The organism is Acutalibacter caecimuris (assembly GCF_034335085.1).
GTDB classification, from domain to species: domain Bacteria; phylum Bacillota; class Clostridia; order Oscillospirales; family Acutalibacteraceae; genus Acutalibacter; species Acutalibacter caecimuris.
In genome coordinates, this window is sequence record NZ_JAWXXJ010000021.1 from 1 (window position 1) to 55,767 (window position 55,767).

A 55,767-nucleotide genomic window follows, 5' to 3' on the forward strand; every position below is an offset into this window, starting at 1 on the left:
GAGGGAGGTTAAGGAGAAGGAAGGGGAGGTCTGCGGGGAGGGCGGGGACAGGGGAGTTTTGGGGGTTCTTAGGGGGCTTTTTGCAAAAAGCCCCCTGAGCCGCCGGAGGCAGGGGAGGCAGGTTAAGGAGAAGGAGGGGGGAGTCTGCGGGGAGGGCGGGGAGGGGAAGGTTTTGGGGGTTCTTAGGGGGCTTTTTGCAAAAAGCCCCCTGAGCCGCCGGAGGTAGGGGAGGGAGGCTCAGTGGCAGGGAGATGGGAGGAACTGGCGAAATACACAGAGAAAATCGGCCGGGCCTGTTATGGTCTACAAAGTTTGCAGTTTTTTTTATGAAATCTTTCAAGTAAATAACCAAAAAAGACTTGAAATTTTTTTAAAGTATGGTATGATAATAAGGACAGAACTGTAATGACCAGCATAGGGCGGCCGGCCAGGGTTTGACGGCGGGCAGGGCCCTATCAGAGAAAGGAAAGTGGTCGCAGCTATGATGACGAAACCCGCGGATAAATCCGCAGACAGCGCCAGGCAGGATCCGGCGCAAGTGCCGCTGTTTTTGTTCCACAGCGGGAAGAACCGCCGCCTGTACGAATATATGGGGGTGCACAAGGTTACCCATAAGGGCAAGGAATGTATGGTGGCCAGGGTGTGGGCACCCCATGCCAGGGCGGTGTCCCTGGTGGGGAACTTTTGCAACTGGGACAGCGCCAAGTATCCGCTGAAAAAAGTGGACGACAGCGTGTGGGAGGGCTATACGGACTTTGTGTTTGCCCCCTTTGAGATGTACAAGTTCTACATTAAGACCGCCGGGGGCGAGGACACCTACAAGGCCGACCCCTTTGCCCGGCATACCGAAACCCGGCCGGGGACTGCCTCGCGGTGGTACGAGATAGAGGGCTACCAGTGGGCCGACGCCCAGTGGCAGAAAAAAAAGGAGAGCCTTAAGCATTACAACCAGCCGGTGAATATATATGAGGTGCACGCCGGTTCCTGGCGCAAGTACGCGGACGGGAGCGTGTTCTCTTACGATAAGCTGGGGGATGAATTGATCCCGTATGTGAAAGAGATGGGCTTTACCCACATCGAGTTTATGCCGCTGACCGAGTACCCCTATGACGGCTCTTGGGGGTACCAGGTGATGGGGTACTTCGCGCCGACCTCCCGCTACGGACAGCCGGAGGATTTGATGCGCTTTGTGGACCGGTGCCATCAGGCGGGGATCGGGGTGATTATGGACTGGGTGCCCGCGCACTTCCCCAAGGACGCGGCCGGGCTGGCCCGGTTTGACGGCACCCCCTGCTATGAGTATGAGGACCCCCGCAAGGGCGAACATAAAGAATGGGGCACCCTGGTGTTTGACTACGGCAGGCCGGAGGTTATGAGCTTTTTGATCTCCAGCGCGGTGTTTTGGCTGAAGGAGTACCATGTGGACGGCCTGCGGGTGGACGCGGTGGCCAGTATGCTGTACCTGGACTATAACCGGCAGGACGGGGAATGGATACCCAACAAGGACGGGGGCAAGGAGAACCTGGAGGCGGTGGCCTTTTTGCAGGCATTGAACGAGGCCGCCTTTGCCGAGGTGCAGGACCCGATGATGATCGCCGAGGAGAGCACGGCTTGGCCTATGGTGACAAAGCCCACCTTTATGGGCGGGTTGGGGTTCAACTACAAGTGGAATATGGGCTGGATGAACGATATGCTGCGGTATATGTCCATGGACCCGCTGTTCCGCAGCGGGAACCACAACAGCTTGACCTTCTCCTTCTTCTACGCGTTTTCCGAGAACTTTATTTTGCCCATCTCCCACGACGAGGTGGTGTACGGGAAGGGGTCGCTCATCAACAAGATGCCCGGTGACGATAAGATGAAGGCCGACCAGATGCGGGCCTTTGTGGCCTATATGATGGGGCACCCGGGGAAAAAGTTGCAGTTTATGGGCACGGAGTTCGCCCAGAAAAACGAGTGGAACTTTGAAAAGGAACTGGAATGGGGGCTGCTACAGTACCAGGAGCACAAGGACGCCCAGGACTTCTTTAAGGCGGTGAACCACTTCTACCTGGAGCACCCGGCCCTGTGGGAGATCGACTTTGACTGGGGCGGCTTTGAGTGGATCAGCAACGACGACTACACCCAGAGTGTGATCGCTTTCCGGCGGAAGTCTTTGGAGGGCAAGGAACTGGTGTGCGTGTGCAATTTTGTGCCCGTGCAGCGGGAGAATTATAAGATCGGCATACCCTACTGGGGCACCTGGGCGGAGGTGTTTACCTCTGACGACAAGGCCTTTGGGGGCGGCGGCGTGACCAACGGCAAGGCGGTGAAAACCATTGACGAGCCTATGCACGGCTGCGAGCAGTGCGTGGAGCTGACCCTGCCGGGGAACACGGTGTTCTTTTTGGAGTGCGTGCACCGGGAGGAAAAACCCGCCAAAAAGGAGAAACCCGCCAAGGCCAAAAAGCTTGGGCCGCCCAAGGTGATAGACTCAAAAAAGGAGGGCGCCGGCAAGGCGGTAAGGGCGAGCTGAAAACCCGCCACCTTGCCTCCGGCGGCGGAGAGTTGGCGTAGCCAACTCTGGGGCGTTGATTCTCGGCTGCCGCCTCGGTCGGCGACGGGAAATCGCCACCGGCGATTGTCGCCCCCTAAGAACCCCACCACCTTTGAAAAGGTGGACGAAACTTTTATTGTTTGCCCGTTTGAAAAGAGCGAGGGGCACCGGCTACTTGGCGCAGCCAAGGTAGAGCGGCCGTCACGAGCCGGGCGAACCGGCAGGTGAGACGACGAAACTTTTACGATTTGTTGGCCGGTGGCTTGCTTTTGCACGATTTATTTTGGACACACCCGCCAGAAGGGCCCGGTTAAGAGGGGTGCGCGGCGGAGATAGGTACAAAGGCCCCGTGGGAGCGGCGGCTTTGTGATAGAGTTAAAAATCCAAATTCAGGAGGACGAAATATGTTACCCAAACAAGAAGTAGTAGCCATGCTGCTTGCGGGGGGCCAGGGCAGCCGCCTGGGCGTGCTGACCAAGAACTTAGCAAAGCCTGCCGTGCCCTTTGGCGGCAAGTACCGTATTATTGACTTTCCCCTTTCCAACTGTGTGAATTCCGGCATTGAGACAGTGGGCGTGCTGACCCAGTACCAGCCGCTGGAGCTGAACGAATACATCGGTTCCGGCCAGCCCTGGGACCTGGACAGCATGGACGCGGGCGTGCACGTGCTGCCCCCCTACCAGAAGAGCAAGAAATCGGACTGGTACAAGGGGACGGCCAATGCCATCACCCAGAACATACCTTTTATTGAGCGGTATAACCCGGAATATGTGGTGGTGCTTTCCGGCGACCATATCTACAAGATGGACTATGCGGAGATGATCGCCTTCCACAAGGAGAAGGACGCCGCCGTGACCATTGCCGTGCAGCAGGTGCCCATGGCCGAGGCCAGCCGGTTTGGCATACTGAACACCAACGAGGACGGCTCTATCTACGAGTTTGACGAGAAACCCAAGAAACCCAAGAGCGACCTGGCCAACATGGGCATCTATGTGTTCAGTTGGGAGAAACTGCGGAAGTTCCTGCTGGCGGACGAGGAGGACCCCAAGAGCTCCAACGACTTTGGCAAGAACGTGCTGCCCGCCATGCTGAACGCCGGGGAGCGGATGTTTGCTTACCGCTTTGAGGGCTACTGGAAGGACGTGGGGACCATTGACAGCCTGTGGGAGGCCAATATGGACCTGCTGGACCCCAATATCCCCCTGGACCTGAGCGACCCGGACTGGCGCATTTACAGCCGCAACCCGGTAATGCCGCCCCATTACATTGCCAAGGGCGCCCATGTGCAGAACTCTACCGTGGCGGAGGGCTGCAATGTGTACGGCGACCTGGAGTTCTCCATCCTGTTTGCGGGGGTGTATGTGGCCCCTGGGGCGGAGGTGCACTCTTCTATCATCATGCCCGGCGCGCGCATTGAGGAGGGCGCCAGGGTGCAGTATGCCATTGTGGCCGAGAACGCCGTGGTGGGCGCCGGGGCCACGGTGGGCCAACGCCCCGAAAACGTGGAGAACAAGGACGAGTGGGGCGTGGCCGTGGTGGGCCCCAACTGCAAGGTGCCCGCCGGCGGCACGGTGGCCCCGAAAGAGATGCTGGACGCCGAAGAGGCACAGAAGAACTGAGGGCAGACGGCAGGAACGGAAAAAATTAACCCAAATGAAAGGGAGCTGGTCTATATATGATGCGGGGCAACGACGTAATTGGCATTTTGTTTGCCTATGTGCATGAGGAGCGCGTGCGGGAACTGACGGAAAACCGGGTGATGGCTTCCATCCCCTATGGCGGGCGGTACCGGCTGGTGGACTTCGCCCTGTCGAACCTGGTGAACTCCGGGGTGAACAAGGTGGGGGTGATCACGGAGGAGAACTACCAGTCTTTGATGGACCACCTGGGCTCGGGCAAGTCCTGGAACCTGTCGCGCAAGCGGGAGGGGCTGTACCTGCTGCCGCCCTTTGGCGCGGCGACCGACCGCACCGACGGGCTGGTGGCCAGCCTGGCGTCCATCCACCGGTTTTTGAAGAACTCGAAAGAGGAATACGTGCTGTTCTCCAACTGCGACACGGTGTCCAATATCGACTACCGGGATGTGTTCCGGTTCCATACGGAGAAAAACGCGGATATTACCATTATCTACCGGCACGGGAACTCGCCGGACACGGATAAGAACGTGGTGTACACGGTGGACCCGGAGGGCTTTGTGCGGGATATGCTGGTGAAACGGGGCAGCGACGCCAACTGCAACTACGGCATTGGCAAATGCATTATACGCCGGCAGAAACTGATGGACCTGGTGGACGACTGCATGAGCCGGAACCTGTACGACTTTGACCGGGACGTGATGCAGCGCAACCTGAAGGAGCTGAAGGTATACGGCTATGCGTATACCGGCGCCGCCTACACCATTACCTCCTTTAAGGATTATTTTGACGCCAACATGGCGCTGATGGACCCCAAGGTGCGGGCCCAACTATTCCCGGCGGACCGGCCGATTTACACCAAGGTGCGGGACGATATGCCCGCCAAGTACGGGCTGGGCTCTTCGGTGACCAACTCGATTGTGGCGGACGGCTGCGTGATTGACGGGGAAGTGGAGAACTGCGTGCTGTTCAGGGGCGTGAAGGTGAAGAAGGGCGCCAAGCTGAAGAATTGCGTGATTATGCAGGACTGCGTGATTGGCGAGGGCACCAAGCTGGACTATGTGGTGGCGGATAAGAATGTGGAGTTTGACATGAACCGCACCATGTCCGGCTACCAGAGCTACCCTGTTTACGTGGGCAAGGGCAGCCGGGTGTAAGCCGGCCCCCCAGTCGGCGGGGTAAGCGGGGATCGCAAGTTCAGGCAGAATATAGTAGAAAGGAAATTCTACCATGAAGATTTTATACTGTGCCAGTGAAGCATTGCCCTTTTCGGCCACCGGTGGCCTTGCGGATGTAGCGGGCTCGCTGCCCCAGGCCCTGCGGGCCCGTATGGTGGGCTGCCGGGTGGTGGTGCCGCTGTACGACAATGTGTCCCAGGAGTTGCGGGACAAGATGAAGTTTATCACCAGCATCAGCGTGCCGGTGGCGTGGCGGCGGCAGTACTGCGGCATTTTTGAGGCGAAAATAGGCAGCGTGACCTATTACCTGATTGACAACCAGTATTACTTTAAGCGGGGCAGGCTGTACGGCCACTTTGACGACGCGGAGCGGTTTGCGTTCTTCTCACGGGCGATTTTGGAGATGCTGCCCTACATTGACTACAAGCCGGACGTGATTCACGCCAACGACTGGCAGACCGCGCTGGTGCCGGTGTACTACCGGCTGTTCTACGCCAACAACGAGTGGTATGCGGGCATTAAGACCCTGTTCACCATCCACAATATCCAGTACCAGGGCCAGTATGGGAAGGATATTTTGGAGGATGTGTTCGGCATACCGGCTTATGAGAGCCAACTGCTGGAGTTTAACCGGGACGTGAACCTGATGAAGGGCGCCATTGAGTGCGCCAACTGGGTGTCTACCGTAAGCCCCACCTACGCCCAGGAGATTTTGGACCCCTGGTTCTCCCACAAGCTGGACCCCATCCTGCGGGAGCGGTCGTGGAAGCTTTCTGGCATATTGAACGGCATTGACACGGTGAACTATGACCCGGAGAAGGACCCCAGCCTGTTTGCCAACTACAGCCGGGCCGACAAGGCCAACAAGGCGGTGAACAAGCAGAAATTGCAGGAGCGCCTGTGCATTGAGGTGGACCCGGACGTGCCGGTGGTGGGCATGGTGACCAGGCTGGTGTCCCACAAGGGGCTGGACCTGGTGAAAGAAGGCGTGGACAATGTGATGGAGTACTCCAACGCGCAGATTGTAATTTTGGGCAGCGGCGATTTGGAGTATGAGAACTACTTTAAGTGGATGCAGGAGAAGTATCCCGGCCGGTTTGTGCTGTGCCTGGGCTTTGTGCCGGAGCTGTCCCGGAAGATCTACGCGGGGGCGGATATCTTCCTGATGCCCAGCAAGTCGGAGCCCTGCGGGCTTTCCCAGATGATCGCCCTGCGGTACGGTACCATCCCGGTGATACGGGAAACCGGCGGGCTGAAGGATTCCATCACCGACAGCGGCGACGGGGTGGGCAATGGCTTTACCTTTATGACCTACAATACCGGGGATATGCTGCACAGCCTGCACCGGGCCATTTACGCCTATAACTCTGACAAAGAGGGATGGGGGATGCTGGTGGACCGGGCCATGGGCTGCGACAACAGTTGGGGGAAATCTGCCGGGGAGTATATTAAGCTGTATAAGCAGATTATGGAGAACTGACCGTTTGCCAAAAACCGCCGGCCTCCCTAGGGGGGCCGGCGGTTTTTGGCGCGGGGGATTGACCTTGACTTTTGGACGGGTGGGGAGTATAATGGGCGTAGCATTTTGCAAGAGAGGGACCGACCATATTCAGAAAAGAGGTTGAAAAAATGGAAGAGAATAAAAGCACCATGGCCAAGGAACTGGCCGAAAAGCTGCTGCTGGACCGGGCCAAGTCGGCCAGGGAAGCCTGCGCGGCCAATATTGGCAAGGCGATGGACTTTGCCGAGGGGTACAAGGATTTTATCGACGGGGCCAAGACCGAGCGGGAAGCGGTGGACTGGGCCGTGCAGGCGGCCAAGGCTGCCGGGTTCCAGGCGTTTGACCCCAACGTGAAGTACAGCGCCGGGGACAAGGTGTATTACAACAACCGGGGCAAGGCCATGTGCCTGGCGGTGATTGGGAAAAAGGGCGCGGCCCAGGGCGTGCGCATTGCCGCTGCCCACATTGACAGCCCGCGGATCGACCTGAAACCCATACCGCTGTACGAGAGCAACGAACTCTGCCTGCTGAAAACCCACTACTATGGCGGCATTAAGAAGTACCAGTGGGCGGCCATCCCGCTGGCACTGCACGGGAAGATCGTGCGCCGGGACGGCAGCGAGGTGGTGGTGAACATCGGCGAGAACCAGGGGGACCCCCAGTTCTGCATCACCGACATTTTGCCCCACTTGGGGAAAGACCAGAGCGTGAAAAAGCTGGGCGAGGCCTTTACCGGCGAGGATTTGAACGTGCTGGTGGGCAGCCTGCCCCTGGACAAAGAGGGCGAGCAACTGTATAAGCTGAACGTGATGAAGATACTCAACGAGCAGTATGGCATTGTGGAGGGGGATTTGATCTCCGCCGAGCTGGAGTTTGTGCCGGCCTTTAAGGCGGCGGACGTGGGCTTTGACCGGAGCATGGTGGGCGCTTACGGCCACGACGACCGGGTGTGCGCTTACCCCGCTTTGCAGGCCCTGTTTGACTGCGAGGCCCCGGAGAAAACCTCTTTGGTGGTGCTGGCGGACAAGGAGGAGATTGGCAGCGTGGGCAACACGGGGCTGGCCTCTGAGTATATGAACTACTTTGTGGCGGATTTGGCCGAGGCCGAGGGCCAGAACCCCCGCCGGGTGTGGAGCCAGTCCAGTTGCCTCTCCGCCGACGTGACGGCGGCGCTGGACCCCACCTATATCTCTGCCTATGAGCCGGGGAACTCCACCTACCTGAACCGGGGCGTGGGCATTGCCAAGTACACCGGCAGCCGGGGCAAGGGCGGCAGCAACGACGCCTCTGCCGAGTTTTTGGGCTGGGTGCGGCGCGTGCTGGACGACGCGGGCGTGCTGTGGCAGATTGGCGAACTGGGCAAGGTGGACCAGGGCGGCGGCGGCACCGTGGCCTATGACGTGGCCCGGCTGAACGCGGACGTGATCGACATTGGCGTGCCGGTGCTGTCCATGCACTCCCCCTTTGAGGTGATCTCCAAGATCGACCTGTTTAGCGCGTACCAGGCTTTTAAAGCCTATTTTGAGGCGGAATAAGCCCGGTTTGGCGGGCCCGCCGGCCGGTTGAAGGGCCCCGCGCTTGGGCGTGGGGCGGAAAACCGGCAGGAAAAAAGAAAAAGGCCGGCCGGACAAAACCTGTCCGGCCGGCCTTTTTGTTTGGGGGGAAGTTAGAGGCCCAGCACCAGGCGGGCGATGTTGAAGTAGATGGTGAGGGCGACGGCATCTACAATGGTGGTGACCAGGGGGCTGGCCATTACGGCGGGGTCGAACCCCAGGCGCTTGGCCAGCACGGGCAGGCTGCTGCCCACCAGGTTGGCCACCAGCACCACGGCCATAAGGGTGATGCAGACAACGGCCGCTACCGGGAGGCCCACCCGGTCAAAGAGCATGAGCTTGGCAAAATTGGCCACGGCCAGGGTGCCGCCGTTGAGCAGGGCCACGGCGCTCTCTTTGAGGAGCATACGGGGCACGTCGGCGTAGCGGATCTCCCCCAGGGAGAGGCCCCGGATGATGGTGACGGAACTTTGCCCGCCGGAGTTGCCGCCGGTATCCATGAGCATGGGGATGAACCCGGTGAGCACCATGCTGGCGGCCAGGGCCCCCTGGTAGGCGCCGATAATGGCGCTGGTGAAGGTGGCGGAGATCATCAAAAACAGCAGCCAGGGCACCCGGTTGCGCCAGGTTTCCCACACGCCGGTTTTCATGTAGGGGCGGTCGGAGGGGGCGATGGCGGCCATTTTCTCAATGTCCTCGGTGGCCTCCTCCTGGATGACGTCGATGGCGTCGTCTACGGTGACAATGCCGACCAGGCGCTCTTCGGCATCGACCACAGGTAGGGCCAGGAAGTCGTAGCGGCTCAGTTGGCGGGCGGCTTCCTCCTGGTCGGTGTGGGTGTTGACAAACTTGATGTTGGTTTCCATGATGTTGCGGATGACCTGGCCTTTATCCGCCAGGAGCAGGTCCTTGACCGTGACGATGCCCTCCAGCTTGCGGCGGCTGTCGGTAACATAGCAGGTGTAGATGGTTTCCTTCTCTACCCCGGTGCGGCGGATGCGCTCGAAAGCCTGTTCCACGGTCATGCTGCGTTTCAGGTCTACGTACTCCATGGTCATGATGCTGCCGGCGCTGTCCTTGGGGTAGTTGAGCACCTGGTTGATCATTTTGCGGGTGTCCGGGTCTACATGGCGCAGGATTTTTTTGACCACATTGGCGGGCATTTCTTCGATCATGTCTACGGTGTCATCCAGGAAAAGCTGGTCCATAACATCGTCCAGCTCCCGGTCACTGAAACCCTGTACCAGCAACTCCTGGGCCTCGGCGGACATATAGGCGAAGGCGCCGGCGGCCAACTCTTTGGGGAAGAGGCGGAATACAACGGGCATTTTTTGCCCGGAGAGCTCTTCCAGCAGGGCGGCGGCATCGGCAGGGTTGAGGCCCTTGAGCAGGGCCCCGGCCTGGGGGTATTTCCGTTCCTCCAGCAGGGCGTTGAGCCGGGGGAGGGTTTGGGCGGCGATTTGGTTTTCCATTTTGTGTACCTCCTTTGCTTTGGGGGCCGGGCATAGGCGCCCGGAGAAGTACACAGCGCAAACCGGTGGGGCTACCAGAACACGCGGCCCGGCTATGGCCAGGGCGCCATGGAGATATGACGGCAGGCGAGCCGGGTAAGCGGTTCTTGCGGTTCGGCGCTGTCGCTACTTCGTGGAACGCTCACACTTGCTCACCTCACAATTTGTGGATTTATTGGGGACGCTGCCCCCTCCCTATGGTATCGCGTTTTGGCCTAATTGTCAAGCCGAAACTGTTGCCAAGAATTGGGCTTTGCCTCCGGCGGCCGAAGAGTTGGCTGTGCCCTCTCTGGGGTGTTGCCTCCGGCGGCGCAGAGTTGGCTGTGCCAACTCTTGGGCGTTGCCCCTTGGGAATCCCCACCACTTTTGAAAAAGTGGACAAAACTTTTATGTTTCGCTTTTTTGTTGTTTGGGTGGTGACTTTGGAGTGTTGTGGCTTAGGGGAGGCTTTTGGGAAGGGGAGGAAAATTTTTTTATTTATGCGGGGGTTGGGGGATTAAAAAAGAAAAAAACGCAAAACTTCTGCCGGGCGGGCGCGGGGGAAAGGGGTGGGGAGAGAGGGAGGTTGGAGGGCGCGGGAGGAAAAGTTTTGGTCCAACTTTTACAAAAGTTGGCGGAGCGCGAGGCAGGGCCTCGCGGCCTTGGGCGGCCGGCCTAAAAAGGAAAAGCCATGCAGGGCCTCGCGGCCTTAAGCGGCCGGCCTAAAAAAGGAAAAGCCTTGCCGGGAGGGCAGGGCTTTGGGCGGGGCTTAGAAACGGACGACCTGGTTGGTTTCGGCGGAGCGGAAGATGGCCTCCATCAGGCGCATAAGCTGGCGCTGCTGGTCGTGGGTGACGATCTGCTGGGCCTCGCCGTTGACCACCTGGGCGATGTTGCGGTAATAGTCTTTGATGTCCGTATCGATGCGGGGGAGGGGGAGTTCTTTGATGGTGTCATCGGTACGGGGGGCCATGGTTTTGGTGAGGCCCGCGGCGGTGACGATGGGCACCGCGTCGTGCTTTTCGTCGCTGGTGGCCACCACGATTTTGCCGTTTACGTGGAAGTCCTCGATAACGGCGGTGCCGTTGAGGCCCTCGATATACCAGCGGGGCAGGTTGATAAAGTTGCTGGTACCCACCTCGACGGTAAACACGATGCCGCCGTTCTCGTCCGGGAAGGTGAAGGTGGCGGTAAAGCCGTCGTCTACCTCCTCATTGGTCACATTGGACAGGGTGGCGTAGACGGTTTCGGGCATACGGCCCATCATCATGTTCATCTGGTCCAGCAGGTGCACGCCCCAGTCCAGCACCATGCCGCCGCCGTGCTCTTTGGTGTTGCGCCAATCCCCCGGAATGCCCCGGCTGCCGTGGACCCGGCTTTGGACGGCGAACACCCGGCCCAGTTGGCCGGACTGGACGATCTGCTTGGCCACCAGGAAATCTTCGTCCCAGCGGCGGTTCTGGTGCACGGTGAACACCGAGCCGGTGCGCTGGCTGGCGGCGATCATCTCCTCCAGCACGGCGGTGGACATGGTGACGGGCTTTTCGCTGATGGCCAGCTTGCCGGCCTCCATGGCCTGGATGCACACGTCCCGGTGGGCGTCGTTGGGTATGGCGACCGTGACCACGTCTACGGCGGGGTCGGCCAGCAGCTCCTCATACGAGGCATAGGCGTGGATGCCGGCCTCTTCGGCGGCCTGGTTGCGCGCGGGGAGGATATCATAGACCCCTTGCAGGTGGACTTCCGGGATCTCTTGCAGGCGGCGGGTGTGCCAGCCGCCCATGCCGCCGTACCCGACGACAGCGACGTTTACGATTTTACCCATAAAAACCTCCAAAATAAATAAATATGTATAAAAAGACAGGGTCAAAACTGCTAGAATCATTATACCATGGGAAGGAAAAGGAAGCAAGGGCGGGGCGGGGATTTTTTGCCCAGGGGTGACGGCGGCGCTTAGCGGCGGCCCTCCCGCTTTTGCTGGCGGACGTCCTGCCCCATGAACTCCAGCAGGCTGTAGGAGCCGAAAACCCGTGAGGTGAACCGCTGGCCGTAGCGGCTTTCCAGCGCCCGGAGGTTCAGGTTGGTGCTGATAATGGTGGGGCGGCTGGCCAGCATCCGGCAGTTGACCACGTCGTAGAGTACGGCGTTTAGGTAGTTGGTGGCCCCCTCGGCGCCCAGGTCATCCAAAATCAGCAGGTCGCAGCCCTTGAGGGCGTCGGCGGTGTTGGAATCATCCCGGTCGAAACGCTCTTTCTCAAAGGCGGAGGTGAAACCCTGCACCGAGCCGTAGACCACCCCAAAGCCCTTATCCAGGGCGGTGTTGGCAATGGCCAGGGACAGGTGGGTTTTGCCCAGGCCCGTGCCCCCCCAGAACAGCAGGCTGGAGGAATGGGGCCGGAACCGGCTGGCATAGCTTTGGCAGGTTTGCAGCACGGCCTGCATCTGCTGGTAAGCCTGGGGGTTGCCCTGGTAGTAGGCTAGGGAAAAGCTTTGGAAGGTGCTGGCGGCCAGGGGGAGCCCGTCGCTAAGCTGGCGGTAGGCGGCCTGCTTGCGCAGCAGCCGGTAGCACTGGCACATTTTGCCGTCTACAAAGCCGGTGTCCTGGCAGAGTGGGCAGGTGTACTGGGGGGTGACATCCTGCCGGGAGAGCCCGTTTTGGCGGAGCAGTTCCTCGTACTGCCGGTTGAGGGACAGGCCCTGGGCCTTCAGCTTTTCCAGCGCGGCGCGGACGTCGCCGCCGGCCAGGACGGCCCGGGCGGCCGCCACGCCGTTTTGGGCCATCTGCTGCTTGAGGGCGGCGGCCTGGGGGCAGCGGAGGAAGAAATCTTGCAGGTTGGCGGCGGCCAGGCTTTCGGCGTCCTGCTTGCGGCGTGTCAGCTCGGCCCGGGCGGCGGTGGCAACTTTTTTATCATAGCCCATGTCCAGATCCTCCTTGGTTAGAGATCATCGACCACATTGAGGCTGCTCAGGCGGGAGAGCTCGTCGATGTCATAGCTTTTGCCGGCTGTGGCCCCGGCGTCCTGGGCCGCCTGGCGGCGCTCTTTCTCCTGCCGGGCCTCGGCGGGGGTGCGGATACCCTGGCTGTGCCAGCGGGCCAGTACCTTGTCCATGTAAGCGGCGCTGAATTTACCCGCGTGCTCGGCGCAGGCGTCGTAGGCGGCGGCCAGCATTTCGTCGCTGAACTTCCACTCCCACACCCAGCGCAGGGCCCGCTCCCCTTCGGATTTGCTGGGGGCCCGGCGGTCCAGCCCGGCGGCGGCAGTGACCTTTGCCCAGGCCTGGCGCTCGCGGGTAAGGGCCTGTAGCTTGGCCTCGGCGGCCTCAACGGAAAAAATGCCGCTTTCGGCCCAGTCACGGGCCACGGAATCGATATAGCTGGTGCCGGTGCGGCCCACGCCGGCAGCGTATTGCAGGAGCATCACCGTGACCTCCGGGGGGAGGCCGTAGTCGTCGGTGATGGCCAGCAGTTCGGCGGACATGGCCGGGGAGAGGGTTTTGCCCAAAGTGGTTTCGGCCTCTTGCAGGAGGAAACGCACGGCCGCGGACTCGGCCAACCGGGCGGCAAGATGCTGGCCGTCCGGCCGGATCAGGCGCTTTTTGGGGGGGAGGGCGGAGGGTTCTGGGGCAGGGGCCGCCGGGGGGGCCGTGGCGGGCTGGGGCTCTGCCGGGGGGACGGGCTGGGGAGGCTGGGGGGGCGCCGGGATGGCCGGCCGTGCCGGGGCAGCCTCCGGCTGGGGCACGGGGCTGAGCAGCTCCCCGGCGGCACAGAGCAGGCCCCGGTCGCACCAGTACTCCAGAGCCTCGGCGGCCTGCCCGGCGGACATACCCAGGGCGGCGGCCAGGGCCTCTACGGAAAAGGGCTGGCCCGGATTGCGCAGCACCCAGAGGATGGCTTGCAGTTGTTCTTTGCCGGCCAGTTTCAGGTGGCGGTCCACCAGCGCGCAGGGCACGGCGAAAACCTGGTTCCACAGGCCCACATCAAGTCGGTAAGTCATGCTTGGCAGCTCCTTTTTTGTCGCTATTAGGGTCATTATAGCACTTGGGGGCGGGGGCGGTCAAGGGGCTTTCGCGCCTGGAGGGTGGCTTAAGACCTTGGGGCGCTGCCCCAAACCCCGCCACTTTTGAAAAAGTGGACAAAACTTTTGCGGAAGGGCGCTTTTTTGTTTTTTTCTTCTTCGCCTTCTCCTTCTCATTCTCTTCTTCTTTTTCTGTTTTTGTGGGGGATTTGGCATAGGGAATAAAATGAGGTTTTCTCTTGCTTTTTTTTCGCATATAAGGTACAATAGGAATATATCCCGCGAAGGCGTGAAAGGGAGGCTGGGAGTATGGAGATTATGGACTTTATCTGGCTGGGGGTGGCCATTACGGCTGCCATTGTGGAGGCCGCCGTGCCCGCGCTGGTGTCGATCTGGTTTGTGCCGGGGAGCGTGCTGGCCCTGCTGGCAAGCCTGGCGGGTGGGGCCCTGTGGTTGCAGTTGCTGCTGTTTTTAGGGGGCTCGGTGCTGGCATTGGCGCTGACCAGGCCCCTGGCACGGCGCTTGCAGAAGGGGTCTACCTCTACCAACGCGGACCGGGTTTTGGGCGCGGAGGCGGTGGTGACCCAGGAGGTGAACAACCTGCTGGGCCAGGGCCGGGTAGAGGTGATGGGCAACAGTTGGGCTGCCCGCTCGGCCAGCCCGGACCGGGTGATTGCACCGGAAGAAACGGTGACCGTGGTACGCATTGAGGGCGTGAAACTGATCGTATCGCCCGCTGAAAAGCTGAAAGGAGAACTGTCATGATGAATGCTTTAAGTATGCTGTTGTTTTCTGAGGGAGCGGGCCTGGCTGCGTTTGGGGGCGCGGTTGTGGTGGTTGTGCTGGTCATCTTTGTGCTGGCGGTGATTATTTCTAACATTAAGGTGGTGCCGCAGGCCCATGCCTATGTGTTAGAGCGGCTGGGGGCTTTCCACGCGGCTTGGGGTACCGGGCTGCACCTGAAGATCCCGTTTATTGACCGCATTGCCAAAAAGGTGAGTTTGAAGGAGCAGGTGATCGACTTTCCGCCCCAGCCGGTGATTACCAAGGACAATGTGACCATGCAGATCGACACGGTGGTGTATTTCCAGATTACCGACCCCAAGCTGTATGCCTATGGGGTGGAGAACCCGATTTCGGCTATTGAGAACCTCTCTGCCACCACCCTGCGGAACATTATTGGCGATATGGAACTGGACCACACCCTGACCTCCCGCGACGTGATCAACTCTAAAATACGGGTGATTTTGGACGAGGCCACGGACGCATGGGGCATCAAGGTGAACCGGGTGGAACTGAAGAATATCATCCCGCCCAGGGAGATACAGGACTCGATGGAGAAACAGATGAAGGCCGAGCGGGAGCGCCGGGCCAAGATACTGGACGCCGAGGGCGAAAAACGCAGCGCGATTTTGATTGCTGAGGGCGAGAAGGAATCTGCCGTGCTGCGGGCCGAGGCTGTGAAGGAAACCAAGATTCGGGAGGCCCAGGGTGAGGCGGAGGCGATCCTCTCGGTGCAGCGGGCAATGGCGGACGCCATTAAGCTGATGAACGAGGCCCACCCCAGCGAACAGGTGATCGCGCTGAAGAGCCTGGAGGCTTTCCAGGCCGCGGCGGACGGCCGGGCAACCAAGATTATTGTGCCCTCGAACATCCAGGGGCTGGCCGGTATGGCGGCCTCGGTAAAGGAACTGTTTGCGGAATCGCCCAAGCAGTAAAGGGGACAGGACAAAAACGGAATAACGCGGGCGGGCCCTCCGGCAGGGGGCCCGCTTTTTGTGGGCAAAAGCACCCTCGGAACATTATAAACGTAAACAAAGCAAGCGGAAAATGGGGAACTCTGTGGGCTTGCCCCAAACATAGGGGAAGGAAGTTTGGGCATAGGCGGCCAAGTGTGGGGAGAAAAGCTGCCGGGTAGGAGGTTGCACGCGGAAAATGGCCGCTAAAGGGCAAAAGGGCGGCGGTTTCGGTTTTACAAAAAAGCGCCCCAAAAGTAGGAAAAATGCTGCCCCCAAATGCAGGGGAAAAGCTGCCGGATGAGAAGGATTTTCCGCAGGAAACGGATGTTGAAGGATAAATGGGCAGCGAGTTCGGTTTTGTAGGCAATCCCCCGAACAAATGGCAGAGAAAAATAAAAAGAAAAAAGATAAAAAGATAAAAAGATAAAAAGAAAAAAAGAAATACTGCATCCGGCCAAAGGGCAGGATGCAGTAAAGGCAAAGGGCGTGCCCAGCCGGGCGGTCGAGCACAGGCGAAAAAGCCAGAGCGCGGCAGGAGACGGGATCAAGTTTTTTGAAGAGTCCAGAGAAACTTTTTTACAAAAAAGTTTCTTTGGCCGCCGGAGGCGACCGTAAGGAGGCTTGCAGGCCGCCGGAGGCGACCGTAAGGGGGCTTGCAGGCCCAAAAGGGGCGTTACCGAGCCCGGAAACCGGCCAGGTCGACCAGGCGGCCGCCGGCCAAGCGGGATTCCTCGGCGGCCAGGGCGATGTAGTGGCTCTCCATGGAGTTTTGCAGGGTGGTGGTGCGCTGGGTGGGGGCGGCGCCGTCGAGGAGCATATCCAGGAAGTCGGAGATGATGCCGCTGTCGCCACCGCCGTGGCCCTTGAGGTCGCCGGAGAGGGTTTTCAGGTCGATGGTTTCTTCCCCTTGGCCGAACAACCGCACCCGGATGGTGTTGGACTTCATGTCCGCCTCGATTTCCCCTTTGGTGCCCATGGCCTTGAAGTAGCGGTAGCAGTCCTCGGTAAAGGCGCACATGGTAAAGCTGACAGTGCTGCCGTCCTCCATGAGCAGGTTGGTCTGCTGGTGGTCGACCACGTTGTTGTCGCAGCGGAACACGCAGCGGCCGTACTGGCCTTGCTCCAGGGCCTTGCGGGTGGATTCAGGGGTGTTCTCGACGCTGAGCACGGAGCTGATCCAACTGCTGCCGTTGAGCAGGCCGGTCTTTTCGCTGGTGAGGTAGATTTTCTCCGCGTCAAAAATGCAGCCTTCTTTGGCCTGGCAGCCCCCTAGGCAGTAGGGGGTGGAGCCCGCGGGGGCCATCTCCTCCTTAAACAGATGGATGCCGCCCACCGAGGACACGGCCTTGCACTTTTTGCCCATCAGCCAAGTGAGGATGTCCATATCGTGGCAGGATTTTTGCAGGATCATGGGGCTGGTCTGATCCGCGTTGCGCCAGTTGCCCCGGACAAAGCTGTGGGCCTGGTGCCAGTAGCCCACGTTCTCGTTGGCGCAGATGCTGACAACATCGCCGATTTTGCCGCTGTCCAGCAGATCTTTGAGGGTATTGTAGAACAGGGTGTACCGCAGCACGTGGCAGAGGATGACATACTGGTTTGGGTGGGCCGCCGAGGCTGCCAGGATCTCCCGGCACTTGCCCAGGTCCGGGGAGATGGGCTTTTCCATGAGCACATGGTAGCCCTGCTCTAAAGCGGGCAGGGCATGGCCTACGTGCTGGCGGTCCATGGTGGAAACGATCATCACATCGGCCAGGCGGGGCTGCCGGAGCATCTCCTCGGCACTGGCAAAGCAGTTTTCCGCGGGGATATCATAGAGGGCTTTGGCCTTTTCTACCTTGCCGGGGTTCAGGTCCGCTACGGCGACGATCTTCATGCGCCCGGGGAACAGCGACTGCATGGAGGCATAGGTGCTGCCCCGGTCGCCAAAGCCCGCGATGGCAAAAGTAATGGGTGCTTTCATAGTGATTACCTGCTTTCATAAAATAGGGGGCAAGCCGGGGGATTACCGGATCTGCCCGATGTCTTTGCGGTAAAAGCTGCCTTCGAAGGAGATTTTCTCTATGGCGGCATAGGATTTTTCCAGGGCGGCGGCCAGCGTGGGGGCTTTGGCGGTGACGCCTAGCACCCGGCCCCCGTTGGTGCGGAAACGGCCCTCTTCCCAGCCGGTGCCCGCGTGGTACACGGTGACGCCCGCCGCCTGGCCGTGGGCGTCCAGCCCGGCGATCTCTTTGCCCTTTTCATAGCTGCCGGGGTAGCCGCCGCTGGCCAGGATGACGCAGGCGCAGGCATCGCCGGACCAGCGGATATCTACATCGCCCAGGGTGCCTTTTGCGGTGGCAAGTACGATCTCGGCAAAGTCTGTTTCCAGCAGGGGGAGCACCACCTGGGCCTCCGGGTCGCCGAAACGGCTGTTGTACTCAATGACCTTGGGGCCCTGGGGGGTGAGCATGAGCCCAAAATACAGGCAGCCCTTAAAGGGGCGGCCCTCGGCGTTCATGGCCCGCATGGTGGGGAGGAAGATGGAGTCCATGCACTGGGCGGCGATTTCCGGGGTGTAGAGGGGGCTGGGGGCAATGGTGCCCATGCCCCCGGTGTTGGGGCCCCGGTTGCCGTCGAAGGCCCGCTTGTGGTCCATGGAGGACACCATGGGGCACAGGACGTTGCCGTCGGTAAAGGCCAGTACCGTGACCTCCGGGCCGGTGAGGAATTCCTCCACCACCACCCGGCTGCCGGAATCGCCGAAAACTTTGTCCTCCATCAGGCTGTGCAGGGCGCCGGCGGCCTCCTGCTGGTTTTGGGCGATGAATACGCCCTTCCCTACGGCCAGGCCGTCGGCCTTGATCACGGCGGGGTACTGGTTTTGGGCTTTGATGTGGGCCAGCGCGGCGGCGGGATCGTCAAACACCGCGTAGCCCGCGGTGGGGATGCCGTACTGTTTCATCAGGTTTTTGGAGAAAACCTTGCTGCTTTCGATTTGGGCGGCCAGGCGGTTGGGGCCGTAGCAGAGGAACCCGCCGGCCTCCAGGTAATCTACCATGCCCGCGCCCAGGGGGTCGTCCGGGGCCACGAACACCAGGTCCACGGCCTTTTCACGGGCAAGGGCCAGCATACCTTCCTTGTCCATTGCGCCCACAGGGCAGCAAACCGCGTCCTGGGCAATGCCGCCGTTGCCCGGCGCGCAGAAAACGGCCTCGACCAGAGGGCTTTCCCGCAGTTTGCGGACAATGGCGTGCTCCCGGCCGCCGCTGCCGACAACCAATATTTTCATAGCGAACACAGTCCTTTCTATATGGTTGAATATGGTGAATATGGTGAATATACCGAATATGCCTTCTCCCTATGTCCTGGGGAGATACCGCAGCAGCTCTGTCAGGCTGCTTACCGTGACTTCGGCCCCGGAGCGGGGGGCGCCGGGCCGGGAGAGGTGGGCGGTGTGCCAGCCGGCGGCCAGGCCCCCGGCTATGTCGGCCTGGGGGTTGTCGCCGACCATCCAGATGAGGGAGGGGAAGTTGGCCACCCGCTCTGCGATACGGAAGATTTTTTCCTCCGGCTTGCTGGCGCCGACCACCCCGGAAACCACAATCCCGGAGAAAAACTGCCGCAGGCCCAGCCGGCCAAACAGGCTTTCCCATTCGGGGAAATTATTGGTGAGGATGTAGTTTTTCCAGCCCTGATAGGCGCAGACGGCCAGGGTAGCGGCGGCATCCGGGCGCACATGGTACAGCGTTTTGTCCTGCACGATTTCCCGCACCCGGCGGGCGGCGGTGCCGGCAGCCGGTCCGGGGACCCCGCAACCTATAAGGGCGGCCGAAAACCGGCTATACAGCGCCTGCCAGAACCGCTCCCCGGTAAGGCTGCTGTCGCCGTCCGGGTGCCAGGGGAAACCGGTACGAAGGAAGGGCCGCAAGGCCTCCTCGGTGACGCCGTACCGCTCTGCCAAAGGCCCCAGGGCCCGGACCAGACAGAACCGCCAGGTGGGCTCGCCGGTGGTCAGGGTGCCGTCGAAGTCCCAGAAAATAGCCCGGCGCATGGGCTTAGTGGTGGAACAGCCGGATGCCGGTAAAGGCCATGGCGATGCCGTATTTATCGCAGGCCTCGATCACGTTGTCGTCCCGGATGGAGCCGCCGGGCTGGGCGATGAACGCCACGCCGGACTTGTGGGCCCGCTCGATATTGTCCCCAAAGGGGAAGAAGGCGTCGGAGCCCAGGGCCACGCCGGACATACCGTCCAGCCAGGCCCGGCGCTGCTCGCGGGTAAAGGGCTGCGGCTTTACGGTGAAGAAGTTCTCCCACTGGCCGTCGGCCAGTACGTCCATGTAGTCATCGGAGATATACACATCGATGGTGTTGTCCCGGTCCGGCCGGCGGATGTCCGGCTTAAAGGGCAGCCCCAGCACCTGGGGGGACTGGCGGAGGTACCAGTTATCGGCCTTATTGCCTGCCAGGCGGGTGCAGTGGACACGGCTTTGCTGGCCCGCGCCTACGCCGATGGCCTGGCCGTTTTTCACGTAGCACACGGAGTTGGACTGGGTGTACTTCAGGGTGATCAGGGAAACGACCAGGTCCCGTTTAGCCTCCGGGCTCAGGGTTTTGTTGGCGGTGGGCAGGTCGTTTAAAAGGGACTCGTCGATTTTCAGCTCGTTGCGGCCCTGCTCGAAGGTGATGCCGAACACGTCCTTGTGCTCGATGGGGGCGGGCACGTAGGTTTCGTCGACCTGCACCACGTTGTAGTTGCCTTTACGCTTGGTTTTGAGGATGGCCAGGGCCTCTTCGGTGTAGCCGGGGGCGATGATGCCGTCGGAAACCTCCCGAGCCAGCAGGGTGGCGGTTTCCTTGTCGCACACGTCGGAGAGGGCGGCCCAGTCGCCATAGGAGGACATACGGTCCGCGCCCCGGGCAGCGGCGTAGGCGCTGGCAATGGGGGAGAGCTCCAGGTCATCCACAAAATAGATTTTTTTGAGGGTGTCGGAAAGGGGCACGTACACCGCCGCGCCCGCCGGGCTTACGTGCTTAAAAGAGGCTGCCGCGGGCAGGCCGGTGGCGGCTTTTAACTCCCGCACCAGTTGCCAACTGTTGAAGGCATCCAAAAAATTGATATAGCCCGGCTTGCCGTTGAGCACCTGCACGGGTAGCTGGCCCTCCTTCATGAAGATGCGGGAGGGTTTTTGGTTGGGGTTGCAGCCATACTTCAGGGAAATCTCGCTAGCCATAAACGCACGACCTTTCATTAAATTAAAGGAAAGAAGAAAAGCGGGGAACAGGGAAGGGCGAGGGAAATCAGAAAAAAGAATAAAAGGCAAAAGGGCAAAAGAAGAGGAAAACAAAAAGAAGAGAAAAAAGGAAAAGAGAGTGAAAAAACAAAAAATGAAAAACGAAATAAAGACGAAATGAAAAATAGAAAAAATAATAGAAAAATATAAGAAAAAATAAAAATCCAAGCGAAAACGGGGATAAACCGGGCTAAAACGGGAGAAAACATTTGCCCGGCCCCTGTAAAAGTCTTTGAAGATCCTTAAGAAACTTTCTACAGAAAGTTTCTTAAGTGGGGTCCGGGGCAAAGCCCCGGCCGCCGGAGGCCCCACAGCGGCAGGACGACCGGGAAGGCCGAAAAGGCCGACTTACTGGTTCTTGTTGACGATGCGGGTATCGCTTTGGCCGGAGGCCAGGTCGATATAGCGCACGAAGAGGGACACTTTGTTGTCGGGGTTCAGGCTGTCCCAGAGGGCGGTGGTAAAGCTGCCGATATCGCCGGTGATGGCCACGGGCTTGGGCTCGCCTTGGAAGGAGGGCACGGGGTCGCCGTCGCACCGGTAGGTGTGGATGAAGTGCCCAAGGCCCGGCAGGGGCTGGTAGCTGAAGAACTGCCGCTGGGCCGCGGCGGGGTCGCCGGCGGTGGACTTTAGGATGGAGAGCCAGTAGGCTCCGCCGTTTTTCAAGTCTATAACGCCGGAAACGCGGGGGGTATACAGGGGCGGGTCGGGCTCGAAGGTGCGGGTAAGCAGGGCCTGCATAAAGGCCCCGGACAGGGGGCAATCCGGGTGGGCGGCGATGTATTCGGCGATGGTGTCGGTCTGGTCGCCGTTGGTGACGATCATCCCGCCGGGGAAGTGGCGTACCGGGTAGTAGATGACCAGGGAGGGGTCGGTGAGCAGGGCGGGGTCATGGGCCTGGGTGCGCATATTGTCCCCTTCGGCCACAAATACCCGGTTGCGGCTGTTGACGCTGCGCCCCATGATAAAATAGGCGGTAACGGCGGTTTTGCCGTCCTCGCCCAGGCCGATGACAATGCCCCGGCCGGGGTAGCTGTTCCCTTTCAAATCCTCAAAAATGCTGATGGCTTTCATGCTGGCAACTCCTTTCATGATAGGGGCCTTTGGATGGGGGCATCCAGGCGGAACCGCCCTATGGCGGCGTCTTTGGTTTTCATGGGTTATCCTCCTGCCGGTGGGGCGATGTGCACGAGGCCTTCCTCCACCCGAAGCCGACCCTGGCAGAACAGGGACACGGCCTCTGGCAGCAGTTGCCATTCGGCCTGCTCCATCACCCGCTGTTGCAGGGTTTCGGGGGTGTCGCCCGCCTGGACCTCTACCGCTTTTTGCAGGATGATGGGCCCGCCGTCGCATACCTCATTGGCAAAATGTACCGTGGCGCCGGTCAGCTTGCAGCCCCGGCGGAGGACGGCCTCATGGACGTGCAGGCCGTAAAAGCCCTTGCCCCCAAAGGCCGGCAGCAGGGCCGGGTGCACGTTCATCACCCGGTTGGGGAAGGCCCAGACAAAGCTGTCGCTGGTGATGGTGAGGAACCCGGAAAGCACCACCAGCCCGACCCCCCGCGCTTGCAGGGCGGCGATAAGGGCCTGGCTGTAGGTTTCTACGTCCGGGTAGTCCTTCCGGCTGAGGGTGAGGGCCTCGACGCCGGCTTTTTGGGCCCGTTCCAGGGCGTAGACGCCGGGCTTGCTGGAGATGACCGTGACGATCTCCCCGCCGCCCAGCCGGCCGGCCTGCTGGGCGTCAATAAGCTGCTGGAGGTTGGTACCCCCGCCGGAAACCAGCACGCCGATTTTTACCATAGGACCACGCCCTCCTCACCGGGGACGACCTCGCCCAGCACAAAAGCCTCTTCGCCCGCGGCTTGCAGGGCGAGGAGGGCGGCGCCGGCGGTTTCTTTGGAAACGGCCATGCACAGGCCCACGCCCATGTTAAAGGTGTTGAACATATCCCGCTCCGGGATATGGCCGGTTTTCTGGATGAGCTGGAAAACCGGCAGCACGGGGACGGCGGCTTTCTCGATTTTGGCGGTGAGGCCGGGGGTGAGCATACGGGGGATGTTCTCGTAAAACCCGCCGCCGGTGATGTGGCTGATGGCTTTTACATCCGCGGCCCCGATGGCTGCCAGCACGGCCTTGACATAGATGCGGGTGGGGGTGAGCAGGGCCTCGCCCAAAGTGCAGCCCAGTTCGTCATAGTGGCGGTTTACGATCTCCCGGTCGTTTTGGATCATTTTGGCCACGGACACGGCCAGGCCCATGGCCGCGCCTACCAGGGAGTCTTCCCCGGCGCCCTCCATTTTGCCGATGCCAAAGACCTTGCGCACCAGGGAGAACCCGTTGGAGTGCACGCCGGAGGACTTGACCCCCAACAGCACGTCGCCGGGGGCCAGGCGGCTGCCGTCAATGGCTTTTTCCCGGTCTACCACGCCTACGGTAAAGCCGGCCAGGTCGTAGTCGTCGGCGGGCATCATGCCTGGATGTTCGGCGGTTTCGCCGCCGATTAAGGCGCAGCCGGCCTGGACGCAGCCCTCGGCCACGCCGGCCACGATGGAGGCGATCTTCTCCGGGTAGTTTTTGCCGCAGGCAATGTAGTCCAGGAAGAACAGGGGCCTGGCCCCGCAGCAGATAACATCGTTGACGCACATGGCCACCGCGTCAATGCCGATGGTGTCATGCTTGTCCAGCAACATGGCGATCTTCAGCTTGGTGCCCACGCCGTCGGTGCCGGAAACCAGCAGGGGTTCTTTCATGCCGGAGAGGTCCGGGGCAAAGAGGCCCCCGAACCCGCCGATACCGGAAACCACGCCGGGGATCATGGTGCGGGCCACGTGCTTTTTCATCAACTCCACCGATTCATAGCCCGCGGTTACATCCACACCGGCGGCTTTGTAGCTGTCGCTGAAACTTTTTAGGGGCTGCCCCTCCTGGGGGGAGAGGCTGTTCTGGTCAGTATGCATAAAGGGAAACTCCTTCCTAACGGTCTAAAAAGTGTGAACGGGGGGCGGGGGGCTTTCAGATCGCCCAATTCCCCTGGCGGAAAATGGCGACCTCCCGGCCGTCCCGGGTATAGCCGGTGATGTCCAGCTCTTTGCAACCGATCATGAAGTCCACATGGATCAGGGAGTCATTGATGCCTGCCTTTTGCAGCTCCTCCCGGCTCATATCCGCAAAGCCCGCGATGGTTTCGTTGAACCCCCGGCCCATGGCGATGTGGCAGGCGGCGTTCTCGTCAAAGAGGGTGTTGTAGAATAAAATGCCCGCGTTGGAGATGGGGGAATCGTCCGGCACCAAGGCCAACTCGCCCAGCATGGCGGCGCCTTCGTCCATGGAGATCATCTTCTCCAGCAGTTCCTGGTGCTCTTCGGCGTGGACGGCCACGGCCCGGCCGTCTTTGAAATCCATGGAAAACCGGGGGATGACCGTGCCCTGGTAGGAGAGGGGCAGGGTGGAAACCACCGTACCCTCGCACTTGCCCCGCAGGGGGGAGGTGAATACCTCCTCGCTGGGCATATTGGGGTTATAGACCTTGCCGTTGGGCAGGGTGTCGCAGCCACCGTGCCACTTGCCGCCGGGGATGAGCCAGCACTTGAAGTCTGTGCCGCCTGGGGACTGGTAGTGCAGGTAGTCCAGATCCAGGGCGTTCAGCTTTTCACACTTGCCCCGCAGGGTTTCGTTGTGCCGGTCCCACTCGGCGGCGGGGTCGTTGTCCTCGGTTACACGCACGGCCTGCAAGATGGCCTGCCAAAGCTTTTCTACCGCGGCGCTGGTGCGCTCGCCGGGGAAAACCTTTTTGGCCCAGGCTTTGGAGGGCACGGCCACGACCGTCCACTGGTACTTGTTCTCCATCTCATCGCTGATGGGCTTGAGCACCCGGCTGCGGGCAATGATGCTTTTTTGCAGCTTGGCCGGGTTGATGCCCTTCATGCCGTCCGGGTCCGCGGAGGCGATGGAGATCATACAGGGCAGTTCCCGGACGTTGAGCCGGGCCTTTTCCGCCTCCCAGTCCTCCACCTTGCCAAGCCAGGCGGCGCTGGCGTGGCGGTAATGCAGCCGGGTAAGGGCCTGGTCGTTCCACTCGATGCGCACCCATTTGGCGCCGGCCCGGTAAGCCTCCTCGGCCACCATTTCGGCAAAGGTATGCTCGCTGACGCTGGCATGGATAACAGCCCCCTGCCCCTTGTGCAGGTTTACACCCTTTTGTACTGCCAGCCGGGCGTACTTCCTCATAATAGTCTTTTTCATGGTGATGTTCCATCCTTTCCGTAGGGCCAGCCTGGGTGGGCCCTTACCATTCCTTTGACTGTAAAGCTTTGTCCTTGTCGATGGCGGCCTGTTTCATCCCGTCTTTCAGTTGTTGCAGGCGTTCGGCCAGCGCGCTGTCTTCCACTGCAAGGATCTGCGCGGCCAGCAGGGCGGCGTTGTCCGCGCCGTCAATGGCCACGGTGGCCACGGGCACGCCGCTGGGCATCTGCACGGTGGAGAGCAAGGCATCCAGCCCGTCCAGGGTAGAGGATTTGACGGGGATGCCGATGACCGGCAGGGTGGTGTGGGCGGCCAGGGCGCCGGCCAGGTGGGCTGCCTTGCCCGCTGCCGCGATGATGGCCCCAAACCCGTTTTGCCGGGCGTTCTGGGAGAACTCGGCCGCGGCCTCCGGGGTGCGGTGGGCGGAGATGACGTGGGCCTCTACCGGGACGCCCAGGCTTTCCAGGCGCTTTTTGGCGGGGGCAACCACCGGCAGGTCGCTGTCGCTGCCCATGATCAGGGCGACTTTCCTGTTTGGCATAAATCAACATCCTTTTCTAATAATATTATATAGTTTTCCACAGGTATTCGTAGGGGAGAACAGGTGTTCCGGCAAATTGTAGTAATTTTGTAACTGTTATCCGGGCGTGAGTTGTGGTATTGTTATAGTCATAAACCGTTCACAGTCTATGACGAATATTGAAAAGAGCCTGCCGTTCTCACCGGAAAAGGCAGACTACCAGGCCCAGTTTGTGGTTTGGGCCAGCTTGAGATACACCTGTTTGGCGTTTAGCGCCTCTTTTAGCAGGCTGACGGCCTGGGCGCCAAATGCCTGGAAATCCTCAGGGCCGGTGCTGCCGTAAATGGCCACGTCGGCCATTACGATGGGGCCCTCTTGGCTGCCGGCAAACCACATATGGCACCCGCCGGTAAAGCGCAGCATGAGGCTTTCTTCCGTTTTGCCGGGGATGAGCCCGATGGCCTGCCCAAGCCCGCTTTTTAGGCGCTCTTCCTGCTGGGGGGAGATGGGGCAGCTTGCTTTTACATCAATAAAAGGCATGGTCCGATTCTTCCTTTCAGAAAACAAGAGTGGTGTTCCAGTGCCAGTATACTCTAAAAATGGAGAAATAGCAAGCGCCCGGGCGGAATTTTGTGGATTTTCCTGCTGGAGGAAACGGCAAAAATTTTGCGTAACGCCGGGGGATTTCAGGTATATTTTGGTGCCGGGGCAGCATAGTTTACAATTTTTTTAGAAAAATTTCTTATTTTGCTTGCATTTGTGTGTGCGGTATGGTATTATAGCCATGTGAGATGGCTATGTGACCAGGCAAAATCGTTATATAGCCGAATGCGGAGAGGTTTTCTCCCTGGCGGGGCCGGCCGAGCCGGGAACCGCCGTTATATTCACCAAAAGGTTAGGAGGGAGCGCCAAGTTTATTTTCGGGACCGTGGCACGTTTTTTGGGGGGTATACCCCCCGCAATAAAAATGGCTTTCCCTTTGCAGGGAAAGCCAATGGGAGTGATGAGCATTGACTAATCCGACAACTGCCCCCAGAAAGAAACCCAGTTTCTTCCAGCGGGCCCTTGAGCAATGGGACTTGCAGCTACTGGTCATCCCCGGTATCCTGCTGCTGTTCGTGTTCAGCTACATACCGATTTACGGCCTGGTGATGGCTTTCCAGGAATACCGCATCGGCGACTTCCCCGGCCAGAGCGAGTGGGTGGGCTTTAAGCAGTTTATTTCGCTGTTTACCGACAAGAACCTGCCCATTGTACTGCGCAACACCCTGGCCATCAGCGGCCTTAAGCTGACCATCGGCTTTGTGTGCCCCATTGTTTTTGCCGTGTTCCTGAACGAGATGCACCTGGATAAGACCAAAAAGGTCATTCAGACCATCAGCTACCTGCCCCACTTTATTTCCTGGACTGTGTGCGCTTTGCTGCTGTTCGACTTTTTGAAGGCTGACGGCGGCGCGGTGAACGAGATGCTGGTGGCGATAGGCATTTTGAAAGAGCCCATTGACTTCTTTGGCCGCGGCGACCTGTTCTGGGGCATTGCCCTGATTTCCGATATCTGGAAGGAACTGGGCTGGAACTCCATCATCTTTATTTCGGCGATGGCCGGCGTGGACGCGGAGATGTACGAGGCCGCGGACATTGACGGCGCCACCCGTGCCCAGAAAATGTGGCACATCACCATTAAGGCTATCCGGCCTACCATCGTTCTCCTCTTCATCATGAACGTAGGCGGCATTTTGAACCAGAACTTCGACCAGATCATGATGCTGACCAAGCAGATGGGTAACCCCCTGCTGAAGGAAACTGCCAACGTGATCGATACCTACATCTTCCAGGTAGGTATTTCCCAGAGCCGCGCCTCCTTTGGTACCGCGGCTGGCCTGGTGAAGTCTATCATCAACTTTGTGCTGCTGATTGCCGCGAACACCATTGCCGACAAGGCTGGCGAGAACGCGCTGTTCTAAACTAACAAGAGGAGAAAGGAGGCATATTGCCTTATGACAGGTGTAAAAGAAACCAGACATAAGATGAAATCGAAGAAGGTTTTCAGCGACTATGTGATCATCATTGCCATGATCATCATTATGGTGACAGTATTTGTTACCACGCTGTACCCCTTCCTGAATACGTTGGCGGTTTCGCTGAATAACGCGGATGACACCGTGCTGGGCGGCCTGACCATCTACCCCCGTGTGCCCACCATTGCCAACTATAGGAACGTGTTTACCAACCCCATGATCTGGAGGGCATACGGCATTACCTTTGCCCGTACCTTCCTGGGTGCTGCCAGCGGCCTGGTTGTTACCGGCGCTTTGGCTTTTGGCCTCTCCCGTAAGAACCTGGTGGGCAGGAAGTTCTACACGTTCTTCTGCCTGATCCCCATGTACTTTGGCGGCGGCCTGATCCCCACCTTCTTCCTGATCCGCACCCTGGGCCTGACGGACACTTTCTGGGTGTACATCATCCCCAACCTGGTCAATATCTGGAACATGATCCTCATGCGCTCCTATTTCCAGTCTGTGCCGGACGCTTTGGAGGAGGCGGCCCGTATTGACGGCGCCAACTACTTTACCATCTTCTTTAAGATTTACTGGCCGGTTTCCACGCCCATCATCGCGACCATTGCGCTGTATTTCGGCGTGTTCCACTGGAACGACTGGTTTATGCCCAATATCTACATTACGGAACAGAACCTGAAACCCATGACTTCGGTGCTGTTGGGCATCATCAGTGAGGCAAGCTTTGCCGAGCGTATGGCTGCCGCAGGCGCCAACACCGGCGCTATCAGCGCGGTGGCACAGGGCAAGGAAACCAACGTGCGCTCTATTACGATGGCCACCATGATCACCTCGATTTTGCCCATCGTCATTATCTACCCCTTCTTGCAGCGGTTCTTCCTGAAGGGCATTATGATCGGCTCTATCAAGTAATCTCCGCTTTTCCTAACTTTTGTCATTCCGGGCTGGCGTGGCAGGGCTTGCCTGCCGCAGCCGGCTTGAATGAAAATAAAATTTGTCTTAGGAGGACGAAAAACAATGAGCAAGAGAATTTTGGCTCTGCTGCTTGCCCTGGTACTTATCGTGGGCGTGTTTGCCGCTTGTGGCAACGACAGCGGCAACAGCTCCAGTGGCAGCTCCAGCACCACCAGCTCCACTGGCGGCGATGATGCCAGCACTCCCGAAGGGGGCGAAGAGAGCAGCGAGAGCACGCCTACCTCTACCGGTGCTGACCCCACCGACGAGTTCTATGACTTTACCTGCTATTGGTACTACGACTGGGCCGGCATTAAGGATTGGGGCGCTGACGCTGCCTCCAAGTATTGGGGCGAGAAGTTCAACGTGAACATCGAGTTCTCCAAGCCCGACGCTGACCCGGACTCCAAGCTGAACCTGATGCTGACCGGCGGCGGCCTGCCCGACTCCATGATTTTGGACCGTGGCCGCGTGCTGAACAGCGTGGTTCGCGCCAACGCCCTGGTTGAGATTGAGCAGTTTATGTACCCTGGCTGCTCCTTTGAGACGGACGTGGCGAAGATCGCTAAGGATTTGCAGCGCGTGGACGGCAAGCTGTATGGCGTGCCCAACTGGCCCCGCGGCGAGGGCGCTGTAGCTACCGGCGGTAACTACCAGTGGATCATCAACACCGCTACCTACGAAGAGGTAGGCTCTCCCAAGCTGGAGACCATGGATGACCTGCACGACTATGCCGTGAAGGTGAAAGAGGCTGGCCTGAGCTCCTACTCCGGTATGTCTGTTATCCCCTTCGGCTGCACCAACACCAACAACGGCTACTATGTGTACTGGCCCTTCTACCGTTCCATGGGCGCCCGCAACCTGGTTGAGAACTACTTCACCCAGGAGGACGGCAAGCTGCAGATCTGCGTGCGCGAGCCCATGTTCGTGGAGGCCCTGAAAACCGCTAACAAGTGGTACAACGAAGGCCTGTTCACCTCTGAAGTGTTTACCGATGACGGCGATATGTGGCTGGAGAAACTGACCAACGCCCGTCCCGCCCTGATCTGGTACGACTTCTCTCAGGATGACACCAACAACTTCCGCCGCATCGTGCGCGAGAAAACCGATGGCAAGACCTCTTACGAGGTTCTGGGCGACCCCAACAGCGAGTTGACCAAGGATATGCCCATTTGGCCCAAGGCTAGCGAAGATGTTGGCATCATCTACGGCGACGAGAACGGCACCGTGGGCTGGAACGTGAACGTTATCACCACCGCCGCTGCCCGTCCCCAGCGTATCTTTGACGTGTTTACCTACATGATCTCCGAGGAAGGCTCCCGCGAGCAGTTGTACGGCCCGGAGGGCGGCCTGTGGGAAGGCACCGACGAGAACGGTATCCCCAAGCTGACCAAGCCCTATAGCGACATCACCTCTGCTGAGATGGACGCTGCCGGCGCCTGGCTGTGGACCCAGCCCGCCTCCTCTGACTGGATTGACAGCATTAAGTTCGCGGTTAACGCCCAGCAGCCCGAAGACCAGCGCAACTGGGTTGTGTCCCTGCAGAGCGACCTGTGCTCTGAGAGCAAAGAGAACCCCCATACCGGCACCAAGTTCATCACCGACCAGAACACCGGCCTGACCAACCTGATCGATCCTCAGGATGACCTGGGCATTAAGCTGAAGGCTATCCAGGATGAGCTGCAGGTACGCCTGCCCCAGATCATCATGGCGAAGGACGAGGAGGAGTTGGAGAAGCTGGTTCAGGAGGCTGTTTCCACTTGCGAAGCCAACAACATCGATGACATCCTGGCTATCTGGCAGGAGCAGTACGACAAGAACATCGAGATGCAAGGCTTTGACGCTTACGATCCCGAATACATCAACAAGGTTTATGGCCTGAGCTAAACAGCTTTGTATATAAGCTAACTGAATAAAAGGGTCCGGGCCGGTAAGGCCCGGATCTTTTTGTTGCGCGTAGTGGGGAAAAGTTGCGGTTTAGGTGGATAATTTGCCAAAACCCCTTGCACGGGGGCCTATATAAGTAGTATAATAATGAGTTGAAATGACTATGTGAAGGGAAGGCGCAATCTCCATATGAAATTCCACTTTAAGCCCCGCGCCCGCCGGGGCAGCTATGAGATCAACATGACCGAAGGGCCCCTGCTGGGCAAGCTGGTACGGTTTTCCATCCCCCTGGCTTTGTCCGGGGTGATGCAGCTATTATTCAACGCGGCGGACATTGTGGTGGTGGGCCGGTTTGCAGGCAGCCACTCTTTGGCGGCGGTGGGCTCTACCAGCGCGCTGAATATGCTCATTGTCAACCTGTTCATCGGCCTGTCTATTGGGGTCAATGTGCTGGTAGCCCGGTACTACGGGGCGGGGCAGGGGCGTGACCTCCACGAAACGGTACATACGGCGGTGCTGACGGCGGCCGCTTGCGGGGTGGTACTGATCTTCCTGGGCATTGCCCTTTCCCGCCCGCTGCTACAGATGATGGAAACCCCTGCGGATGTTATCGACCATTCGGTGCTGTATATGCGCATCATCTTCGCGGGTATGCCGGCCTCTATGCTCTATAACTTTGGGTCGGCGATCCTCCGTGCGGTGGGTGACACCCAGCGGCCCCTGTATTTCCTGCTGACAGCGGGTGTGATCAATGTGCTGCTCAACCTGTTTTTTGTGATTGTGCTGCACATGGGCGTGGCGGGGGTTGCCCTGGCCACCATTATCTCCCAGTGTGTTTCCGCCGCGCTGGTGATCCTCTGCCTGCTGCGCAGCGAGGGGCCCTACCGGCTGAGCCTGAAGAACCTGCGGGTATACAAGGGGAAACTTAAGGAGATGACCCGCATTGGCATACCGGCGGGCATACAGGGGGCCATGTTCTCTATCTCTAACGTGCTCATCCAGTCCACGGTCAACTCCTTTGGGTCTGTGGCTATGGCCGGAAGTACCGCTGCGGGCAACATTGAGGGCTTTGTGTTTACCGCGATGGACGCCTTTAACCAGGCGGCCCAAAGCTTTGTGGGCCAGAACTACGGCGCCAAAAAGCTGGACCGGGTGAAGAAAATTATCTGGATTTGCATGGGCCTGGTGACGGGCGTGGGGCTGTTGCTGGGCATTGGCGCTTACCTGGCTGCCGATCCCCTGCTGGGCATCTACTCCACGGATCCGGCGGTCATTGCGTATGGCCGGGCCCGGATGCTGGCCATTTGCGTGCCCTATTTTACCTGCGGGGCGATGGGCATCTTTGTTGGCGGTATGCGGGGGCTGGGCTCATCGCTGACCCCTATGCTGAATACTGTATTTAGTGTCTGTGTGCTGCGGGTGGTGTGGGTGTATACCATATTTGCTATCTGGCCCACCTGGGAGGTGCTGTTTATCTCCTACCCGGTCACATGGGTCATCGCGTCCCTGATCGGCTGCGTCTGCTACCTGGTCATCAAAAAGCGCGCCTATGCCAAGTTACAGCCTACGAATTAACAGAGAAAAAAGCCTCCCGTTTTGACGGGGGGCTTTTTTGTTATGGGGGCTTATTCCCGGCCGCCGGGTGGGGCGGTAGGGTACAGCGATTTTGCAGGCCTGTGTTTAGAGGGGCTTTTTTAGGTTGCGTTGCATTTTTGTGCCCGCATAGTCTTGGGCGCGGTAGAAGGCGTGAGCTCCCTGGCGGCTTTCGCCGGAATTTAAGCGGATGGCCTCCGCGCCCTGCTGCCGGGCCCATTCTTCGCCGGCGGCCAACAGCCTGGCGCCAATGCCCATGCGCCGGCAGGCCGGGTCTTAAGCCCTCTTGCGGCAGGGCTTACTTGCCCAGCACGTCCCGCACGGTTTTCTCAATGCTTTCGGCGCACAGCCCGAACTCTTTCAGCAGATCCACTGCCGGGCCGGAGTGGCCGAATACATCCCGCACGCCCATACGGGTGAGGGGGGTGGGGCAGTGCTCGCAGAGGCAGGCGGCTACAGCCTCGCCCAGCCCCCCGACGATGCTGTGCTCTTCTACGGTAAGGATGCGGCCGGTTTCCTGGGCGGCTTTCAGCACCAGTTCCTCATCCAGGGGCTTTACGGTGTGCATATCGATAAGCCGGGCATGGATGCCTGCCGCGGCCAGGGCGTCTACTGCCTTAATGGCCTCGCCTACCATCAGCCCGGTGGCGATTACGGTGATATCACTGCCCTCCCGCAGGGTGATGCCTTTGCCGATCTCAAACCGGTAGTCATCGTTATTGTTGCAGCTTTCCACGGCTAACCGGCCCAGCCGGATATAGACAGGGCCGTTGTATGCTACCGCGGCCTTGACCGCGGCCTTCATCTCGTAGTGGTCAGCGGGGTTCAGCACCACCATGCCGGGGATGGTGCGCATGAGGGCCATATCCTCGCAGCACTGGTGGGTGGCCCCGTCCTCGCCCACGGAAATGCCTGCGTGGGAGCCTACGATCTTCACATTGAGATGGGGGTAGCCCACGGAGTTGCGGACCTGTTCAAAGGCGCGGCCCGCAGAGAACATGGCAAAGCTGGTGGCAAAGGGAATTTTGCCACAGGCAGCCAGGCCGGCGGCTACGCCTACCATGTTGCTTTCGGCGATGCCGCACTCGATAAACCGGTCGGGGTAAGCCTTGCCAAAGTTCTCCACCTTCGTCGCGTCGGCCAAATCGGCCACCAGCACCACGATATCAGGGTTTTCCGCGCCCAGTTCCACTAGGGCCTCGCCAAAGCTTTCCCTGGTCGCTTTTTTTACTGTTTCAGCCATTCACATAGCCTTCCTTTCCTTAGTTGCAAGTGTATGGTTCAGGGGTAAAAGGCCCTCAGCTTAGAGTCCGTTTTAAAACAGACTCTAGGCCTGGGGAGCCTCGCCCACGTATTGGACAAAGTTGATATAATTCCCGTCCGGGTCCCGGAACCCGATGGCCCGCCAGCCCCAGGGGTAGGTGACAGGGGGCTCCATCTCTATGCCCAGGCCGGTGAGCCGGGCATAGGTAGCGTCCACGTCAGGGGCCTCAAATTCCAGGCCGCAACTGTCCGGGGGGATCACAGGTTTTTCTTGGGTGGCGGTGAAAACCAGCGTTGTTTCCCCCACAGGCAGTTCCCAGCGGCCGGGAACTAGCTGGTTGGCGGAGGCATCCAGAACCTGCCCATAGAATGCCGCCAGTTTTTCCGGGGCCAGCGAAACGATGTTTATGCACCGGAGCCGGGCCATGCTTATCCCAACCCCTCCAGCGTGGCGCGCAGTTCGGCCATGGCCTGCTCATATTGCGCCTGATCGGGGGCTTTGCCGTGCCAGCCGGCCTGGTTCTCCATAAAGCTGACGCCCTTGCCCTTGGTGGTTTTGGCCAGGATGACGGCTGGTTTGCCCTGGCAGGCTTTGGCAGCGGCAAAGGCGGCCTCCAGGCTTTCCAGGTCATTGCCATTGGCAGCGATGGTTTCAAAGCCAAAGGCGCGGAACTTTTCGTCCAGCGGGGCGATACCAGCCACCTTCTCCACGTCGCCGTCGATCTGTAGGCCGTTGCAGTCCACGATCAGGCAGAGGTTGTCCAGGTGCTGGTGGGCGGCAAACATGGCGGCCTCCCACACCTGGCCCTCCTGAATCTCACCGTCGCCCAGCAGGGCGTACACCCGGTAATCGGCGCCGTCCATTTTGGCAGCCATAGCCATACCGGCGGCAGCGGAGATACCCTGCCCCAAAGAGCCGGTACTCATATCCACGCCGGGGGTGCCCTTCATGTCCGGGTGCCCCTGAAGCATGGAGCCGATATGCCGCAGGCCACCCAGCTCTTCTGTGGGGAAATAGCCCCGCTGGGCCAGGGCGGCGTACAGGCCGGGGGCGCAATGGCCTTTGGAGAGCACAAAGCGGTCGCGGCCGGGGGCTTTCGGGTTTTGGGGGTCGATGCGTAACGCATGAAAGTAAAGGTAGGTGAAAATATCGGCAGCGGACAGGGAACCGCCCGGATGGCCGGACTTGGCGCTGAACACGCCGTCCACAATGCCCAGCCGGATCTTGGCAGCGGTAACTTGCAGGGAACGTAACTTTTCTGCGTCCATAAGTTCAATCCTTTCTAGGGGAAATGATGTAGTCTATGCCGATTATACCCTATCCCGTGGGAAAAAGCAAGAGGGCGGTTGCGCCGGGGTGTGGCCAAAGCGGAGAGTTTATGACGAAATTTTGGCCTCTGGCAGTGGAGAGTTGGCTACGTCAACTCTTGGGCGTTGCTCCTAAAAATCCCACCACCTTTGAAAAGGGCGAGGGCCACCGACTACTTGGCGCAGCCAAGTAGAGCAGCCGTCACGAGCCGACCGAACCGGCTGGTGAGACGACGAAACTTTTACTATTTGTTCGCCGGAGCCTCGCTTTCAAATTCTTCGCTTTGGACACACCCGTTGCGCCGGGGAGGAAGGAATGCCCATGGCGGGGGGGTAAGCAGCAAAAAGCCTGTGGGCAGGCCAAAAAGCGGTTGACGGCCCATGGACAAAAGCCTTACAATAGAGGGAGAGTTGGGGCAGGCCGTATTCGTTTAGCGGCGTGGCTGGGATTCTTGCGGCTTGTGGGGAGGAGGAGCAGCAGGCTTTGGGAAGATAGAAGAAAGGCTTGACAAAGTAAGTTCTATATAGTACTATTTATGAGGAGGCACACATGGATACCAGGACAGGCTTTCTTATTACACAGATTAAACAGGTGCAGGGCAGGGTGTTCCAGCGGCTGCTGGACGAATGCGGGGTAGACGCCTTTAACGGGGCCCAGGGGCATATCCTCTATGTGCTTTGGCAGCAGGACCGGGTGCCCATTGCCACACTGGTGCGGGGCACGGGGCTGGCTAAAAATACCCTGACAGCTATGTTGGCCCGCATGGAGGCCCAGGGCCTGGTGGTGCGGGGGACCGGCCCACAGGACCGCCGGCAGGTGTTGGTGGCCCTGACGGAGAAAGCCAGGGGCCTGCGGGAGCAGTACGAGCAGGTTTCTCAGGAAATGAACAGGCTGTTTTACCAGGGCCTTACCCAAGAGGACGCCACTTTGCTGGACAGCCTGCTGGACCGGGTGCTGCTGAACTTGGAAATGTGTGAAACGCGGCTGAAGAATCAGAAAAAAGGAGAAGTGTACGATGGGAAAAATCAAAGGGAAACTGAGCAATGACTTTTGCCCCCAACAACTGTTCCTGTACGGCAACTACCAGGAGGACGGCACCCCCCACTTTGGGCTGTTCTGCTGGTTCAGCTACTGTAGCCTGGAGGAGGAAGCGGGGGAGTGGCTGGGCGTAATGGCCTGTATTGGCGAAGACAAGCTGACCAAGGATTTGATCCGGCGGCAAGGGGTGTTCTCGGCCAACCTGGTGACGCGGCCCCTGTTGCCCCTGGCTGATTATTACGGCACCGTTTCCGGCCGGGATCCCCACAAAATGGACCGCCTGCCTACGGTGGAGCCCGGCCAGGTGCTGCACGTGCCTACCATTGCCGAAAGCCCGGTGAGTTTTGAACTGCAAGTGGTGGAGGAGCGCCATTTGGCACCGGGCAGCGACCTGTTTATCTGCCGGGTGCGCAATGTACTGGTGGAGGAGGATCTGGCGGCAGAGGATCAGCCCTTTATCCAGCGGCTGTTGAGGGCGGACCCGGTGATCACGGCCGGCGACACCCGGTATGCCGCCCTGGACGGCCAGGATCTGGGCCCCTGGGGGGAGGCCAGGGCAGACCTGCCGCCGCTTTAGGATATAGAGGGCGGCAAACCTGCCGCTACCGCGCGCCAAACAAAAAGCCGGGCCCGCCTGCAGGGGAGCGCAGACGGGCCCGGCTTTTTTACGTATCAGGGGGGCAGGGGTTACAGCCGCTTGACGAACAGGCAGCGGATGGCGTTGAGCACCGCCAGGATCATGACACCGACATCGGCGAAAATGGCCAGGTACATATTGCCAATGCCCAGCGCCCCCAGCAGCAGGCAGGCAAACTTTACCCCCAGCGCCAGGAGGATGTTTTGGTGCACAATGCCCAGGCATTTGCGGGAAATTTTGATGGCTTTGGCGATTTTCATGGGGTCATCGTCCATCAGCACAATGTCCGCGGCTTCAATGGCGGCGTCCGAGCCCATTGCCCCCATGGCAATGCCAATGTCGGCCCGGGAGAGCACAGGAGCGTCGTTGATGCCGTCACCCACAAAGGCCAGTTTGGCTTTGCCGCTCTGCTCTGCCAGCAGAGTTTCCACCCGGGCAACTTTGTCGCCGGGCAGTAACTCGCTGTAGGTCTGGCTGATGCCCAAGGCGGCTGCCACCTGCTCCGCTACCGGGCGGGAATCGCCGGTAAGCATGACGGTTTTTTCCACCCCCGCGGCTTTTAAGGCGGATATGGCTGCCCCGGCATGGGGCTTGATCCGGTCGGAAATCACAATATGCCCGGCGTACGCCCCGCCTATGGCCATATGGATGATGGTGCCGGTTTTGTGGCAGGGGGCGCAGGGCACGCCCAGCCGGTCCATTAGCTTGCTGTTGCCGGCGGCCACCTCTATGCCGTCTACCTGGGCGATTACGCCGTTGCCGCTGATCTCCTGCACATGGGATACCCGGTTGCGGTCCAATTCCTTGCCGCAGGCCCGCTGGAGGCTTTTGCTGATGGGGTGGGAGGAGGCGCTCTCCGCCAAAGCGGCGTATTCCAGCAACTGGGCCTCTTCCATAGCGTTGTGGTGGATGCCACTGACCTCAAAAACCCCCTCGGTCAGGGTGCCGGTCTTGTCAAATACCAGGGTTTTGGCTTGGGAGAGGCTTTCTAAGTAGTTGGAGCCCTTTACCAGAATACCCTCCTGGCTGGCCCCGCCAATGCCGGCGAAGAAACTGAGGGGGATGCTGATGACCAGCGCGCAGGGGCAACTGATAACCAGGAAGGTCAGGGCCCGGTACAGCCAGGCGCCCCAGGCGGCGGGCTGGCCAAGGGCCAGCAGTACCAGCGGCGGCAGTAGGGCCAGGGCCAAAGCGCTGTAGCAGACCGCCGGGGTGTAGACCCTGGCAAACCGGGAGATAAAGCCCTCTGACCGGGACTTGCGGGAACTGGCGTTCTCTACCAGGTCCAGGATTTTGGATACGGTGGACTCCCCGAAGGCTTTGGTGGTGCGTATCTTCAGCACGCCGGTCATGTTGATGCAGCCGCTGATGACCTCGTCCCCTTCGGCGGCCTGGCGGGGCAGGCTTTCGCCGGTGAGGGCGCTGGTGTTCAGGCTGGTGCTGCCTTCCAGAATCACGCCGTCAATGGGTACCTTTTCACCGGGCTGCACCACAATGACGCTGCCGGTTTCCACCAGATCCGGGTCCACCTGCTCCAGCCGGCCGTCCTGCTCCACATTGGCGTAGTCCGGCCGGATATCCATCAGGTCGCTGATGCTGCGGCGGCTTTTGCCCACAGCGTAACTCTGGAACCACTCCCCGATCTGATAGAACAGCATGACAGCGATGGCCTCCAGGTAGTCTCCGTTTTCGTACACGGCCAGGGCCATTGCCCCTACCGTAGCCACGGCCATCAGGAAGTTTTCGTCGAATACCCGCCCGTTACGGATGCCCTTTAGGGCCCGCAGCAGGATGTCATAGCCGATGAGGAAGTAGTCAGCCAGGTACAGGGCCAGCCGTACCCAGCGCCCGGCGGTGGGGAAGAGCAGCCGGTCTAGCTGGGTGAAGGCCCCGGCGGGCAAAAGCTGTAAGCCCAACAGGATGGAGGTGGCCAGCAGGATGCGCACCAGCATGGCCTTTTGTTTCCGGGTCATGCCGCTGCCGGGCCGGGCGCCTACCACAAACCGCAGCACGGCTGCCGTTACGATCACAAGGGCCAGCAGGCTGTTTATGATGAAGGCTTGCATGGAGAAGGCTCCTTTCTATACAATGTATGGCGATGTATGGCAAGTGTTTGGGGGATATGGAGCGATTACAGGAAGATTTCGCAGTCCGGCTCTACTTTGCGGCAGGCTTTCAAGACGTTTTCCATTACGGTAGCAGGCTCCTGGCCATCGGCAAACTCCACGATCATCTTCTGGGTCATATAGTTGACGGTGGCAGCCTGTACGCCGGCGGTTTTCGCGGCGGCGTTCTCCATCAGGTTGGCACAGTTGGCGCAGTCTACTTCGATTTTATAGGTCTTTTTCATGGGATAAGCCTCCTTAAAGCTTTTAAAGATTTTATGATTAAGCACTTGTTTAATCATCTTGCTTGCAGTATAATACAGTTGGACCCATAAGTCAATGGCCGGGGCATATTCTCTGCCAAACGGGCGAAAAGTATTTCTATTTGGGCGAAAGCCGCAAGGAAAGGGGACGGTTTGATGGACGGGACAGGCACCATGGGGGCGCCGGGCAAGCTGGAGCTGCCCCATCAGCATGGGGAGGGGCACGCCACGGCGCAAATGCAGGCACAGCTAGGCCAGGTGGAGCATTTTCAGACGGTGGCGGAGGTTTTTAGGCAACTGGGGGACCCTACCAGGATCCGGATTTTTTGGCTGTTATGCCACTGCGAGGAGTGTGTGATCAATATTTCGGCCCTGCTGGGGATGTCAAGCCCGGCGGTGTCCCATCACCTGCGGCCGCTGAAGAACAGCGGGCTGATTGTTTGCAGGCGGGTGGGGAAAGAGGTGCATTACCGGGCCGCGGATATCCCGCAGAGCAGGCTGCTGCACCAGATGATCGAGCAGGTGATGGAGATTACCTGCCCGGAGGCACGGGGAGGGGCCCAATGAGGCCGGCGGCAGGGGGGCAGGGCGCCGGCGCGGCGCTGCTGTACCCAGGGATCAGCCTGACATATATGGTGGGTGGACAGGCACATATACACCGGATAGAGGGGGAAAGGCTGCGGATTACCTACTGCCGGGCGGGGCAGTTGGCGTGGGAACAGGACGGCGGGCAGCGGCATCTGGCACCGGGGGATTTTGCCGTACAGGGCGGGGCGGGGCCTGGGGAAACCACCCCCGAAACCCGGCCCAGCGGGGATTTTGCGGGACTGGCCCTTAGTGTGGATTTGCAGGAGGCCGCGGCCCGTCCCCCAGAACCACTGGGGGACGCGGCGGTTTTTGGGCGGCTGCGGAACCGGTTCTGTGGGGGGAATCAACTGGTTGTTTTGACGGAAAACGGGGAGAGTAGGAATCTGTTTTCGGCATTTTACGACAAACCGGGGGACTTGCAACTGCCTTACCGGCGCATTAAGGCCCTGGAATTGCTGCTGTACCTGGCGGGGTGGGAACCGGCTAAAGATCAGCCGCAGGAGTACCGGGCAGAGCAGGTGGCCGTGGTGCGGGCGATACATGGGCACCTGCTGGCGCATATGGAGGAGCGGGTGACGATAGAGGAGCTCTCCCGGCGGTATTTGATGAACCCAACCACCCTAAAAGCCGCATTTAAGGCGGTTTATGGGACTTCGCTGGGGGCGCACATTAAGGAGCACCGGATGGAGCAGGCGGCCAGAATGCTGCGGGAAAGCGGCCGGAGCATAGCCGGGATTGCGCAGGCGGTGGGGTACGATAGCCAGAGCCGGTTCGCCGCTGCCTTTAAAGAGGTGTTTGGGGTGCTACCCTCGGTGTACAGACGGCAGGGGAAAGAGTGATGAGAAATATTATACTTTTCATGGGGGCTGGAGGGCGCTTTTGCGGGGTTATGGGGCAGGTATTGGGGGGATAAGAGGCGGGTATTGGAGGGATAAGGGGCAGATATTGGGGCGGTTTGGAGGCGTTTGCGGGGGCGGGAAGGGGCGGAAGGTAGGGTGAAAATAATATGATGTGGATTATCACTGTTTTGGGGTGATGTGGGAAAGTGATGGGGAGGTTGTTGGGGAGATTTGGGGTGGGGGGGATTTTTTATTGGGAAAACGATTTATTGAGGTGACGATTTAGTTTGATAAATTGAGAGTGAAAAAGGAGTGGGGAGGAGGGGGGGGGAGGGAGGGTTTCTTGTTGGGGAGCGGTTTAGTGAGGTGGCGATTTAGTTTAATAAATCAACAAGAAAAGGAAATAGAGGGGATGAGGGTGAGGGAAGGTTTTTTTGTTAGGGTGATGATTTAGTGTGGTGGGTTTTCATGGGGAAGGTGAGGGGAAGGGTGGGCAGGGTTCTTTTTTGATTTAGCGTGATGGTGTGGTGGGGTGCGGGGTGGGGAGAGGAGTGGAGGGTAATGTTGTGGTTTCTTATTAATTTGGTAATGCTTGAATCATTTTAGTTGGATTGTGATTTAGCGTGATGGGTTGGACAAAAGAAAATATTGGCGGGCGGAGAAGGGGAGAGGTCGAGCAGGGGGCGTGGGGGTTTTAGGAAAGGTGGGGCGGTGGGGCCGGTCAAGCGCGGCCGGGGCGCTTGCGGGGTGTGGGGCAGGGCCCCACGGTCTTGGGCGGGAAGGTTGGGCCGAGCAGGGGCGTGGGGCAGGGCCCACGGTCTTGGGTGACAGGGGTTGACAGGGGGGCGGAAATCTGGTACATTAGAAGGAGAATTTGCAAGGAGGTTTTTTCATGGAAATACATTACAAGCCCAGCGGGGTGTGCAGCAAGATGATCGACGTGGTTGTGGAGGGGGACATTATCAAGTCGGTGAAGTTTACCGGCGGGTGCAGCGGCAACACCCAGGGGGTTGCGGCGCTGGCCCAGGGGATGCCTGTGCAGGAGTACATCAAGCGCTGCAAGGACATTAAGTGCGGCTTTAAAAAGACTTCCTGCCCGGCCCAGTTGGCCGAGGCCCTGGAAGAGGCTTTGACCGCCGCCGCCCGGTAAGCCGGGGGTGAACCCGTATACACGCAAAGAGGGCGCCGTCTTATAGACGGCGCCCCCTTTTTCGTGCCCAAAGCGCGGTTCGCTATGACCGGCTAACAGCCGTTGTTAGCAGCAGCCGTTGTTGCAGCCGCAGTCGTTGCCGCAGCCGTTGCCACACCCGTTGTTGCAGCCGCCGAAGGTAGAGCCGCAGCCGCCGCAGCACATCAGGAGCAGGACGATGATGATGATCCAAGAGCAACCGTTGTTACACATTTGGGAACGCCTCCTTTCGTTTACATTCCATACTATTCCCTGGTACAAAAACTGTTACGGTTTTGGGCGGGGAATTTCAAAAAATGCGATAGAGGGAGATTGAATGAGAAAAAAGCAGATTAGAGGAGATAAGTTGGGGCAGGGCTGAGGAGTTTGACTTTATTTGACCTTGACGGGGGCAGAGAAATGGGGTAGACTAAAGTCAAAGAAAGTCAAAGACAAACTGGAGTGAGGGGAAATGCGCATCAGCGACAGCGTGGCAAACTATATACTGGAACTGCTGAACCAGGCGGGGGGCATCGCGGAGATACAGCGCAACGAACTGGCCGGCTTTTTGGGGTGCGTGCCCAGCCAGATCAACTACGTGCTGACCTCGCGGTTTACGCCGGAGCAAGGGTACCTGGTGGAGAGCCGCCGGGGGGGCGGGGGGTATATACGGATCACCCGGCTGAAACTCTCGAAGGCGGATATGATCATGCACATGGTGAACGGGGTGGGGGACAGCCTGGACGGGGCCACCGCCCGGGCTATGGTGCAGAACATGGCAGAGGGCGGCGTGCTGGAACTGGGGGCCGCGGAACTGATTTTGGCGGCGGTTTCGGAGAACGCGCTGGCCGCCGTGCCCAGAGACCTGCGGGACACGGTGCGGGCGATGATTGTGAAGAATATGCTGCTGGCCTCCAGGATGTAGGGGGGCTAGCGGGAACACGGCCCGGATATGGGCAAAATAGGAACAGGAGGTATGCCAAATGTTATGCCAGAGATGTGGGCAGAGGCCTGCGACCACACACATCAAGACGGTGGTGAACGGGCAGTTGACAGAAAGCCATCTGTGCGGGGAGTGCGCCCAGCAACAGGGGTACGGGGGGATGCTGGGCGAATGGGGAGGCTTTGGCAGCCTGCTGGGCGGGCTGCTGGGGGACGCCCCTGCCCAGGAGGTGAAACGCTGCCCCGGCTGCGGGGCCAGCTTTGGGGAGATATCCAAAAGCGGGAAGATTGGCTGCGCGGCCTGCTACCAGACTTTTAGGGAGCAGTTGCGGCCGGTGATACAGCGGATTCACGGGGCGGCCCAGCATATGGGCAAGTCGCCGGGGGGTTCGGCGCTGCGGGTGGTGAGCCAGGAACACCGGCTGGCGGTGGGGCCGGGCGGCCAGGCAGCGGGGACGCAGGGGCAATCAACCGGGCTAGAAGAAAAGCGGCGGCAGCTACAGGAGGCCATCAAGGCCCAGGACTTTGAAAGGGCGGCTGTGCTGCGGGACGAGATAAAGGAGGCGGAACGGCATGGGTGAGCAGGTGGCGTTAAAATGGTATGAGAAAACCGGCCAGGGCGGCGATGTGGCCGTGAGCACCCGGGTGCGGCTGGCCCGGAACCTGTGCCGGGAGGTGTTTCCGGGGCGGGCCAGCGCGGAGCAGAAGGTGCGGGTGGCCCGGCAGGTGCGGGACGCGCTGCTGGACGGCAACAGCGTGCTGGCAGGGAGTTTCCGGTTTTTGCCGCTGGAGGAACTTTCGCCGGGGGCGGCGGCCTCGCTGGCGGAACGGCATTTGATCAGCCCGGCCTTTGCGGCGGGGGGGCCCGGCCGGGCCGTGCTGGTCAGCGAGGACGAGAGTATCTGCGTGATGGTCAACGAGGAGGACCATGTGCGCATTCAGGTGCTGCGGGAGGGGCTGGCCCTGGAAGAGGCCGCCGAGGCCGCTGACCGCATGGACACCTTGCTGGGGGAACGGCTGGAATTTGCCTATGACCGGGCCTTTGGCTACCTGACCCAATGCCCCACCAACCTGGGGACAGGGATGCGGGCCTCGCTGATGCTGCACCTGCCGGGGCTGGCGGAGGCGGGCAGCCTGCCAAGGCTGGCGGCGAACCTTTCGAAACTGGGGCTGACCCTGCGGGGGGCCTTTGGGGAGGGCAGCCGGGCTGTGGGGGAGATGGTGCAGCTTTCCAACCAGATTACCTTGGGGCTCAGCGAAAACCAGGCGATTGAGAACCTGGCGGCCATTGCCGGGCAGTTGATGGGGGAAGAGCGGCGGATACGGGCCGGGATAGGGAAGGACCCGGCGTGGCAGGATAAGATCTGCCGGGCCGCGGGGATTTTGCGGTCTGCCCGGCTGATGAGCGCCGGTGAGGCGGCCCAGTTGCTGTCTTTGGCCCGGCTGGGGGTGGCGCTGGGGCTGCTGGAAGGCATGGAGCCCGGCGAAATAGACGGCCTGCTGGTAAAGGTGCAGCCCGCCACGCTGGCGGAAGGGGCCGGAAAGCCCCTGGAAGAGGCCCAGCGGGACGCAAGGCGGGCCGGGCTATTGCGGGCGGCTTGCGGGGGGCTGGAGGCTGCCTATGCATATCTGCCTGACAGATCAGATAGAAATAACGGACGGGATGGTCCGGCAAGGCGATTATAAGGAGTGAGCATATGTTTCGGTTTAACGGATTTACGGAAAAGGCCAACCAGGCTTTGAACCTGGCGGTGGAATCGGCACAGGAGCTGGGGCATGACTACATTGGCAGCGAGCACCTGATGCTGGGCCTGCTGCAGGAGGGCAGCGGCGTGGCCTACACGGTGCTGCACAAGCTGGGCGTGACCGCCGAGGGCTACGAAAAGCTGCTGCGGGAACGCATTGGCTATGGGGAAAAGACCAGCCTGACGCCGGAGAACTTTACCCCGCGCACCAAGCAGATTGTGCAGATTGCCGCCATGACCGGGGCCAAGATGCACAACCTGTATGTGGGCACGGAGCATATCCTCATCGCCATTATGCAGGACGAGGGCTGCTATGCCATGCGGTTTTTGAAGATACTGGGGATAGACCCGGACCGGGTGGTGCGGGAACTCTCTGCCATGATGGGGGGCGCGGCCGCGGCCGGCGGGGAAGGCGCCGCCCAGCGCACGGGGGGCAAGGCCCTGGAGCAGTTCGGCCGGGATTTGACGGAAATGGCCGCCCAGGGGAAGATCGACCCGGTGATCGGGCGGGGGGAGGAGATCCAGCGGGTGATCCAGATCCTCTCCCGCCGGACGAAGAACAACCCGGTGCTCATCGGCGAGCCGGGGGTGGGTAAGACCGCGGTGGCCGAGGGCCTGGCCCTGAAGATACGGGCCGGGGACGTGCCGGAGATCTTAAAGGGCAAGCGGCTGGTTTCTTTGGACCTGACCGGCATGGTGGCGGGCACCAAGTACCGGGGGGACTTTGAGGAGCGGATTAAATCGGCCATTGACGAGGTGAAGGGGGACGGGAATATCATCCTGTTCATCGACGAACTGCACACCATTATTGGGGCCGGGGCGGCCGAGGGCTCGGCGGACGCGGCCAACATTTTGAAACCCGCCTTGGCCAGGGGGGATTTCCAGGTCATCGGGGCAACGACCATCAACGAATACCGCAAGCATATTGAGAAGGACGCGGCGCTGGAGCGGCGGTTCCAGCCGGTGACGGTGGGGGAGCCCAGCCAGGAGGAGGCCGTGGAGATTTTGCGGGGGCTGAAAGACCGCTATGAGGCCCACCACAAGGTGAAGATTACGGAGGGCGCTATTGACGCGGCGGTGGGGCTTTCGGCCCGGTATATTTCGGACCGGTACCTGCCGGATAAGGCCATTGACCTGGTGGACGAGGCGGCCTCTAGGGTGCGGCTGCGCACCTTTACCGCCCCGGGCAGCGTGCAGGAACTGGAGAAACGCATGAAGGAACTGGAGGGCGACAAGGCCGCGGCGGTGAATGCCCAGGAGTTTGAGCGGGCGGCGGCCCTGCGGGACCAGCAGAAGGAGTTGCAGGAGCAACTGGAAAAGGCCAGGGACGAGTGGACCGCCAAGAACGAGCGTAGCAACGGGGTGGTGACGGAAGAGGATATTGCGGATATTGTGTCCATGTGGACGGGGGTGCCGGTTTCCCAACTGACGGAGGAGGAGAGCCAGCGGCTGCTGCGGCTGGAGGATACCCTGCACCAGCGGGTGGTGGGCCAGGAGGAGGCCGTGACCGCTATTGCCAAGGCCATCCGCCGGGGCCGGGTGGGGCTGAAGGATAAGAACCGGCCCATTGGCTCCTTTATCTTCCTGGGGCCCACCGGGGTGGGCAAGACCGAGCTGTGCAAGGCCCTGGCCGAGGCCATGTTCGGGGACGAGAAGGCTATGGTGCGCTTTGATATGTCGGAGTATATGGAAAAGCACACGGTGTCCCGGCTGGTGGGGTCGCCCCCCGGCTATGTGGGCTTTGACGAGGGGGGCCAGCTTACCGAGGCGGTGCGGCGCAAGCCCTATGCGGTGGTGCTGTTCGACGAGATTGAAAAGGCCCACCCGGATGTGTTTAACATCTTGCTGCAAATTTTGGAGGACGGCCGGGTGACGGACGCCCAGGGCAAGACCGTGGACTTTAAGAACGCGGTGATCATTATGACCTCCAACGTGGGGGCCAGGCTGATCACCGAGAAACGGGCCGCGCTGGGCTTTACGGAGAGCAGCGGGCAGGACGAACGGGACTTTGAGAAGATCAAGGAAATGGTGACAGGGGAACTGAAGAACCTGTTTAAGCCGGAGTTTTTGAACCGGGTGGACGATATCATTGTGTTCCACAAGCTGAGCCGGGAGGATACCGGGAAGATAGCCGGGAAGATGCTGGAATCCCTGGGCGGACGGCTGGCGGAGATGGGGGTGGAGGTGGACTTTACCCCCGCGGCCACAGACGCTTTGGCCGGGCAGGGCTATGACCCGGTGTACGGGGCCCGGCCGCTGCGGAGGGTGATACAGAGCCGGATTGAGGACTTGGCCTCGGAAAAGCTGCTGGAGGGGCAGATGGAACCGGGGAAGAAGTACCGGTGCGATTATGTGGACGAAAGCTTTGTGTTCACACAGGTATAATAGAAAGGGCCGGGCGCTCCGTGGGGGGCGTCCGGCCTTTTTGGGTGGGAGGCGGGGGGATTCGGCAGGGGGGCTATGCCAGGTGGTTGATCATGCTGGCCAGGTAGCCGGCCCCAAAGCCGTTATCAATATTGACCACGCTGACCCCGCTGGCACAGGAATTCAGCATGGACAAAAGGGCGGACAGCCCCCCGAAGGAGGCCCCGTACCCTACGCTGGTGGGCACGGCGATCACCGGGCAATCGGCCAGGCCGCCGATGACGCTGGCCAAAGCGCCCTCCATGCCGGCAATGGCGATGATGACCCGTGCGCGCATCAGCTCCTCCAGATGGGCAAGGGTGCGGTGCAGGCCCGCCACGCCTACGTCATACAGCCGGGTGACCCGGTTGCCCAGCACCTGGGCGGTGAGGGCGGCTTCCTCGGCCACGGGCATATCGCTGGTGCCGCCGGTGGCCACCACAATGTCACCCTTGCCGCTGGGGGCGGGGATATCGCCCACAATGCCGACCCGGCCCAGGCTGTTGTAGTGCAGGGGCAGGGCGGCCCCGGTTACTTCCGCCGCCTGGGGGGTCATGCGGGTGATGAGCACCGCCTGTCGGCCGCCGGCCCAGAGGGAGGCGGCAATATCCCGGATTTGCGCCGGGGTTTTGCCGGCACCGTAGATGACCTCGGCCGCCCCCTGCCGCAGGCCCCGGTGGTGGTCAACCTTGGCAAAGCCCAGGTCCTGGAAGGGCTCCATCTTCAGGGCCAGCAACGCGTCCTCTACGGAGCACTGGCCGGCGTGTACCTGCTCTAAAAGGGCGCGCACGTCCTGTTGATCCATTTTTATATCCCCTTTCTGCTGTGTGGGACCTCTTACCCCATTATATAGGATTTGCCCAGAGCACGCAAGCTTTTTTGTGGCAAGATGCCGCCGGCTGGGTTGCCTCCGGCGGGGATTCCCAAGGGGCACCGCCCCTTGGGAATCCCCGCCACTTTTGAAAAAGTGGACAAAACTTTTGCGGAGGGGATTTTTTGTGGCTTTGTCATCAGGCGTAAAAATATTTTTTATAAAAATTTCTAGGGCTTGTTTGAAAATAGAGGAAATGACGGATTTTTGACCAGAAGCGGTCAGCTTCAAGGAGAAAACCGCAAGTAATACTTGCGTATTACGAGGATTTTCGACGCAGAAGATGGTTGTTTCTGGGTAAAAATACGGCGTTTTCGATTTTTCAAACAAGCCCTAGTGGAGGATGTGGGTGGGGAGTGTCTAAAATGAAGAGTATATAAATAGTGTTCTGGCGGGCAAGTGGTGAAAGTTTCGTCGTCTCACCTGCCGGTTCGGTCGGCTCGTGACGGCCGCTCTACTTGGCTGTGCCAAGTAGCCGGCGGCCCTCGCCCTTTTCAAAGGTTGTGGGGTTTTTAGGGGCGACGCCCAAGAGTTGGCTACGCCAACTCTCCACCGCTGGAGGCAAATTTTTCCATAAACTCTTCTTTTGGGCACTCTCTGGGGGGGAGCGGGCGGCTTGCCAGCGGGGGGGAAATGTGGTATACTGTACGGTACACCATAAAAAACGGGAGAGCCCCTGGGAGGATATGAGCATGGAAAGCCTGATGATCGCGCTGCGCACGGTGCTGCCGCTGTTTTTGATGATGGCGGTGGGGTACATCACCCGCCTGACCGGGCTGCTGGGGGAGATAGCGGCCCGGCAGGTGAATAAGACGATCTTTAAGATTTTTTTGCCGCTGCTGGTGTTTGTGAACATCTACGACGCCGACCTGGCGGTGGATTTGCGCAGCGACCTGCTGTTTTTTGCGGTGGCCGGGGTGCTGCTGGCGTTTTTGGTATCGCTGGTGCTGGTGCTACTGACCGAGCAGGAAAACGCCCGGCGGGGGGTGATGTTGCAGGGGATGTTCCGCAGCAACTTTGTGCTGTACGGGATACCCATTGGCATGGCCCTGTTCGGGAACACGGCGGCGGGACGGGCCTCGGTGCTGATTGCGGTGGTGATCCCGATATTTAACGCGCTGGCGGTGCTGGCTTTGGAGATGTTCAACGGCCAGCGGCCCAACCTGTGGCAGGTGCTGGTGGGGATTGCCACCAACCCGCTGATTTTGGCCTCTGTGGCGGGGATTTTGTGCAATTATTTCCGTGTGGCGCTGCCGGAGGTGCTGTACAGCACGGCCTCGACCCTGGGGGGCATTGCCACGCCCCTGGCCTTTGTGGTGCTGGGGGCCTCGATGAACTTTGGGGAAACGGGGCGTTGCGTGAAACCCCTGCTGGTGACGCTGGGGATGAAGCTGGTGGTGTACCCCGCCGCTTTTATCGGGGCGGCTATTTTGCTGGGGTTCCGGGGGGCTGATTTGGTGGTGCTGCTGGCGCTGTTCGGCTCGCCCGTGGCGGTGTCCTCCTTCACCATGGCCCAGCAGATGGGCGGGGACGACCAGTTGGCAGGGCAGTTGGTGGTGTTCAGCTCGCTGCTGTCCATTGGGACGATGTTTTTGCTGATTTGGGGGTTGAAGTATTTTGCGTTTTTTTAACGGGGCAAGCCCGGCAAGGCCGGGGATGGTTTTGTTCGATTACGGCGGCACCTTGGCCAGGGAAACGGCGCCGGACTTTCTGCGGGGATGGCGCGCGGTGTTCCGGTATGTGGGGAAGAACCCGGAGGGGGCCACGCCGGAGCAGGCCCATCAACTGGCGGACAGCCTTTGGCTGCGGTTTTCCGGCTTGCGCTGCCCCGCGGGCTCCCGGCCGGGGGGCGCGGAGATGCACGAGTGGCATCAACTGCAAACGGTGTTTGACGCCCTGGCCATAGAGCCGGCCAGGCCCCTGGGGGAGATGGAAAGGGTGCTGATGGAGCACGCCTGCCCCTGCGAACCGGCCCCCCTGGCGGCGGAGTTACTGGCCCTGCTGGACAGGCAGGGCATCCCCACCGGGGTGGTGAGCAATATCGGCTGGTCGGGCCAGGCGCTGGCCGGCCGGTTGGAGGAGCTGTTCCCGGAGCACCGGTTCGCCTTTGTGCTGGCCTCCAGCGAGTACGGCATCCGCAAGCCGGATCCGCTGCTGTTTCAGATCGCCCTGCAAAAAGCCCGTGTGCCCGCGAAAAAGGTGTGGTTTTGCGGGGACAGCCTGGAGGCGGATATGGAAGGGGCGCAGGGGGCGGGGATGTTCCCGGTGTGGTTTCGGCCGGGGGAGGGGGCGGCCCCGGCGTTCCCCTGCCTGGCGGTAGAGGGCTGGGGGGAACTGGCGGCCCTGCTGGAGGGCCTGCCCCCGGACGGGGAGGTGGGGGAATGAGGCTGCGGGCGTATGCCTCTGCCGACTGCCCGGCATTGGCGGAACTGTTCTACCAGACCGTGCACGCGGTGAACGCCAGGGACTATACCCCCCGGCAACTGGACGCCTGGGCCACCGGGCAGGTGGACCTGGCGGCATGGGACCGGTCGTTCCGGGAGCACTTTACGCTGGTAGCGGAGGAAAAGGGGGAGATCGTGGGCTTTGGCGACATTGACCGCGGCGGGTACCTGGACAGGCTGTATGTACACAAGGACTACCAGGGCAGGGGGGTGGCCACCGCCCTGTGCCAGGGGCTGGAAAGGGCGGTGGGGACAGGGACGGTTGTGACCCATGCCTCGGTGACGGCAAAGGGGTTCTTTCTGCGGCGGGGGTACCGGGTGTGCAGGGCCCAGCAGGTGGAGCGACGGGGCGTGTGGCTGCGGAACTTTGTGATGGAGAAAATTTTGGGGCCTCCGGCGGCTTAGGGGTTTCACCCCTAAGAACCCCACCACCTTTGAAAAGGTGGACGAAACTTTTATTGTTTGCCAGTTTGAAAAGGGCGAGGGCCACCGGCTACTTGGCACAGCCAAGTAGAGCGACCGTCACGAGCCGGCCGAACCGGCAGGTGAGACGACGAAACTTTTATTGTTTGCCCGCCGGGGTCTTGCTTTTAAACGCTTTATTTTGGACAGGCCCGGCGGCGGGGAGCGGTTCCGGCTTTTGGAGGAAAGCATACATTTTGGACAAGGAAAGGAAGATGACACATGGGAAAGACCATTGCACAGAAGATTATAGAAAGCCACCTGGTGACGGGCTGCATGGAGCCGGGGGCGGATGTGGGGCTGCGCATCGACCAGACCCTGACCCAGGACGCTACGGGCACCATGGCGTACCTGGAATTTGAGGCGATGGGGGTGCCCAGGGTGAAAACCCAGCGAAGCGTGGCCTATATTGACCACAATACCCTGCAAAACGGCTTTGAGAACGCCGACGACCACCGGTATATCCAGACGGTGGCCAAAAAGCATGGCATCTACTTCTCCCGGCCGGGCAACGGGATTTGCCACCAGGTGCACCTAGAGCGGTTTGGGGCCCCGGGCAAGACGCTGATCGGCTCGGACAGCCACACCCCCACCGGGGGCGGCATTGGGATGCTGGCCTTTGGGGCCGGGGGTATGGACGTGGCCGTGGCCATGGGCGGCGGGGCGTACCACATCAATATGCCCAGCATGACCAAGGTGGTGCTGACCGGCAAACTCTCCCCCTGGGTTTCGGCCAAGGACATTATTTTGGCGGTGCTGCAAAAACTCAGCGTGAAGGGCGGCGTGGGGAAAATTATAGAGTACGCCGGGGAGGGGGTAAAGACCCTTTCGGTGCCGGAGCGGGCCACCATTACCAACATGGGGGCGGAGTTGGGGGCGACCACCTCGATTTTCCCCTCTGACGGGATTACCCGGCAGTTTTTGGAGGCACAGGGCCGGGGGGAGGACTGGGTGGAACTGGCCCCGGACCCGGACGCGGTGTACGACGAGGTGATCGACCTGGACCTGGGGGCGCTGGAGCCTTTGGCGGCCTGCCCCCATATGCCGGACAATGTGAAACCCATCCGGGAGCTGGCGGGGGGGAAGATCGACCAGGTGTGTATCGGCTCCTGCACCAACTCCTCTTACCTGGACATGATGCGGGTGGCGGCGGTTTTGAAGGGAAAAACCGTGCACCCGGGGGTGAGCCTGTCGGTGGCCTGCGGCTCGAAACAGGTGTTCCATATGCTGGCACAGAACGGCGCGCTGGCGGATATCATCGCCGCGGGGGCCAGGATATTGGAGTGCGCCTGCGGGCCCTGCATCGGCATGGGACAGAGCCCCAACTCGGCGGGGGTGTCCCTGCGCACCTTTAACCGGAACTTTGAGGGGCGCTCCGGCACGGCGGACGGGCAGGTTTACCTGGTGAGCCCGGAAACCGCCGCGGCCTCGGCCCTTGCCGGGGTGTTCACCGACCCCCGTACCCTGGGGGAGGCGGTCAGCGTGGAGGCGCCTGCACGGTTTTTGATCAACGACAACCTGATTGAGCCGCCGGTGGAGGAGGCGCTGATGGAAACGGTGGAGGTGCTGCGGGGGCCGAACATCAAGCCCCTGCCCATTGCCGGGCCGCTGCCGGCGGATATTGCCTGCAAGGCGGTGCTGAAGGTGGGGGATAACATTACCACCGACCACATTATGCCCGCCGGGGCCAAGATACTGCCCTACCGCTCGAACGTGCCGTACCTGTCCCAGTTCTGCTTTGGGGTGTGCGACAAGGAGTTCCCCGCCCGGTGCAAGGCCCAGGGGGGCGGCGTGGTAGTGGCCGGGCACAACTACGGGCAGGGCTCCTCCCGCGAGCACGCGGCGCTGGCGCCTTTGTACCTGGGGGTGAAGGCCGTGATTGCCAAAAGCTATGCGCGTATTCACGCGGCCAACCTGGCTAACACGGGGATATTGCCCTTGCAGTTTAAGGAGGAGGGCGACTACGAGGGCATCAGCCTGCTGGACGAACTGGTTTTGCCCCATGTGCGGGAGGAAGTTGCCGCCGGGACGGATATTACCCTGGAAAACCGTACCACCGGCCGGCAGTTTAAGCTGACCGCGGTGCTGACCCAGCGGCAGCGGGATATGGTGCTGGTGGGCGGCTTGCTGAACTATACCAAACAGGCATAGAGGCTTCAAGGGGCTCAAGGGGCGCTGCCCCTTGAGAATCCCCGCCAAAGGGCCGTGGGCCCTTTGGAATCCCCATGTGGCTTCGATATAATAGAAAAGGGCAAACCCCATTCAATTTTTCGGGGGTGCCATGCCGCAAGCCAAAAATAATTGCCAAAGGCACCACGTAGGGCCCAGCAGTTGGGACGATCAAAATAAAAAAACGTAGCCCGACAAAAAGCTGCCGGGGACTTGGCTGCCTGACTAAATAGGAGGCGTGCCAAAGGCACCGAGTGGGAGTCCAGAGGGGCTGTGCCCCTTTGGCGAGGATTCTTAAGGAGCGGAGCTCCTTAAGGGAGTTACCGGGGACTTGGCTGCCTGACTAAACAGGTAGCGTACCAAAGGCCCAAAGTGGGAGTCCAGAGGGGCTATGCCCCTCTGGCGAGGATTCTTAAGGAGCGGAGCTCCTTAAGGGAGCCCAACCAAAAAGGAGGAGCAACCATGTGTTTTGAAAAGATACCTATGACGACCCCGCTGGTAGAGATGGACGGGGATGAGATGACCAGGGTGATCTGGCAGATGATTAAGGATTTGCTGCTGGAGCCCTATATTGACCTAAACCTGGCCTACTATGACCTGGGGCTGCCCAACCGGGACGCTACCGGCGACCAGGTGACGGTGGATTCCGCGCTGGCGACCAAGAAATACGGCGTGGCGGTGAAGTGCGCGACCATTACCCCCAACGCCGCGCGCATGACCGAGTACAACCTAAAGGAGATGTGGAAGTCGCCTAACGGGACCATTCGGGCGGTGCTGGACGGCACGGTGTTCCGGGCGCCCATTTTGGTGAGGGGGATCACGCCGTACATCCCCAGTTGGAAAAAGCCCATCACCATTGCCCGCCACGCCTTTGGGGACATCTACAAAAACACCGAAACCACGGTGCCGGCCGGCGCCAAGGCCGAGTTGCTGGTGACTTTGCCGGACGGGACCCAGCAGCGGCTGCCGGTACACCAGTTTGCGGAGAGCGGCGGGGTGTTCCAGGGGCAGTTTAACGTGGACGGGAGCATTGAAAGCTTTGCGCGCTCTTGCTTTAACTTTGCGCTGGATACCCGGCAGGATTTGTGGTTCTCGACCAAGGACACCATCTCGAAACAATATGACCACCGGTTTAAGGATATTTTCCAGGAAATTTTTGACAGGGAATACGCGGAGAAGTTCAACCAGGCGGGGATTACGTATTTCTATACCCTGATTGACGACGCGGTGGCCAGGGTGGTGCGCAGCGAAGGCGGGTTTATTTGGGCCTGCAAGAACTACGACGGGGACGTGATGAGCGACATGGTGGCCACAGCCTTTGGCAGCCTGGGGATGATGACCTCGGTGCTGGTGGCCCCGGACGGCACCTGCGAGTACGAGGCCGCCCACGGCACCGTGACCCGCCACTACTACAAGCACCTGAAGGGGGAGGAAACCTCCACCAACTCGGTGGCCACCCTGTTTGCCTGGACCGGCGCCCTGCGCAAACGGGGCCAGTTGGACGGCAACCAGCGGCTGGTGGACTTTGCCGGCAAGCTGGAGCAGGCGACCATCGACACCATTGAAGGGGGCGTTATGACAGGGGACCTGGCGGCGATGTGGACCCTGCCGGGCGTCCGCAAGGTGAATACCCAGGAATTTTTGCTGGCGATTAAGGAAAAGCTGGAAGGGCTGCTGTAAGGCAGCGGGGACGCCGGCTGACCACATTGTATGCACGACGCACGAACGGAAAGGGCCTGCCATAGCGGCAGGCCCTTTGTTTTATAGTAGGGGGTGTTTTGACCGGCGGGGCAGCCTCAGGGGGCGTACGCCACGATCTCGATCTTCTCGATGACCATGTCCTCCAGGGGCTTATTGTTGCTGGGGTCGGTTTCGGCCTGGGAAAGCTTGTACACGTTGTCCATACCCGCAAAGACCTGGCCGAAGACCGTGTGGCCGGTGCCGTCGGTGGAGTAGGCGCCATCCAGGTGGCAGTTGCCGCCGTGGGTGTTATAGAGGGTTTGGTACTGGTCCTTCTGCTTGTTGACCTTGTCCATATCCAGCCACTTGCCGTAGTAGGCGGTGAATTCTTCGGGGCTTTCCTTGTATGCCTCGAAACCCTGGTTGTAGTAGTCCCAGTTCTCGCTGGTGGCGGGGGTGTTGGTGCAGTTGATGAAGAACTGGCTGCCGTTGGTGTTGGGGCCCGCGTTGGCCATGGAGAGGGCGCCGTCGATATTGATGAGGTTTTCGGCAAACTCGTCCTCGAAGTTCTCGCCCCACACACTTTCGCCGTCTGTGCCGGTGCCGTCCGGGCTGCCGCCCTGGATCATGAAGTTTTCCATCACCCGGTGGAAGGTGAGGCCGTTATAGTAGCCGTTGATGGCGTGGAGCTTGAAGTTGTACACGGCTTTGGGGGCCTCGTCCGGGAAAAAGCGGATCTGGATGGTTTCCCCGGTCTGCATGGTGATGACGGCGATCTCCTCGCCGGCCTGTGGGGGCTCCAACTGCCAGCCCAGGCTTTCGTTGTTTTGCTGGGGCTTTAACTCCGCGGCGGGGAGCAGTTCCCCGGTGTTGCCCAGAAGGTGGTCTACCGGCGAGGCATTGGCCCCTTTTTGCCCACAGGCGGCCAGGCCCGTGAGCATCGCCAGGCACAGTATGGCACTTAGTATACGTTTCAAATCAGCGTCCTCCTGTTTTCCGTTTTGCTACTATTTTATCGCAATACGCCTGATTATGCAAGCTTTTTCTTTTGGCCTCCGGCGGTTGGCCTCCGGCGGCTTAAGAACCTTCTTGAAAGAAGGTTCTTAAGAATCTCCCAGAACTTTTAAGGGGGCCGGGGTGGGGCCTCCGGCGGCTTAAGAGCCTTCTTGAAAGAAGGTCCTTAAGAATCTCCCAGAACTTTTAAGGGGGGCTGGGGTGGGGCCTCCGGCGGCTTAAGAGCCGTCTTGAAAGAAGGTTCTTAGAATCTCCCAGAACTTTTAAGGGGGCCGGGGTGGGGCCTCCGGCGGCTTAAGAGCCTTCTTGAAAGAAGGTTCTTAAGAATCTCCCAGAACTTTTAAGGGGGGCTGGGGTGGGGCCTCCGGCGGCTTAAGGATTTTTCGGAATTTTTGAGGGGGGCTAGGGCTTGTTTGAAAAATCGAAAACGCCGTCTTTTTACCCAGAAACAACCATCTTCTGCGTCGAAAATCCTCGTAATACGCAAGTATTACTTGCGGTTTTCTCCTTGAATCTGACCGTTTCTGGTCAAAAATCCGTCATTTCCTCTATTTTCAAACAAGCCCTAGTAAATTTTCTTTTGAATTGGGCGGGTACCATGTGTTTGCCCTTGGATTGAAAATCGGTGCGCCGGATTTATTATATTGACGTGTGCGGAATAAAAGTTTTTGGGGATTGTCAAGGAACTTTTTTCAAA

The 55,767-nt window shown here is 60.0% G+C and carries 51 protein-coding genes and 1 pseudogene; 27 read left to right on the top strand and 25 right to left on the bottom strand.

Annotation, left to right across the window (positions count from 1 at the left end; genetic code table 11):
• Window positions 1-481: 481 nt before the first annotated feature.
• The 5 genes from glgB (at window position 482) to U8U01_RS12370 (ending at window position 8,384) form a co-directional block, all read left to right on the top strand.
• Window positions 482-2,515, top strand: coding sequence for a 1,4-alpha-glucan branching protein GlgB (gene glgB, locus U8U01_RS12350; RefSeq protein WP_322174619.1), 2,034 nt, complete (start codon window positions 482-484; stop codon window positions 2,513-2,515).
• Window positions 2,516-2,940: 425 nt separating this feature from the next.
• Complete coding sequence (locus tag U8U01_RS12355; RefSeq protein WP_322174621.1) at window positions 2,941-4,155, top strand: glucose-1-phosphate adenylyltransferase; 1,215 nt, start codon at window positions 2,941-2,943, stop codon at window positions 4,153-4,155.
• A gap of 56 nt (window positions 4,156-4,211) precedes the next feature.
• A complete protein-coding gene (glgD, locus tag U8U01_RS12360; RefSeq protein WP_322174622.1) occupies window positions 4,212-5,327 on the top strand; it encodes a glucose-1-phosphate adenylyltransferase subunit GlgD in 1,116 nt (371 codons plus the stop codon).
• 73 nt (window positions 5,328-5,400) lie between these two features.
• On the top strand, window positions 5,401-6,828 hold the full coding sequence (glgA, locus tag U8U01_RS12365) for a glycogen synthase GlgA (RefSeq protein WP_322174624.1): 1,428 nt from the start codon (window positions 5,401-5,403) through the stop codon (window positions 6,826-6,828).
• Window positions 6,829-6,977: 149 nt separating this feature from the next.
• Window positions 6,978-8,384: an aminopeptidase gene (locus U8U01_RS12370; RefSeq protein WP_322174626.1), complete on the top strand. Its 1,407-nt coding sequence runs from the start codon at window positions 6,978-6,980 to the stop codon at window positions 8,382-8,384.
• Between the two features lie 131 nt (window positions 8,385-8,515).
• On the opposite strand, the gene mgtE is transcribed toward U8U01_RS12370, so the two are convergent.
• The 5 genes from mgtE to U8U01_RS12395 all read right to left on the bottom strand — a co-directional run bounded on the left by mgtE (window position 8,516) and on the right by U8U01_RS12395 (window position 14,164).
• Window positions 8,516-9,874: a magnesium transporter gene (gene mgtE, locus U8U01_RS12375; protein WP_322174627.1), complete on the bottom strand. Its 1,359-nt coding sequence runs from the start codon at window positions 9,872-9,874 to the stop codon at window positions 8,516-8,518.
• Between the two features lie 787 nt (window positions 9,875-10,661).
• Window positions 10,662-11,717, bottom strand: coding sequence for a Gfo/Idh/MocA family protein (locus U8U01_RS12380; protein ID WP_322174629.1), 1,056 nt, complete (start codon window positions 11,715-11,717; stop codon window positions 10,662-10,664).
• Window positions 11,718-11,845: 128 nt separating this feature from the next.
• On the bottom strand, window positions 11,846-12,811 hold the full coding sequence (locus U8U01_RS12385; RefSeq protein ID WP_322174631.1) for an ATP-binding protein: 966 nt from the start codon (window positions 12,809-12,811) through the stop codon (window positions 11,846-11,848).
• 17 nt (window positions 12,812-12,828) lie between these two features.
• Window positions 12,829-13,887, bottom strand: a complete 1,059-nt coding sequence (locus U8U01_RS12390) for a DnaD domain protein (RefSeq protein ID WP_322174633.1) — start codon at window positions 13,885-13,887, stop codon at window positions 12,829-12,831.
• Window positions 13,871-14,164, bottom strand: a complete 294-nt coding sequence (locus U8U01_RS12395) for a hypothetical protein (protein WP_322174635.1) — start codon at window positions 14,162-14,164, stop codon at window positions 13,871-13,873. Before U8U01_RS12395 ends, U8U01_RS12390 begins: the two co-directional genes overlap by 17 nt.
• Before the next feature lie 53 nt (window positions 14,165-14,217).
• On the opposite strand from U8U01_RS12395, the gene U8U01_RS12400 reads away from it, so the two are divergent.
• A complete protein-coding gene (locus tag U8U01_RS12400; protein WP_322174636.1) occupies window positions 14,218-14,673 on the top strand; it encodes an NfeD family protein in 456 nt (151 codons plus the stop codon).
• Between the two features lie 14 nt (window positions 14,674-14,687).
• Window positions 14,688-15,626 (top strand): SPFH domain-containing protein, encoded by a 939-nt coding sequence (locus tag U8U01_RS12405; protein ID WP_322174706.1) that lies wholly within the window; start codon window positions 14,688-14,690, stop codon window positions 15,624-15,626.
• A gap of 84 nt (window positions 15,627-15,710) precedes the next feature.
• On the opposite strand, the gene U8U01_RS12410 is transcribed toward U8U01_RS12405, so the two are convergent.
• From U8U01_RS12410 to U8U01_RS12430, 5 genes are all read right to left on the bottom strand, one after another.
• A complete protein-coding gene (locus U8U01_RS12410; protein WP_322174638.1) occupies window positions 15,711-16,157 on the bottom strand; it encodes a hypothetical protein in 447 nt (148 codons plus the stop codon).
• A 163-nt stretch (window positions 16,158-16,320) separates the two neighbouring features.
• A complete protein-coding gene (locus U8U01_RS12415; RefSeq protein ID WP_322174640.1) occupies window positions 16,321-17,607 on the bottom strand; it encodes a Gfo/Idh/MocA family protein in 1,287 nt (428 codons plus the stop codon).
• Between the two features lie 42 nt (window positions 17,608-17,649).
• A complete protein-coding gene (purD, locus tag U8U01_RS12420) occupies window positions 17,650-18,915 on the bottom strand; it encodes a phosphoribosylamine--glycine ligase (protein WP_322174642.1) in 1,266 nt (421 codons plus the stop codon).
• A 69-nt stretch (window positions 18,916-18,984) separates the two neighbouring features.
• Entirely contained in the window at window positions 18,985-19,677 is a 693-nt protein-coding gene (locus U8U01_RS12425; protein WP_322174644.1) for an HAD family hydrolase, read from the bottom strand.
• Between the two features lie 4 nt (window positions 19,678-19,681).
• A complete protein-coding gene (locus U8U01_RS12430; RefSeq protein WP_322174646.1) occupies window positions 19,682-20,857 on the bottom strand; it encodes a phosphoribosylaminoimidazolecarboxamide formyltransferase in 1,176 nt (391 codons plus the stop codon).
• Here U8U01_RS12430 and U8U01_RS12435 point away from each other — a divergent pair.
• Window positions 20,793-21,038, top strand: a complete 246-nt coding sequence (locus tag U8U01_RS12435) for a hypothetical protein (RefSeq protein ID WP_322174709.1) — start codon at window positions 20,793-20,795, stop codon at window positions 21,036-21,038. The genes U8U01_RS12430 and U8U01_RS12435 overlap by 65 nt on opposite strands.
• Before the next feature lie 227 nt (window positions 21,039-21,265).
• Here the strand turns inward: U8U01_RS12435 and U8U01_RS12440 are convergent, their stop codons facing one another.
• The 6 genes from U8U01_RS12440 to U8U01_RS12465 form a co-directional block, all read right to left on the bottom strand.
• Entirely contained in the window at window positions 21,266-21,991 is a 726-nt protein-coding gene (locus U8U01_RS12440; protein ID WP_322174647.1) for an IMP cyclohydrolase, read from the bottom strand.
• 86 nt (window positions 21,992-22,077) lie between these two features.
• The gene (gene purN / locus U8U01_RS12445; protein WP_322174649.1) at window positions 22,078-22,716 is read right to left on the bottom strand and encodes a phosphoribosylglycinamide formyltransferase; all 639 of its coding nucleotides are present in this window, start codon (window positions 22,714-22,716) and stop codon (window positions 22,078-22,080) included.
• Window positions 22,710-23,873 carry a phosphoribosylformylglycinamidine cyclo-ligase gene (purM, locus tag U8U01_RS12450; RefSeq protein ID WP_322174651.1) on the bottom strand — a complete coding sequence of 388 codons (1,164 nt, stop codon included), beginning with the start codon at window positions 23,871-23,873 and terminating at the stop codon, window positions 22,710-22,712. The genes purN and purM overlap by 7 nt, the downstream gene beginning before the upstream one ends.
• Before the next feature lie 55 nt (window positions 23,874-23,928).
• Window positions 23,929-25,158, bottom strand: a complete 1,230-nt coding sequence (locus U8U01_RS12455) for an aminopeptidase (protein WP_322174652.1) — start codon at window positions 25,156-25,158, stop codon at window positions 23,929-23,931.
• Between the two features lie 43 nt (window positions 25,159-25,201).
• The gene (gene purE, locus U8U01_RS12460) at window positions 25,202-25,699 is read right to left on the bottom strand and encodes a 5-(carboxyamino)imidazole ribonucleotide mutase (RefSeq protein ID WP_322174654.1); all 498 of its coding nucleotides are present in this window, start codon (window positions 25,697-25,699) and stop codon (window positions 25,202-25,204) included.
• Window positions 25,700-25,894: 195 nt separating this feature from the next.
• On the bottom strand, window positions 25,895-26,218 hold the full coding sequence (locus U8U01_RS12465; RefSeq protein ID WP_322174656.1) for a tautomerase family protein: 324 nt from the start codon (window positions 26,216-26,218) through the stop codon (window positions 25,895-25,897).
• Window positions 26,219-26,688: 470 nt separating this feature from the next.
• Between U8U01_RS12465 and U8U01_RS12470 the strand changes: the two genes are divergently transcribed.
• The 4 genes from U8U01_RS12470 to U8U01_RS12485 all read left to right on the top strand — a co-directional run bounded on the left by U8U01_RS12470 (window position 26,689) and on the right by U8U01_RS12485 (window position 32,112).
• Entirely contained in the window at window positions 26,689-27,642 is a 954-nt protein-coding gene (locus U8U01_RS12470) for an ABC transporter permease (protein WP_322174658.1), read from the top strand.
• Between the two features lie 33 nt (window positions 27,643-27,675).
• On the top strand, window positions 27,676-28,608 hold the full coding sequence (locus U8U01_RS12475; RefSeq protein ID WP_322174660.1) for a carbohydrate ABC transporter permease: 933 nt from the start codon (window positions 27,676-27,678) through the stop codon (window positions 28,606-28,608).
• Window positions 28,609-28,713: 105 nt separating this feature from the next.
• On the top strand, window positions 28,714-30,537 hold the full coding sequence (locus U8U01_RS12480; RefSeq protein ID WP_322174662.1) for a type 2 periplasmic-binding domain-containing protein: 1,824 nt from the start codon (window positions 28,714-28,716) through the stop codon (window positions 30,535-30,537).
• A gap of 189 nt (window positions 30,538-30,726) precedes the next feature.
• A complete protein-coding gene (locus tag U8U01_RS12485) occupies window positions 30,727-32,112 on the top strand; it encodes an MATE family efflux transporter (RefSeq protein WP_322174664.1) in 1,386 nt (461 codons plus the stop codon).
• A 105-nt stretch (window positions 32,113-32,217) separates the two neighbouring features.
• Here the strand turns inward: U8U01_RS12485 and U8U01_RS17485 are convergent.
• From U8U01_RS17485 to U8U01_RS12500, 4 genes and pseudogenes are all read right to left on the bottom strand, one after another.
• Window positions 32,218-32,394 (bottom strand): annotated as a pseudogene (locus U8U01_RS17485) (GNAT family N-acetyltransferase); the annotation flags it as partial.
• Between the two features lie 34 nt (window positions 32,395-32,428).
• Window positions 32,429-33,373, bottom strand: a complete 945-nt coding sequence (locus U8U01_RS12490) for a transketolase family protein (RefSeq protein WP_322174666.1) — start codon at window positions 33,371-33,373, stop codon at window positions 32,429-32,431.
• Between the two features lie 84 nt (window positions 33,374-33,457).
• Window positions 33,458-33,820, bottom strand: coding sequence for a VOC family protein (locus tag U8U01_RS12495; RefSeq protein ID WP_322174668.1), 363 nt, complete (start codon window positions 33,818-33,820; stop codon window positions 33,458-33,460).
• 2 nt (window positions 33,821-33,822) lie between these two features.
• The gene (locus U8U01_RS12500; protein ID WP_322174669.1) at window positions 33,823-34,662 is read right to left on the bottom strand and encodes a transketolase; all 840 of its coding nucleotides are present in this window, start codon (window positions 34,660-34,662) and stop codon (window positions 33,823-33,825) included.
• Window positions 34,663-35,251: 589 nt separating this feature from the next.
• Between U8U01_RS12500 and U8U01_RS12505 the strand changes: the two genes are divergently transcribed.
• Together U8U01_RS12505 and U8U01_RS12510 are read left to right on the top strand one after the other, a co-directional pair.
• Window positions 35,252-35,749, top strand: a complete 498-nt coding sequence (locus tag U8U01_RS12505; RefSeq protein ID WP_322174671.1) for a MarR family transcriptional regulator — start codon at window positions 35,252-35,254, stop codon at window positions 35,747-35,749.
• Window positions 35,718-36,317 carry a flavin reductase family protein gene (locus tag U8U01_RS12510; protein WP_322174673.1) on the top strand — a complete coding sequence of 200 codons (600 nt, stop codon included), beginning with the start codon at window positions 35,718-35,720 and terminating at the stop codon, window positions 36,315-36,317. Before U8U01_RS12505 ends, U8U01_RS12510 begins: the two co-directional genes overlap by 32 nt.
• A gap of 110 nt (window positions 36,318-36,427) precedes the next feature.
• On the opposite strand, the gene U8U01_RS12515 is transcribed toward U8U01_RS12510, so the two are convergent.
• Entirely contained in the window at window positions 36,428-38,443 is a 2,016-nt protein-coding gene (locus U8U01_RS12515; protein ID WP_322174675.1) for a heavy metal translocating P-type ATPase, read from the bottom strand.
• Between the two features lie 65 nt (window positions 38,444-38,508).
• Window positions 38,509-38,727 carry a cation transporter gene (locus U8U01_RS12520; RefSeq protein WP_322174676.1) on the bottom strand — a complete coding sequence of 73 codons (219 nt, stop codon included), beginning with the start codon at window positions 38,725-38,727 and terminating at the stop codon, window positions 38,509-38,511.
• 174 nt (window positions 38,728-38,901) lie between these two features.
• Between U8U01_RS12520 and U8U01_RS12525 the strand changes: the two genes are divergently transcribed.
• From U8U01_RS12525 to U8U01_RS12535, 3 genes are all read left to right on the top strand, one after another.
• Window positions 38,902-39,312: an ArsR/SmtB family transcription factor gene (locus U8U01_RS12525; RefSeq protein ID WP_322174678.1), complete on the top strand. Its 411-nt coding sequence runs from the start codon at window positions 38,902-38,904 to the stop codon at window positions 39,310-39,312.
• Window positions 39,309-40,172, top strand: coding sequence for an AraC family transcriptional regulator (locus U8U01_RS12530; protein WP_322174679.1), 864 nt, complete (start codon window positions 39,309-39,311; stop codon window positions 40,170-40,172). The genes U8U01_RS12525 and U8U01_RS12530 overlap by 4 nt, the downstream gene beginning before the upstream one ends.
• Before the next feature lie 892 nt (window positions 40,173-41,064).
• The gene (locus tag U8U01_RS12535; protein ID WP_367575623.1) at window positions 41,065-41,322 is read left to right on the top strand and encodes a TIGR03905 family TSCPD domain-containing protein; all 258 of its coding nucleotides are present in this window, start codon (window positions 41,065-41,067) and stop codon (window positions 41,320-41,322) included.
• A gap of 105 nt (window positions 41,323-41,427) precedes the next feature.
• Here U8U01_RS12535 and U8U01_RS12540 read toward each other — a convergent pair whose 3' ends face one another.
• Window positions 41,428-41,574: a hypothetical protein gene (locus U8U01_RS12540; RefSeq protein ID WP_322174681.1), complete on the bottom strand. Its 147-nt coding sequence runs from the start codon at window positions 41,572-41,574 to the stop codon at window positions 41,428-41,430.
• A 238-nt stretch (window positions 41,575-41,812) separates the two neighbouring features.
• On the opposite strand from U8U01_RS12540, the gene U8U01_RS12545 reads away from it, so the two are divergent.
• The 4 genes from U8U01_RS12545 to U8U01_RS12560 are packed head-to-tail and all read left to right on the top strand — an operon-like array spanning window position 41,813 to window position 46,412.
• Window positions 41,813-42,265: a CtsR family transcriptional regulator gene (locus tag U8U01_RS12545; RefSeq protein WP_322174683.1), complete on the top strand. Its 453-nt coding sequence runs from the start codon at window positions 41,813-41,815 to the stop codon at window positions 42,263-42,265.
• 58 nt (window positions 42,266-42,323) lie between these two features.
• Window positions 42,324-42,863, top strand: a complete 540-nt coding sequence (locus U8U01_RS12550; RefSeq protein WP_322174684.1) for a UvrB/UvrC motif-containing protein — start codon at window positions 42,324-42,326, stop codon at window positions 42,861-42,863.
• Complete coding sequence (locus U8U01_RS12555) at window positions 42,856-43,968, top strand: protein arginine kinase (RefSeq protein WP_322174686.1); 1,113 nt, start codon at window positions 42,856-42,858, stop codon at window positions 43,966-43,968. The genes U8U01_RS12550 and U8U01_RS12555 overlap by 8 nt, the downstream gene beginning before the upstream one ends.
• Before the next feature lie 11 nt (window positions 43,969-43,979).
• Window positions 43,980-46,412: an ATP-dependent Clp protease ATP-binding subunit gene (locus tag U8U01_RS12560; RefSeq protein ID WP_322174688.1), complete on the top strand. Its 2,433-nt coding sequence runs from the start codon at window positions 43,980-43,982 to the stop codon at window positions 46,410-46,412.
• Window positions 46,413-46,485: 73 nt separating this feature from the next.
• Here U8U01_RS12560 and larB read toward each other — a convergent pair whose 3' ends face one another.
• Window positions 46,486-47,235: a nickel pincer cofactor biosynthesis protein LarB gene (gene larB, locus U8U01_RS12565; RefSeq protein ID WP_322174690.1), complete on the bottom strand. Its 750-nt coding sequence runs from the start codon at window positions 47,233-47,235 to the stop codon at window positions 46,486-46,488.
• 752 nt (window positions 47,236-47,987) lie between these two features.
• Here larB and U8U01_RS12570 point away from each other — a divergent pair.
• The 5 genes from U8U01_RS12570 to U8U01_RS12590 all read left to right on the top strand — a co-directional run bounded on the left by U8U01_RS12570 (window position 47,988) and on the right by U8U01_RS12590 (window position 54,056).
• A complete protein-coding gene (locus U8U01_RS12570) occupies window positions 47,988-48,932 on the top strand; it encodes an AEC family transporter (RefSeq protein WP_322174691.1) in 945 nt (314 codons plus the stop codon).
• A 25-nt stretch (window positions 48,933-48,957) separates the two neighbouring features.
• On the top strand, window positions 48,958-49,686 hold the full coding sequence (locus U8U01_RS12575) for an HAD family hydrolase (RefSeq protein ID WP_322174692.1): 729 nt from the start codon (window positions 48,958-48,960) through the stop codon (window positions 49,684-49,686).
• Window positions 49,683-50,150 (top strand): GNAT family N-acetyltransferase, encoded by a 468-nt coding sequence (locus tag U8U01_RS12580; RefSeq protein WP_322174694.1) that lies wholly within the window; start codon window positions 49,683-49,685, stop codon window positions 50,148-50,150. Before U8U01_RS12575 ends, U8U01_RS12580 begins: the two co-directional genes overlap by 4 nt.
• Window positions 50,151-50,429: 279 nt before the next feature.
• Window positions 50,430-52,358: an aconitate hydratase gene (locus U8U01_RS12585; protein ID WP_322174696.1), complete on the top strand. Its 1,929-nt coding sequence runs from the start codon at window positions 50,430-50,432 to the stop codon at window positions 52,356-52,358.
• Between the two features lie 480 nt (window positions 52,359-52,838).
• On the top strand, window positions 52,839-54,056 hold the full coding sequence (locus tag U8U01_RS12590) for an NADP-dependent isocitrate dehydrogenase (RefSeq protein ID WP_322174698.1): 1,218 nt from the start codon (window positions 52,839-52,841) through the stop codon (window positions 54,054-54,056).
• Between the two features lie 116 nt (window positions 54,057-54,172).
• Here the strand turns inward: U8U01_RS12590 and U8U01_RS12595 are convergent, their stop codons facing one another.
• Entirely contained in the window at window positions 54,173-55,033 is an 861-nt protein-coding gene (locus tag U8U01_RS12595) for a peptidylprolyl isomerase (protein WP_322174700.1), read from the bottom strand.
• Window positions 55,034-55,479: 446 nt separating this feature from the next.
• Between U8U01_RS12595 and U8U01_RS12600 the strand changes: the two genes are divergently transcribed.
• Window positions 55,480-55,689 carry a hypothetical protein gene (locus U8U01_RS12600; protein ID WP_322174702.1) on the top strand — a complete coding sequence of 70 codons (210 nt, stop codon included), beginning with the start codon at window positions 55,480-55,482 and terminating at the stop codon, window positions 55,687-55,689.
• Window positions 55,690-55,767 lie beyond the last annotated feature (78 nt).

What these genes read in the sequence shown, in the direction of transcription:
- glgB (WP_322174619.1), top strand. Translation starts at nt 482, where the DNA reads ATGATGACGAAACCCGCGGATAAATCCGCAGACAGCGCCAGGCAGGAT.
- U8U01_RS12355 (WP_322174621.1), top strand. Translation starts at nt 2,941, where the DNA reads ATGTTACCCAAACAAGAAGTAGTAGCCATGCTGCTTGCGGGGGGCCAG.
- glgD (WP_322174622.1), top strand. Translation starts at nt 4,212, where the DNA reads ATGATGCGGGGCAACGACGTAATTGGCATTTTGTTTGCCTATGTGCAT.
- glgA (WP_322174624.1), top strand. Translation starts at nt 5,401, where the DNA reads ATGAAGATTTTATACTGTGCCAGTGAAGCATTGCCCTTTTCGGCCACC.
- U8U01_RS12370 (WP_322174626.1), top strand. Translation starts at nt 6,978, where the DNA reads ATGGAAGAGAATAAAAGCACCATGGCCAAGGAACTGGCCGAAAAGCTG.
- mgtE (WP_322174627.1), bottom strand. Translation starts at nt 9,874, where the DNA reads ATGGAAAACCAAATCGCCGCCCAAACCCTCCCCCGGCTCAACGCCCTG.
- U8U01_RS12380 (WP_322174629.1), bottom strand. Translation starts at nt 11,717, where the DNA reads ATGGGTAAAATCGTAAACGTCGCTGTCGTCGGGTACGGCGGCATGGGC.
- U8U01_RS12385 (WP_322174631.1), bottom strand. Translation starts at nt 12,811, where the DNA reads ATGGGCTATGATAAAAAAGTTGCCACCGCCGCCCGGGCCGAGCTGACA.
- U8U01_RS12390 (WP_322174633.1), bottom strand. Translation starts at nt 13,887, where the DNA reads ATGACTTACCGACTTGATGTGGGCCTGTGGAACCAGGTTTTCGCCGTG.
- U8U01_RS12395 (WP_322174635.1), bottom strand. Translation starts at nt 14,164, where the DNA reads ATGCGAAAAAAAAGCAAGAGAAAACCTCATTTTATTCCCTATGCCAAA.
- U8U01_RS12400 (WP_322174636.1), top strand. Translation starts at nt 14,218, where the DNA reads ATGGAGATTATGGACTTTATCTGGCTGGGGGTGGCCATTACGGCTGCC.
- U8U01_RS12405 (WP_322174706.1), top strand. Translation starts at nt 14,688, where the DNA reads ATGCTGTTGTTTTCTGAGGGAGCGGGCCTGGCTGCGTTTGGGGGCGCG.
- U8U01_RS12415 (WP_322174640.1), bottom strand. Translation starts at nt 17,607, where the DNA reads ATGAAAGCACCCATTACTTTTGCCATCGCGGGCTTTGGCGACCGGGGC.
- purD (WP_322174642.1), bottom strand. Translation starts at nt 18,915, where the DNA reads ATGAAAATATTGGTTGTCGGCAGCGGCGGCCGGGAGCACGCCATTGTC.
- U8U01_RS12425 (WP_322174644.1), bottom strand. Translation starts at nt 19,677, where the DNA reads ATGCGCCGGGCTATTTTCTGGGACTTCGACGGCACCCTGACCACCGGC.
- U8U01_RS12435 (WP_322174709.1), top strand. Translation starts at nt 20,793, where the DNA reads ATGAAGATGCGGGAGGGTTTTTGGTTGGGGTTGCAGCCATACTTCAGG.
- U8U01_RS12430 (WP_322174646.1), bottom strand. Translation starts at nt 20,857, where the DNA reads ATGGCTAGCGAGATTTCCCTGAAGTATGGCTGCAACCCCAACCAAAAA.
- U8U01_RS12440 (WP_322174647.1), bottom strand. Translation starts at nt 21,991, where the DNA reads ATGAAAGCCATCAGCATTTTTGAGGATTTGAAAGGGAACAGCTACCCC.
- purN (WP_322174649.1), bottom strand. Translation starts at nt 22,716, where the DNA reads ATGGTAAAAATCGGCGTGCTGGTTTCCGGCGGGGGTACCAACCTCCAG.
- purM (WP_322174651.1), bottom strand. Translation starts at nt 23,873, where the DNA reads ATGCATACTGACCAGAACAGCCTCTCCCCCCAGGAGGGGCAGCCCCTA.
- U8U01_RS12455 (WP_322174652.1), bottom strand. Translation starts at nt 25,158, where the DNA reads ATGAAAAAGACTATTATGAGGAAGTACGCCCGGCTGGCAGTACAAAAG.
- purE (WP_322174654.1), bottom strand. Translation starts at nt 25,699, where the DNA reads ATGCCAAACAGGAAAGTCGCCCTGATCATGGGCAGCGACAGCGACCTG.
- U8U01_RS12465 (WP_322174656.1), bottom strand. Translation starts at nt 26,218, where the DNA reads ATGCCTTTTATTGATGTAAAAGCAAGCTGCCCCATCTCCCCCCAGCAG.
- U8U01_RS12475 (WP_322174660.1), top strand. Translation starts at nt 27,676, where the DNA reads ATGACAGGTGTAAAAGAAACCAGACATAAGATGAAATCGAAGAAGGTT.
- U8U01_RS12480 (WP_322174662.1), top strand. Translation starts at nt 28,714, where the DNA reads ATGAGCAAGAGAATTTTGGCTCTGCTGCTTGCCCTGGTACTTATCGTG.
- U8U01_RS12485 (WP_322174664.1), top strand. Translation starts at nt 30,727, where the DNA reads ATGAAATTCCACTTTAAGCCCCGCGCCCGCCGGGGCAGCTATGAGATC.
- U8U01_RS12490 (WP_322174666.1), bottom strand. Translation starts at nt 33,373, where the DNA reads ATGGCTGAAACAGTAAAAAAAGCGACCAGGGAAAGCTTTGGCGAGGCC.
- U8U01_RS12495 (WP_322174668.1), bottom strand. Translation starts at nt 33,820, where the DNA reads ATGGCCCGGCTCCGGTGCATAAACATCGTTTCGCTGGCCCCGGAAAAA.
- U8U01_RS12500 (WP_322174669.1), bottom strand. Translation starts at nt 34,662, where the DNA reads ATGGACGCAGAAAAGTTACGTTCCCTGCAAGTTACCGCTGCCAAGATC.
- U8U01_RS12505 (WP_322174671.1), top strand. Translation starts at nt 35,252, where the DNA reads ATGGATACCAGGACAGGCTTTCTTATTACACAGATTAAACAGGTGCAG.
- U8U01_RS12510 (WP_322174673.1), top strand. Translation starts at nt 35,718, where the DNA reads ATGGGAAAAATCAAAGGGAAACTGAGCAATGACTTTTGCCCCCAACAA.
- U8U01_RS12515 (WP_322174675.1), bottom strand. Translation starts at nt 38,443, where the DNA reads ATGCAAGCCTTCATCATAAACAGCCTGCTGGCCCTTGTGATCGTAACG.
- U8U01_RS12520 (WP_322174676.1), bottom strand. Translation starts at nt 38,727, where the DNA reads ATGAAAAAGACCTATAAAATCGAAGTAGACTGCGCCAACTGTGCCAAC.
- U8U01_RS12525 (WP_322174678.1), top strand. Translation starts at nt 38,902, where the DNA reads ATGGACGGGACAGGCACCATGGGGGCGCCGGGCAAGCTGGAGCTGCCC.
- U8U01_RS12530 (WP_322174679.1), top strand. Translation starts at nt 39,309, where the DNA reads ATGAGGCCGGCGGCAGGGGGGCAGGGCGCCGGCGCGGCGCTGCTGTAC.
- U8U01_RS12535 (WP_367575623.1), top strand. Translation starts at nt 41,065, where the DNA reads ATGGAAATACATTACAAGCCCAGCGGGGTGTGCAGCAAGATGATCGAC.
- U8U01_RS12540 (WP_322174681.1), bottom strand. Translation starts at nt 41,574, where the DNA reads ATGTGTAACAACGGTTGCTCTTGGATCATCATCATCGTCCTGCTCCTG.
- U8U01_RS12545 (WP_322174683.1), top strand. Translation starts at nt 41,813, where the DNA reads ATGCGCATCAGCGACAGCGTGGCAAACTATATACTGGAACTGCTGAAC.
- U8U01_RS12550 (WP_322174684.1), top strand. Translation starts at nt 42,324, where the DNA reads ATGTTATGCCAGAGATGTGGGCAGAGGCCTGCGACCACACACATCAAG.
- U8U01_RS12555 (WP_322174686.1), top strand. Translation starts at nt 42,856, where the DNA reads ATGGGTGAGCAGGTGGCGTTAAAATGGTATGAGAAAACCGGCCAGGGC.
- U8U01_RS12560 (WP_322174688.1), top strand. Translation starts at nt 43,980, where the DNA reads ATGTTTCGGTTTAACGGATTTACGGAAAAGGCCAACCAGGCTTTGAAC.
- larB (WP_322174690.1), bottom strand. Translation starts at nt 47,235, where the DNA reads ATGGATCAACAGGACGTGCGCGCCCTTTTAGAGCAGGTACACGCCGGC.
- U8U01_RS12570 (WP_322174691.1), top strand. Translation starts at nt 47,988, where the DNA reads ATGAGCATGGAAAGCCTGATGATCGCGCTGCGCACGGTGCTGCCGCTG.
- U8U01_RS12575 (WP_322174692.1), top strand. Translation starts at nt 48,958, where the DNA reads ATGGTTTTGTTCGATTACGGCGGCACCTTGGCCAGGGAAACGGCGCCG.
- U8U01_RS12580 (WP_322174694.1), top strand. Translation starts at nt 49,683, where the DNA reads ATGAGGCTGCGGGCGTATGCCTCTGCCGACTGCCCGGCATTGGCGGAA.
- U8U01_RS12585 (WP_322174696.1), top strand. Translation starts at nt 50,430, where the DNA reads ATGGGAAAGACCATTGCACAGAAGATTATAGAAAGCCACCTGGTGACG.
- U8U01_RS12590 (WP_322174698.1), top strand. Translation starts at nt 52,839, where the DNA reads ATGTGTTTTGAAAAGATACCTATGACGACCCCGCTGGTAGAGATGGAC.